Genomic DNA, 57671 nt, shown 5'->3' on the forward strand with positions numbered 1-57671 from the left:
TGATGGCTTATGACGTTCTGTCTCGTATCGCCGATGGTCTCGGCGTGCCGCGCGGATTGATGGGTCTGGCATATGACGGTGCCCCGGTCCTCGATCCTGGTGAACAGACGGAAGGAGACAGCGAGATGGAGCGTCGGGGCTTTCTCGGCCTGGTGGCCAAGGCCGCCGTAGTCGGATTGAGCGCGAGCGAACTGGCCGATATTCGGGTCCTGCCGGAATCCGGACCCAGCCCCCATCGGGTCGGCATGCAGGACGTGGCAAATCTCGAAGCGACGATCACGTTCTTCCGCGCCCAGGACGACCGCTATGGCGGCGGTTCCGTGCGCTCGGCGGTCACCGCGCATCTGGATTGGGCGAGCGGAATGCTCGATGCCACCGCGACCGACGCGGTGCGCACCCGGCTGCAGCAGACACTGGCCGACCTGCACTCGTTGGCTGGCTGGGTGTCCTTCGACCTCGGATCCACCCGGCACGCGGTCCGGCATTTCGCCAATGCCCTGGTGCTCGCCAAGGAGAGTCGGGAACACGCATTGGCCGCGAAAGTCCTGTTCCAGATGGGCCGGGTCTACCTGCACGACGGCGAACCGGACAACGCGCTGAAGGTCTTCCAACTGGGGCAGATGTCGGCGCAGGACGCGAATTCGCCCCGAGCGGTGGCACTGCTACATTTGAACGAGGCATGGGCTTATGCGGAACTGGGCAATGCCGGTCAGACCAGGGTTCAACTCACCAGAGCCGCCGAGGAACTCGCCAGAGACTCCGATCGCGACGTGCCATCCTGGTTGACCTTCATGAGCGAGGCGGAGATCGAGGGCATCGCCGGGATGGCATACACCGCCCTCTCCGCGCGCGATCGTTCGTTTGCCACGATCGGACTGGAACACGCCACCCGATCCTTCGATATGCGCGCCGAGGCCGACGCCCGGTCCCGCACTTCGGATCTGATCGCCATCGCGGTCAACCGTTTACGCGCCGGGGAACTCGCGGGCGGAATCCGAGCGGGCGCCGAAGTCCTGTCCAGGATGGAGGGCGTCAGATCCTCGCGGCTCTTGGATCGCCTGGGCTGGGTCCAACAGGCTGCCGAATTACATGCGGGGCATAGCGATGCCCGCGATCTCGCCGAGCAGGTCTCGATTCTTCGATCCGTCTGAGCGCTCCGCGATCTGCCGCCCTACTCGACAGAACTATTGGGTCGGGACTATCGGCTTCACTCGTCACATGTTCGTCGACTGCCCGGCCATGCTGGCAGGAGTCCCCGAGCAATGGGAGTGATCGTGATGCCCTCGTTCCAGCATCCGCCAATCCCGATCCCTACGACGAACCCGGCGATCCGACCGATACCGATCGCGAGCGATCCGTGGCGGCCGGAGCGGAATTCGCCCGAGGTGTTCCACCGTGCCGAGGTCCGATCCGACCGGCCAGGCGCCGCCGTGCGACCGGCGGGGATCGCGGAGCTCGCTGCGCTCCGGGACAACGGTTGGACCTGGGGTTCGGCGTGAATCCCAGCATGGGCCCCGGAGCGGGACCCACCACCGAGTCCCGCTGGATCGGGCTGTTCCGCAATCTGGAGCACCGCCTCGATGGGACGTACCAATCAGTCACCGTATCGGTGTGTGGCGCGGTGGTCCGACCTGCCGATGCGGCCATCGCCATGCCGTCCTGCCCGCTGTGCTTCCCGATCGTCGTCAGGCGACCGGCCGAGCCGCCCGGACCGCCCGCCCGGCCCGCACCTCACACGATCAAGCGTGATCAGTCGGGGCGATCGCCGGGAGCCGAGGGGGAACGGCCACCCGCCGTCGAGGGGATCGCGTTCCGGACACCCGACTCGCAGACTGCCGTCGGTCGGCGTCCGCCATCCCGGCGGCCGGAACGCATTCGGACCTGCGCCACTGAGTAGAAGGAGACGACGTGTTGTCCATTGGGGGGAATCGTTGGTCGCCGGAACCGATTCGGTCCACCGGACCGGGCCGATTCGGCGTGCCGATGCCGAACGAGTGCTACTACCAGGACGCCGTGCCATCGGCCGGGCTGATCTTGGACCGACATGTGGTGCTCGGACGCAGACCGCCGCCGGGGGGCGAGGCGACTGCGTTATGCGGTCGGGTCCTGGTGATCGGCCCAGGACCATTCGAGGCGGAGCCAGGGGTGCCCGCCCTGGGACACCGGAACTGCTGGGACTGCCAGGACGTGATCCTCGGTGTCACACCGGAACCACCCGAGCGGCAGGCGGAGCCGGTGCGCCTGGTTCGGACGGCCCCACGGGCGGGCAGCGTGGTCGGTGCGACCCGGCGGGTGGTGCACGTCTGTTCAGCCGACACACCGGTCGATGCGCCGTTGCTGACTCGCTGCGGTACCCGGCTGTCGGAAGCCGAGGTGGAGACGGTCGCCCCCGGCGTCGGCATGCCGTGCTCCGCGTGCCTGCTCGCCGGTGACCCGCCGCCGCAGGCCTATCCGCTGCCCGACATCGGCCGGGCGGCCAGCTGAGGCGGGGGAGGCGACCGCCACGCTGGGATCCGCCCGGTCAGAGGCCGTATCGATCGCGCAGATGCCGCCAGAAGTCCTTGAACATCCAGGCGTCGAACTCGGTGACCTCCGAGGCACTGCCCGCCTTCATCAGGAAGCCGCCGACTCCGCTGGGAGTCCAGTCGTAGAAGTCGTCGAGTCCGAAGGTGTGCCCGATCTCGTGCAGCAGGATGTGGATGTTGTCCTGGCCGAGCGAGCCGACCATGTACTCGCTGCCGATCCGTTGACCCCAGTCGCCACCGGCGCCGCCGCCCATGCCCGAGGTCAGCCACAGTGACTGGTCGTAGTGCCGATCGGCGCCGCCGGGACAGCGCGAGTAGTCGCCGTCCTGGTTGAAGAACCGGCCGCACGGCTCGGCGCACTGGGGCGCGTTCTCCCGGATGTCGTTGACGTAGATGTCCACGGAGTCGTCGTTCCATTGCAGCGTCGAGCGATCGCGTACCGCCCAACCGACGACCTTCACCTCGACGTGGTCGTACGGCCAGCCCAGTTCCCCCGGTTGGAAGACGTCCATCCACTTCGATACCTGGCGTTGCAGGGCGACGTGGATCTCGTCGCGTAACTGTGCCGACACCGGTGCGGCCGAATCCCAGCGGACGCAGTAGTTGATCTGACCGTTATTGGCGATCAGCTGATCCCAGCCGTAATTGCGGAACCCGTACAGATCGGGATAGGTGCTCTCCACGTGGTTCCATACCTCGTTGAGCGGGTTGACCAGGTGGCTCGGCGGATTCCAGTCCTGATCGGATCGAATCGCGGCATCCGTGGTGCTCGCGACGACGTCCGTGGTTGTCGCGGCACTCGCACCGACGTCGTCCTGTGCGGCGTACGCGGTGGGGGCAAGCGCGGTGACCAGTGCGAATGTCGTTGCTAGACCGAACATCGTGGTGCGACGGCGCATCAGCGGGCTCCTCACGAAATCATGCTCGCGGTGTCGCACGCGCGGCGTCTCGCGCGCCCGACGCATCGATCGAGGCGGTGTGAATGCCCAGGCTAGAACTCCGAAGAATCAACCGACAGAGGCGAGCTGACTTTCCGGAATCCGCGATACCCGGTCGTCGAATTCGACGACCGCCGTCGTATTAACCGAACGGTGACCCCCACGAATGTGAGGAAGGCTCCGGCTGACGCCTACTGCCCACCGAACCAGGTGGCACCCCCACCTAGGTGAGGAGCGTTGCCGTGGCCGCGCCATGCAGGCTGCGCCCTCTGGCTCACCCCCACCATCGTGAGGAGGATCGTCCCGCCGTGCGAAGCGGAGCGATCGTGTCGGCCGGTGATCTCCCCACTGAAGGTGAGGACGACCTCGGCGTCGCCGAGGACCTGCTCCCGCCGTGCGGTGCACCCCCACGCTGTGAGGACCCGCTGAGTCGACCGGCCCTCGACCGCGTTGTGTACCTCCGTGGCACCTCCACCCCGCCGTACCGGACGACACTGTGGAGACGAACGAGACGGACCGTCATGACGCGACGCCGACGACTGTTCGTCGGCGGTGATCCAACGGGCTCCTCGATGCGTCGGCCGAGGGAAGAGGCGAGCAGACCCCCACGGCTGTGGGGAACGGGTCTCCGAACTGCGACGGATCGCCGATGCGGACTGGGGTGCACCCCCACGACGTGGGGAGGGACCTCGGACGGGAGTCGCCTGCGTCCTCGCCTGCCGAGCCCGACGTCGATAGCCGAGTCACGCTCGTTTCTTCACCGGGACGACACTGAGCAGTCCGCAGCCGTAGGCCCTGGCCCGACCGACCCCGGTGAGGACCGCCTCCCGCAACAGTTCGACATCGGAGACCGTTGCGACACCTTGGAATCGGGTGCGGGCATGGCGGATCGCCGTCCGGTCCTTACTTCGTGGCGTCGTCACCGCGCTGGCCTCGGTGGAGGCCAAGGCGAGACCGTGCTGTGCGCTGCGACGCTGCCACCATTCCAACACCTCCCCGCCCTTCAACGCGACGAGCTGACCTCGGCGATACCGCTCGTTGTCCTTGGCCAGCCGTTTGCTCGTGTTCGCCACCAGCCGGTAGTGCACGGCCATGCCGTTGCTCAGGGCGGCCAGTAAGGCGGTGAGCTCGGTGGTGCGCACCGTCCCGTAATCCGCGGGCAATCGGGTCGCCTCGGGACGCAGGCTGCTCTGCACCAGCAACTGGTCGCCGGCCGGACCGGAATCGACGCGGAACAGCGCGCCCGCCTGCCGTCGAGGTGCCTCCCCGAGCCGTTCCGGGAACAGGGACATGACGGTCCGGTGCAGCCCCACGAAATCGTGGAGGTCCGCCCTGGTCCGCGGATTGCGTAGGTTCGGTTGGATTCGGGTGAGCCAGATGGTCATGGTGACCAGATCCCCAGGTAGACGGCCAGAGTATCGAGATAGTCGGTGCCGATCCCGCCGCACAGGGCAGCAGGCAGTGCTTCGGTACGCACCACGACCCGCCGCGTGTGGTAGGCCCGCCGATGCGGGTGGAAGGAGATCGGGATGTCATCGAGTTCCTCCCCGTGCTCGGTGCCCTGCTGCGCGCCGCACGCCGAGCGGATGAAATCGACCTCGACCAGTTCGGCGTGGTCGTCGGGCTGCCGCCGAGCCAGTGGAACCCGATACAGCTCCGCCTCGGCATCGGCGATCGGATACGGCGTGAGCAACATCGGCTGATCGGCGGGGCAGGAGCGTCTACCCAGATACGGCGCCCATTGGGGAACCCGCAGCGCCAAGGCCACCCGCTCGGTCAGCGGGTCGGGCCCGTGCGCGGCGACGACGAAGGCCGCATCGCTGAGGTAGTGCCGCCGCGAGACCAGCGTCGCGGTGGCCTCGGACCGCCGCCTGCCCTCGGATGTGGGCACCGTGCGGTGCCTCGGATAGCCGCCGCCGACGGTGTGGAAGTCGACCAGCCGCGTCCCTGGGCGGTCGATGCGCACCGTGAACTGCAGATCGGTCCACTCCGGGCCGAGTTCGTCCTCCCGACTGCGCCCCTCGGCGGCCAGGATCAGGCCTAACAGCCCGGAACGGGTCGGGTGGTTTCGAGTGTCCCGCTCGGCGAAGGCCGCAGCCGTGCCCCAAGCCTGCAGCGGCCCCGCGAGTCGGAGCAGTACCCCGCTCACCTCTCGACGCCGTTCACCGCGTCCAGCGCCTCGGCCACCAGACCGGGGTAGCTCGACTGACGGGCTCCCAACGCGGGGAAGACGTCGTCGTCGAGCGTGGCGTGCCCGTGGAAGGCGACCTCGCCCTCGCCGAGCAGCATGGCGATCTTGCCGTTGTAGGAGTCCAGCCGTCGACGGGACGCCTTGGCGAAGCCCGCGCCGTCCCGGAGCGATACCGCGTCCTCGAAGGCCGCCGCCAACGACACCGGCCGATCGGCCCGCGCGGCGACGTAGGCCAGGTCGGGAACGGTGAAGGGAGCGGTGCTGGTCTTCTTGGCGTTGGGCATCGCGCTGAGGAAGGAGGATACGAAGGCCTCGGTCACGGCGGAGACCTTGGCCTGATCACCACCGAGGTTGGTCGACAGATCCGCGAGATTGAGGCTGGCGTATCGGTAGAACACACCCGAGCTGAACTCGGCGGTGTTCAGGTGCCCGCCCCCGGTGGCCTCGATCGGATTGAGGTCGTCGACCGCGGTGAAGAAGTCGATCTCGGGTTCGGTGGCGTGGGTGGTGAACGCGTGCGCCAGTTGGACGGCTCCGTCCACCTTGGACTCCGGTAGCTCGGCGAGCATGCGGCCGAACAACGCGGTGATGCTGTTCCGCCCGCCGATCAGCTCCTTCACGGTCGCCGATGGCAACACGCTCTCGCCCTTCTTCGGTTGAGGGCGAGTCCGACCTCTGAGGGCGACGAGTGCGGTATTCAGATCGTCCCGGTGTGCGACACACAACTCGACCAGGTCGACGACGGCGCGGGCGGGCAGGAACACCAGAACGGTCAGATCGTCCTTGTCCACGCCGAGACCCGCTGCCGCCGCGACATGACGTCCGGCGAATTCGGCGATGTCGACCGGCCAACCGTGCTCGCCGACCAACGCGCCGGCCACCTCGACCGGTAGTCGTCGGGTCCGCACGGCGGACTCGCCTACCCCGGACTCCACGGCCAATCGGACGGCGCGTTTCCAACATTGACTGGAGACCCTGGTACGCGGGGTGCCGCCGAAGAGTAATGACTTGGGTGAGCCGAGATCGTCCCGATTCAGGTTCGAATACGGCAGCGTGTGCAGGATGTGGATATCGAGATGACGGGGAGCGGACGTGGTCATCGCTCTACCTCCTGGATGGCGGGATGGGTGTCACGCGGGAGAGCCCGATAGAAGGACTGGAGCCACCGGCGTGCCACGGAGCGGGGTGCGTCCTCCCAGATCAGCAGGTCCGCGAGCAGCCGGGACCAGTCGATCTGCTGATCGAGCTCGTGCAATCGCCGGACGACCGCGGGAAGGTGCCGGTGGATACCGGTGATCCCCTGTCGGGACAGCAGATGGAGGTGTTTCTCCGCGTTGCTCACCGGCATCGGGCGCTTCTCGCCCCGGTTCGCGATGGTGGCCCTGGCCAGCGACACACCCAGATCAGCGGGCTCGACTGATTCGGCGAGCGGGATCGGGTCGGCCAGTGCGGCCGCACCTCGACGGGCCCCGGCCTGCTGTGTCCACGAGGCGGCGGGCAGCCCGGCGGATGCGCTGTCCGTACCGACCGAGTCCTCGATCGCCGCAGCCGAGGCGGCGAGCTGGACTGCGGTGGTCGGACGTGCTGCGATGAGGGACGCGATCGTGTAGAACGCCTGTTCGGCCGCGGGCGAGGTCCCGGCGGGCAGCCTGCTGGTCACCGCGGCGTGCACCTCGGGCCGAATCCGCTCCGAGGTGCGGCTCGTGGCGCCGCGCAGCGCCGATCGGATCCGTGCCGACTCGCGACACAGCCGCACGATGTGCGCGACGAACTCCTCCTGGACCGCGTGATTCGGTTGGAGGCCGGTCACCGGGTCTCCTTCGTCAGGCGGCGGCTCAGCCGCCGTCGGACCAGGTCCACCGCCCGGGCGATCCGCAGATCCGCTTCGTCGGTCGGGCTCAACGCCATGTCCACGGCGCGATGGGCGATCTGCTGGAACACGATGGGATCGGCGTCGACCTCGCCGGTACGGACCCGTGACCAGAACTCACGTTCGGCCGCAGGCCAGTAGTACTGGGCGGCGCGCACCGGCCAGGGCCCACTGCGGTCCTTCTCGCGAGACGCGGCAGAGGTGACCTCCCGCCAGGCATCGCCGAGGCAGTGCTGCAGCCTGCGGCCGACCGCCTCGGCGCAGCGGCGCAGCTCGGAGATGTGATGTGCGCCGATCGGGTCGTGTTCCTCCAGGTGATGCAGCACCGGAGGCGTGGAGGAGGAGAACCACTGCCGGTCCCGAGTCTGCCCATCCTGGTCGAATCCATAGGCCTGCAACCGGAACCGGTCGCGCATCTCGACGGGGAGGCGGGCGAGGCCGTCGATCACCGAGGGCCTGCGCGGTGTGGCGTCCGAACCGGCCGGGCTCGCCAACAGCAGTGCATCGAGGTCGCGCCAGACCGCGCGATCGCAGGAGGCCGGTCGCGGATAGGCCCGGCCCTCTCGGCTGGTGTCGTACACGAGATAGGGGTCGCGCGCTTCGATGGAGGGCGCCCGCCATGCCCAGGTGAGGTAGGCATCGACGACCTGCTTGCCGGTGGCGTCGGGGATCAGCAGGACCGCGTGGCGGCTGCGGCCGGTGAGCAGTCCGCCGGGCCAGGTCGGTTCGGGGGGAGTGCCCAACGGGTCGGCGAGCGGCCGTTGCCAGCCGCAGCGGTCCGGTCCGCCCGCCTGCCTGCTGGCCGGGCTGGGCACGCCCGCGACCAGCGATTCGAAGAGATTGGCGCCGATCGGGTGAAAGGAGGTGGTGGAGCGCAATACTCCTTTCGTGCTATTGGATTCGGAGCGGCCCGCCACCCGGCGGGCGGTGCACTTTCCGGCCGGGCCGTAATAGAGCTGCACCAAGAGATGCAGGATGGCCTCGCCGGTGGGAATCGGCTGCGGTTCGACGTCGCTGAAGTGACCGAACCAGACCTGATTATTGCCAGCCGGTCGACCCGCTACCAGTTTGTTGACTCCGGACGCAACTAAACATTCTTCGGCGAGCCTCGGCTCCTGCATCCATGGGCGATTCGGGTGAAATAGGTCGAACGATGCGTGATTCTCGTCGAAGTATGCCGAGACGTTCTCAGCGGGTAGCTCGCCGAGCTCGAGCACCGCATTCCGGGCGGTGATCCACGCGTCGATATCGGCATCAGCACTGGTTAACGACCGATCGAGGCCGGTAATCTGAGCGGTGATCGCATAGAGGACTCGCCAGAGAGCCGCAGCTGCAGGTGGGATGGGTACGGCTAGATCGTCGATCTCGTGTGCTTTCCTGAACAACTCTCGTAATCCGATACTGCGAACCGTGCCGCCGGTACGTACCGGAATCCAGGGTTGTTCGGATAGGTGGAAAGTCGACCGGTTGTCGACCATTGCTCGGCTCCTGTTCACTGCGTGCCAGTCGATCAGCACGGTACATTCTGTTCGAGCATCGTCCGTCTGCGCGAGCCCGTTACGGCGTACGGGTGATTCCCGCCGATAATTTCATCCGACTGCTATTCGGGTGGCAGCCGTGAAGAAACAGCTCGGTAATTCACATGCGTGCAGGTATGGGCCCTACGCAACCGCCGCACCTGCTGTTCGGCGGGCACGGCTGCGCTGGCTGATTCGGGTGATCTCCGGGCCGGTAGACGGCCCGGCTAGCGGATGGTCGGGATGGCCGGTTCGACGGCGAGTACGAGGCTCACGGCCGCCGAGCGCCGCCCGGCGCGACCAGCCGGGTCCGAGTCCGCGCACCTAAGGAGTGCGGTAAGGACGCTCGGGTCGTACATCGGATGTCTGCCTGCGCCAGGGCGCTGGCGGCGTGTTCGGTCTCGTCGACGCCGTCTGCCGGGCTCCCGACCGCCCAGCCGTGATCCGCCCAGCCGTGATCCGCCCAGCCGTGATCGGCCGCAACTCGCTCGACCGTGGAGTGGTCGCCCGGAAGTTCGATGCGCACGGCCTCGGCCGAGTGCGGGCCCCCGTACGGCTGACCCGAGGTGTCGGGCGGCGACATCCGAGGTGCGATCAGGTCGTCTCGGGGCATCGGGGTGGCGCCGAGGACCTCGGGTCGCCTACGTCGCCCGCCTGGATGCGGGCGTAGTCGGGGTAGTCGGTCGGAGCAGGCCGCGCTCGGCGCCGATGGCGCGATGATCGTCGCTTCATCGGCGCTGTCGAGGGCGCCGGTCGGTGCCGAACGGCGTGGTTCGGCGGCGACCGCGAGGAGATCGAGGTCGAGTCGAGCACTCGAGAGATCGGTTGACTCGACCATGGTCGGCTGTGCGTAGAGGACGGACTCCGTCCGAACATCCACGATGGTTACACCCCCGTTGATCGGTCTCCCCACACACAGCTTGTTCACTTCTGGGTCGATCTTCAGCTGCTTCGCCGGATATCACCCGATTAGGTGACAGTTTGTGACTGCTTCGCGACGCTGGCGAAGGGTTGTCCGGTGTCGCAGGCGATCAGGGTCGGACGCCGGTCCCGCGACGACGGCTTCGGTGCTCGGGCGCGGGTTTTCGGAATTCACGACCGGCGACTCGTCGTCCGGGGCCGTGGGTGTCCATGTCAGGACCACCGCCGGGATCGTCACGGAACGAGGTCGAAATACCGGGTCGAATGTCACTCGATCGGCGGAGTCAGGAAATCCGGGAGACCGCCGATCCCTTGTATACCTCCTTACCGGCCCCGGCACTGTCCACTCGTGCCGGGGTCGTGGTCTGTCTGTGGCCGGCATGTTCGATGCGCGACGGTCGGCGGCGTGCCATCCGACGTACTCGCCCACCGCCTCATGTCCGAATCCGGCCCACGGCGGCATAGGTGCCCGAACGCTCGGGCTCGGCGGCGAGCAGCTCGTCGGGGCCGTCGGGACGCCATTGCGGTGTCCACACCAAACCGGGCTCGACCAGATCCACCTGCGACAGCAACGCCGCCAACTCGGCGCGCGTGCGATGGGTGACCGGGGACGAGGTCGAGTTGAGCAACCGGCGCATCTCGGCTGCCTGTGCGGGCGGCAGGGCGTCGATGGTGGTGTGCGAGACCGCGAGCAGACTGCCCGGCGCCAGCGGTGCCAGGTACCGCGCCAACAGCTCCGCCGGGTCGTCCTCGGCGCTGACGTAATGCAGCACGGCCACCGCGAGCAGCCCGACCGGTTCGGACAGATCGAGGCGGCCCACCTCGGCCGAATCGAGGACCGAGGCCGGATCGCGGATATCGGCCCCCACGATCTCCACCCCGTCGATGTCACTGAGCAGCCGCCGGGAATGAGCGACCGCCACCGGCTCGTTGTCGACGTAGACCACCCGAGCCGCCGGGTCCACGGCCCGGGCGACCTCGTGGGCATGCCCCTGGGTGGGGATGCCCGAACCGAGATCGAGGAACTGCCGGATGCCCTGCTCGACGAAGTACCGCACGGCGCGACGCAGGAAGGCCCGGTTCGATCGGCCGACGAGCGCGGCATCGGGATCGATGGTGAGCAGGCGGTTGAACGCCTCCCGATCGGCGGCGAAATTGTGGGCACCGCCCAACGCGTAGTCGTACATCCGGGCCGGATTCGGCCAGTCGAGGTCCACGCCGAGCAGCGGCTCTTGCGGATCGGACATCAACGGCCTCCAACAGTGGTGAGTCGAGTTTCGCCGGGCGCGACCACGGGCCCCGATACGGCTGGCAACAGCCGGCTGTAGGGGGATGAATCCGTTCGGTGACGGACCGAGTCTAGGCTGTGGGGGTGCTTTCGGTACCCCCGAGAAGCCCGCCCACCACCCGGCCCACTACGCCGAATGGCGCCGGCGAAACCGCTCATCCAGTGTCAAAGGCGACACCCGGATACAGGGTCCCTCACCGACCCGATGGCGGCGGGGTGCAGGATCGAACGGTGGACGCTCCGAACAATCTCGCTGCCCGGCTCTATCTCCTCGCCTGCGATACCCAGCGTGAACGCCTGGTCAACCGTGATCATCTGGGGTTCGTACTACGTGCTGCACTGCTCACCGACCTGCTCGCCGAAGGCGCGTTGACCGAACAGGATCGCAAACCGACGGTGGCGCGGTCCCGCTCGACCGGCGACCCCGTGCAGGCCGACCTGCTCAACGCCATCGCGGAAGAACGCCCCAGGTCGTGGACCTGGTGGATGCAGCGGGAAGCGAAGGCAACCGTGGAGGCCGTCGGGCAACAACTGGCCGACATCGATCTGATCCACCGCTCCGCCGGGCGCACCCTGGCGATCTTCCCGACCCGCATCGTCCAGGTGCTCCGTCCGGAGATCCGTGAGGACCTGCGGATGCGCTGCCACGACCTGCTCGGGGACGAGACACCGGTCGACCAGCTCAACCAACGGGATGCGGCGATGGTGTCCCTGGCGGCCGAGGGCCAGCTGCGGTCGGTGTTCTCCGGATCGGACCGCATTAGGCGGCGGGCCAGGCTTCGGGACCTGCGCGAACACCTGGGACCGGTGCCCAAGGCCCTTCGCAAGGTCATCAGTCAACGCGCGGCGGCCGCGAGTTCGGCGAGCTCCGGGGGCTGAGTCGCCACGCCGCTGACATCGCCGTTAGCCGGGCCCCAGACGTGATGCCTGGGGCGGCTGTCGGCCTCCTGACCTGCGCGTTCGTTTATTGCTGGGTTTCCGGTGATTGGGTTCGGCGGTGGTTGGCCCGGCGTGGGGCAGGGGTCGACGCCGAGTCCAGCTCTACCGGATGCTCATCTCATCACCGGCCGATAGGACCTCAGTTCGGGTTGGGAACCACACCCGGTGGTTCGACGGCGGCGGTGAAGGCCGCCACCCGGACCCCGACCGCGGCCTCGATGCGCACGGTTCCCGGCGTGGGACCCGCCGTCAACTCTGCTGCGGCCTCACCGGCCATGTTCGTACGCGCCACCCAGCGCGTGCGCGGCGCGTGGTTGAACCGTGCGCCCGAGGTGGTGTCCCCGGTGATCGTGAAGGTCACTGGCACGGCGATCACCGGCCTGCCCTCCCGGGTGATCCGGACGATGATCGGCCGGGGGAACAGTCCGCCCGGCGCCGGGCGCTGTCCGTCACCGCCCACCGCCGTGAGGTCGTCGACCAGGGTGATCTTGCGAACCCGATGGCTGCCCGCATCGGCGACGAACACGTTGCCGTACTCGTCGACGGCCACCCCGCGAGGCGTGTCGAGGGGAGAGACGACGGCACGGGCCCCGATCTCGCCACGGCCCGGCGAACCGATGCCCGCGATGGTGCTGATGGTGCCCGCGGAGAACTTGCGGATCCGATGGCTGCCGGAATCCGCGATGTAGACGTCACCGTGTTCGTCCACGGCGACCCCGCTCGGTTCGCTCAGCCGAACCCCGGCCTGCGCACCGGGCGCACCCGGTCCGGCGAGCACGCCGATCGTGCCACCGTCGTCGATGCGGATGATCCTGGCCGCACCACGTTCGGCGACGTAGACCGCGCCCTTTCGATCCAGTGCGACGGCGACCGGGAAGTTCAGCACCGAGGCACCGGACTGCTCGATACCTGCGATGGTGCCGATGTGACCCGACAGATCGACCTTGCGGATGCGGTGGTTGGCGGAGTCGGCGATGTAGAGGTTTCCGTCGGGGTCGATGGCGATCCCGGTGGGGGTGGTGAGCCGGGCCCGGTCCGCTCGGCCGCCGTCGCCGCCGAACCCCGGTTCCCCCGTCCCCGCGATGGTGCTGATGTGGCCCGAGGGGTCGACCTTGCGGATGCGGTGATTGGCGGAATCGGCGATGTAGAGGTTCCCGTCGGGGTCGATGGCGATCCCGGTGGGGGTGGTGAGTCGGGCCTGATCGGCTGGACCGCCGTCGCCGCCGAACCCGGGCTCCCCGATACCCGCGATGGTGCAGATCCGTCCATGTTGGATGCGGCGAATTCGGTGGTTGCCCGCATCGGCGATATAGACGGTCTTGTTGGCGGTGTCGACGGCGATCCCGGTGGGACAGCGAAGCTGAGTGCGGATCGCGTGTCCGTCCTCGTCCTCGCCTGCCCCGCCCTCGCCTGCCCCGGCCACGGTGGTGACCACCGCATCCGCGACTGTCGACTCCAGACTGGTCGTTGTCGAGCCTGTCATGACTGACACTCCTGGTTGCCTCGGCGCGTCCCGCCCATCGTGACGCGCGATGAACGGACCCGGCGAGATCACTCAGCGGGTCCGGGCGAGGAGTGGGGCTTGGCAGCTACGAAGCTGGTGCCCCCGCTTCTCCTGCCACCCAGATCGTGGAGGGCGGGAACCGCCGTGAGGAGCCTCTTCGGCCAAGATCACTACAACGAGTGGTCGAGGAACCACGAACCGGTGGGACCACTCAGGACCGTGGTGTCATCTGCCGTAATTCCTGTCTGATCACAATGCTGTTCGTAGTCGGCCGATTCGGTGAACAACGGACGGTCTGCCACCGGTGCCCCTAGGCCGTTCAGCTGCCGCCGAATGCGTGATTCCGCCGGGATGAACTGCGGTTTCCGTTGCCGGACAGGCGCTTCATGGCAACCTGTTGAGGTGAGACCGGGGGAGCGACCATGGGAAACGGCCCCACCGACGACATGGGCCCGGCATCGTCGGCCGACACGGCGCGAGTTGAGCACCGTTTCCCTGGCAGTGGCAGCCGTTCTGCTGCTCGCGCTCACTGTCTCCTCGATCGAGCTCCTCGTGTGGTTACTGGCATTGATCGGGCTTTTCACGGTGGCCGGTCCGCTGCGACCGGCACCGGGTCGACAGGCCGTCGAGTCTGCCGAGGTCGACCTCCTCGATCGTGCGGGTCCGGACGCCGAGGACCATCATCGGAAGCGAATCGCCCTGCACACCCTCGTGCTCGGCGCCGATCATCCGGAGACCATCGCGGCGTGCAACGACCTCGGTGCTGCGCTCGGCGAGTACGGCCGGTGGAAAGAGGCGACCACCATCCTGCGGGCGACGCTGAAGTCGGCGGTTCGTGCCCTGGGCGAGGAGCATGAGGACACCCTGAGCACTCGCAACGGACTGGCCGTCGCCTTGCACAGCTGCGGGCGAACCGCCGAGGCCGAACGCCTGCTGCGGACCGTGTTGACGGCGCGGACGACGATTCTCGGCGCTCAGCATCCGCATACGCTCAGCACCCGAGGCAACCTCGCGACGGTGTTGGCCGATCAGCAACGCTGGGCCGAGGCCGAGGAACATCTCCGCGTCGTGCTCGACATCAGGCTCGGTCGGCCCGAGTCGGATGGGTCGCTTCTCGCGAATACGCGACACAATCTCGCAGGCGTCCTGGCGAGGCGGGCACCGAACGCCGAGTCGCAACTGCTGTATGCGCAGGCACTGCGCTGGCGCCGGGACCATCTCGGCGCCGACCACCCGCTGACCACCGCGACGAACCGAGCCTTGGTCGAACTGTTGCGGTCGGGAACCGCCGGTTCGACCACGCCCCCCTTCAGTCCTGGACCAGCTTCATCGACACGTAGTGGTTGATCCCGGTGAACCTCGTGTGTTTCACCGGCCGCCGTCGGTACTCGGTGAAACCGAGTCTGGTGTACAGGCCGAGGGCGGGCGCGTTGGTGTCGGCAATCTCCTCCAACACATAGACCTTGTACTGCGGCAGGGCCAGTAGGTGGCTCAGCAGTGCTTTCGCCACGCCCTTGCCCTGGTGGGCGCGGGCTGTGCCGACGAATTCCAGCGAGGCGGCCCCCGGCGCGACGGGCTCCGCCTTCGCGAACTCCCGGCGGAACATGGTGCCGACGACCGTTCCCCGGAGAAGACCGAAGTGCTTGCGCAGGACCGTGCTGTCCGCCCGGAAGCTCTCCTGCCTGCCATCGGTCAGTGCGGTGATCGAGGCGGGTGTTCCATCGAGCAGCGCCACATAGAAGAGGTCCAGTGTCAGGAGCTGTTCGAAGCCGTCGGCGAGTCGCTTCCGATCCTTGGACAGTGCCACGAAATCGTCGCCGAAGGCATCGACGAAGACCTCGACGGCCTGTCTGCGTCCCGGCCCGTCCAATTCGAGGGCGGGCTTGATCTCGATCATCGTGCAGGCTCCTTGCGTAGCGATGCGGTCAGTGCCGAAGAACTCGGCACCACGAGGCGGTTCCCGAGGGAGAAGCGCAGCATTGCCAGTCCGCTGATCGTGGCGAAGTAGCAGGTCGCAAGCTCGACGGGTTCGCCTGCGCGGAATTCGCCGAGTTCCTGTCCTCGGCGTACCAGTCCAACGAAGGCGTCGACCATCGCGGAATGCTGTTCGACGAGTAGCTGAACCTGCGCGGGCGCCTCTGGCATCACGAAGGCGTGATTCATGATCATGAAGAAGTCGGCGAATCCGCCGTCGCCCCCGAGCTCGGCCAGGACTATTCGGGTGTACTCGTCCACGAGCGCGCCGGGGCTCTCGTCGCCGCGCAGCAAGGTGCCGATACGACGAAGACCCTCTGCGGCGAACGCGACCAGCCCACCGAACAGCTCGTCCTTGGTCGTGAAGTGCCGGTAGATCGACCCGGTGCTGATACCGGCCTCGCGGGCGATGTCTCGCATGTTCGTCGCGGCGAAACCCTGCCGCGCGAAGAGCCTGATGGCGGCGGCCTCCACCTTCTCCAAGGTGGCCAGCCGCATGGCCTCGTTCTGCTCGCTGGTCCGGGGCATCTGCGCACACCTCCGATCGGGAATAAAATGAACAGATGTTCATTCTATAGCTCCGGTGCGGGCCTTTCCGATCGGGTGCGGGAAGCGGCGGTGCGGACGCCCGACATCGGCGGAGCGGCCTGCTGGCTCGCTCCGCCGACGTCCTAGATCAAGGGGTGTAGACGTTCGGGCGCGGTGCGGCGCTCATGCCGTCGCCGATGTAGAAGCTCGGGTGCGGCGGTTGGTTGTAGGCCGTATTTTGCCAAGCCAGCGCGACCCGGTACTGGGTGTCGTGCACCAGGGTGGTGATGCGCCGATCGGTCTGGTGCGGCGTGCTGTAGATCCGCAGGGCGCTGCTGTCGGTGGTCGGCCAGATGACTTCCTCTCGCCAGTCGCCGAGAATGTCCCCGGACAGCGACGGTGTGGCCTTGGTGCCGTTGTTCGAGGTGACACCGCTGCCGGTCAGCAACCTGGTGTCCCCGGAGGGGCCGTACTTGTCGATCCGGGTGTCATCGAGCAACTCGCGCACCGGATCGCCATCCCACCAGGCCAGGAAGTTGATCGATGATGGCTTGCGGCCGACGCCCTGACCCTGCGGGTTACGCAGTTCCCCGTCCCGTGCCGACCACGATTCGGCCCCGGGACTGCCCGCCCAGATGTCACCTGAGACGCCCCGGCCGTTGTCGCCGCCCGACGCGGTTCGCCAGAGAATCTCGCCCGTTCGGGCGTCCGCGAGCCAGGAACCCGGTTGGTTGCCGCCCTCGTTGACCTTGAAGTACTCCAGGCCGGGCCTGGATGGGTCGAGGTCTCCCACGTGTCCGGCGTCGCCGTGGCCCGTGCCGTTCACCCATAGGCCCCAACCGTTGTCGTCGATGGCCATCGCGCCGTAGAGGATCTCGTCGCGACCGTCGCCGTCGACATCGGCGATGGACAGGCTGTGGTTGCCCTGACCCTCCCAGGCGGGACCATTGGTCGAGCTGTTGCTGTCGAAGGTCCACCGCCTGGTCAGCGAGCCATTGCGGAAGTCCCAGGCGGCGACGACGGAACGGGTGTAGTAACCGCGCGCCATGATCAGGCTGGGTCGCGTGCCGTCCAGATATGCGGTGCCTGCCAGGAAGCGGTCCACCCGGTTCCCATAGTTGTCACCCCAGCTGGAGACGTTGCCGCGCGGAGGCACATAGTCCACGGTGGACAGTGCGCGACCGGTGGTCCCCTCGAACATGGTGAGGAACTCCGGGCCCGCCAGTACGTAGCCCGAGGAGTTGCGGTGGTCGGCGTTGCCGTTGCCGATCACCGTTCCGGCGCCGTCCCTGGTGCCGTCCGCCGTCTTGGCCGCGACCTCGGCTCGGCCGTCGCCGTCGTAGTCGTACACCTGGAACTGCGTGTAATGCGCACCCGCCCGGATATTGCGTCCGAGGTCGATCCGCCAGAGCTGCTCGCCGGACAGCTTGTAGGCGTCCAGGTACACGTTTCCGGTGTGTCCGGAGTGGGCGTTGTCCTTGGCGTTGCTCGGATCCCACTTCAACACGATCTCGTACTGGCCGTCGCCGTCCAGGTCGCCGATGCTCGCATCATTGGCGGAGTAGCTGTAGTCGCCGCCGCCCGGCGGACGCTGAATCGGGACGTCCAGGTAACCGTTGGCAAACTGCAGCGCTGGTTCCGATGCGGGCTGCTCGGACCCGTTCACCACCGCGCGGACGGTGTAGGTGCTGTTGGCGGCGGCGCCGGAGTCCAGGTAGTTCGTCGAGTTCGTGATCGGCGAGGAGTTGACCAACGTGGAACCCCGGTAGACGTTGAAGCCCACCGAGTCCGGGTCGGTGGCCAGCCAACGCCAGCTCACCAGGTTGTCGTTGTCGGTGCGGACACTGACCACTCCACGATCCAGTGCCTCGACCTGCCTGCCCGTCTGCAGGGGCTGCGGGTCCGGGACCTGCGTGGCGCCGGGCTGTGCTGCGGTTGCGGGGGAGAGTGCGAGGGCGGTCGCGGTCAGCGCGGCCAACGCGGGGAGCACGGTACGACGTAATCGTCGTGGCTGCATGAAAGATCTCCTTTGATCTCGGCGGCCATGGTGCTGGCTGCCCCGGCGGGGTCGGGCGAGAACACACACCGAGAAGACAGCGGTGCGGTTAGGCTCGGGCCTACCGCGGTGCGGGATTCTTCGAGCGGATGTCTAGCGGCGGATTTTCCGCATAATCGGCCAGCTGAATGATTAGCATGCGAACGGCGTGGTTTCGGCCTTTCGGCGGCGATATTGGCCGGAATCGGCGACCGCAGGCGGGCGTGATCCGCTATTCGATTGCGGGATCGACGAGGCGTTCTAGAGCTGAAACCGCAGGTAGAGGCGATGATATTCCGTCGTGTGTGCCGTCGAGCGGACGGTAGAAAAGCGTACTTCTTGTTCGACGATGGCGCGCGGAATCGATTGTTCTAGTCGAATTGTGTCGCGAATCCTCGGCGGCGTTTGCGGGTCGCCCCGGTGTCGTGTTCTACCCGTCCCGTTGTGAACCCGACTGTTCGATTTCGGTGTCGTTCGAGTCGCTCTCCGGGTTGGACTCTCCTCGATGCCGTTCGTCGCCGCCGCGTCGCCGGAAGAAGCCGAAACCGGGGATGCCGAGCACGGCTTTACGAACCTCGTCGGCGACGCTGAGCAACTGGTGGATGTCGGGACCGACCCGGTCGAGGGTGCCCAGGATCGGCAGGATGTCGTCGAGCAGGTGCTCGGTCAAAATCGGCAGCTTGTCGACCAGCCGATTCGCCGCCTCGACCTCCTTGGGTGACAGGTGGTCGACGAACTGGGTCGCCATCGGCGCCAACCGCCGGGCCAGTGGTTCGTACTCGGCCAGCAGCGCCCGAGCCCGCGAGGTCGCGTCCTCGGCCCGGGCGACCACCCCGCTCGCGGTGTCGGTGATGCGGCCTGCGTCGTCGACGGTGCCCGCCGCCACCGTGACGATGTCCGCGGTCCTGTCGAGAGTCGACTCCGCCTCGTCGACGACCAGTCGGGCGCGGGCGAGCAGCACCTCGGTGGCATCGAGCACCAGGCTCACCCGGGACACGAGCATCTCGATGGTCTCCAGCAGGACCACCACCCGCAGCGGCAGCGAGATCAGGGCCGTGACCGACTCGACCGCGTAACCCGTCGCCCGCCCGATGCTCGTGCCGATCCGCTCCGCCACCGCGATCGGAGCAACCCCCCACAGCGCCATCCCGCCACTGTGCACCCGAGCAGGCCCGACGGCGAGCCGGCTCCGGCTGGCCGGTGCAGCGCGGGACTTGCCTGGGCTTGGGCGGGGTGTCCCAGGCAGAATGCGGGTCATGCGCGACGTGGAGATCCAGGACGACAGCATCCGGTTGGGCCAGTTCCTCAAGCTGGCCGACCTCGCCGAGGACGGCGGCGACGCGCGCGAACTGCTGTCGGCGGGCGAGGTGACCGTCAACGGCGAGTCGGAGTCACGGCGTGGGCGCCAGCTCGTCCCCGGCGACGTCGTGGTGGTCGGCGAGGACGGCGCCCGGGTGTACGCGCCGTCGGCGTGAACTGTTTTCGGGAAATGCCCTGATTCAGGTGAGGGGATTTCCTTCGAAAAGTGCGTGCACAATCAACTAAATAGCGCCACCGATCACTCGATCGGGTGATCTTCGCGTTTTCGGGTCGCTATCCCGCAAAACCGGTACGAAGTGTCGGTCGGGGGCTTTAGCTTCCATCCCGTGACAGAGCAACCACCCGATTTCCCGCCGAAGGGGCGAACAGCCGCCGACGGCGATCGCGAGCAGTTGTGGTTGTGGGCCAAAGCCGGCAAGGGCAGCGTCCCGCATCCGCTGATCTGCCATGCGCTGGACACTGCGGCGGTGGCCTACCAGCTGTATCCGGTGCTTCTGGGATCGGCGATCCGTATGGAACTCACCGTGGCCTTCGGTGAGTTCGAAGGCATCGGCGACGCTGAGGAGAACGCTCGCCGATGGGTGGCGGTTCTGTGCGGACTGCACGACCTGGGCAAAGCCTCACCTGCATTTCAAGCACTCCGATACGACTTGATCGAGAAGCTGTATAAGACGGAGCAGAGCAGGCTCCAGACTCTGAAGCGGGTGCGACCCACGGATGGGCCTCGAGTGGACGCTCCACACGGTTGGATCACACACCTCCATCTCGATCGGCTGCTCCGGCTCGCGAAGGCCAGCCCGTCCATCCTCGCGACCGTGGCCCCCGGATTGGCCGGACATCATGGCGTTATCCCCGATGCTGCGCGTCGGAGTGAGACCGCTGGTTATCCCCGCGATCACGGTGGCAAGGTATGGGAACAGATCGCTGATCAGTTGGTCGACCGACTGGTAGAGCTGTGCGGGCTCTCCCATTGGCAGCTGCGGCCTTGGTCTCAGGCCTACCTTGGGTTAGCTGGTGCGATCGGCCTGACCGGCCTTGCCTCGGTCAGCGACTGGATCGCGTCGAACTCGCGCAACTTCCCTTGGGCTGGCGTGGATTTCGAGCTGGTGGAGTACGCGCCGAAAACGGCAGCGCTGGCGCACCAAGCCATCCACGCCATGCGCTGGACGAAGTGGACTCCGCCCGAGGACACCCGTTTCAGTACGTTGTTTCCAGGTACCGAGGATGCCCCGACACCGCCGCGACCGGTGCAGGTTGCGGCGGAACGAATGCTGGCCGATGTCACCGAACCGGGGCTGCTCATCGTCGAGGCCCCTACGGGAGAAGGCAAGACCAAGCTGGGATTCCAGGCGGCTGCCCGGCTGGTGAGCGCGCTCGGGTTGGCCGGCCTGTACCAGGGCATGCCGACGCGGGCCACCGGAGATCAGGCCTTCGAGGAATTCGACGATTTCGCCGCTGGTTATCAAGCCGATCTGCGCGTCCGGCTCCTCCACGGTGCTGCCGATCAGCATCCGAGAATCAAGGAACGGAACCCGCCCACCAAGAAGGGTGAGGCGAAACGTCTCGATCCGGAGGCGATCGTCGATGTGGGACCCGACCACCCCGAAGAGGACATCACCGAGGTGCGGGAATGGTTCGCGGGTAAACGCGGAATCATCGTGCCGGTCGGCATCGGCACGGTCGATCAGATGCTGATGGGCATGATCCGGGCCCGGCATTCGTTCGTTCGGCTCACCGGACTATCGAACAAGGTGCTGATCCTCGATGAGGTACACGGCTACGACATCTACATGTCCACGTTGATCGACTGCCTCATCGAATGGGCGGGCAGGCTCGGCATTCCGATGATCCTGATGTCGGCCACCCTGCCATCCGGCCGCAAAAGCGAGCTGATCCGCGCGTGGCGCGCGGGACGGCTTGGCAGGCCCGTCACCGAGGTGCCCCTGGTATCGACCGCCCAGGTCTACCCCGAATTGACGTGGGCCGATGCGGCGGGAGTTCGGACCTGGAGCGATCTGCCCACCGATCCGGGCGCCAGCCGGGTCTCGCAACGCAACGGCAATCGGATCATCGAGGTGGACCTCAATCCGCTGGCCGGTGATGACGCGGATCAGCGCGCGGAGTGGCTGCTGGACCAGGTCGACCTCGCCCCCTCCGCTCGGCCCATCGGTATCGCCGTGGTGCACAACCTGGTACGCCGAGTCGGCACGACCGCCGCAGCGTTGCGGCGTGCGATCAAGAGGCGAGGCGGCAAACGCCGCTACGACATCGACCTGATCACCATCACCGGCCGGATGTCGGTTGCCGAGCGTGGTAGGGCCAACCAAGCGGTGAAGGACAGCTTCGGTCGAGGCGTGAGCCGATCACGCCCGACCATCGTGATCGGAACCCAGGTTCTCGAGCAGGGGCTCGATGTGAGTTTCGATCTGATGGTCAGTGATCTGGCCCCCATCGACTGCCTGGTGCAACGTGCTGGACGGGTCCTGCGGCACGAGGACCGAGGGGCGGCCCCACTCACGGTACGGCTGGTGATCACGGGTCCGACCTGGAAGGGCGAGCGGCTGGAGTTCCCGCGCTACACGGTGGGGATCTACCCCGCGTTGTTGCTGCTGCGGACGTGGCTGTTGTTGAGGGCATTGCCCACTACCGACTCGGGCCCGGAAGCGGCGACGGGTGATGGTGTGCGGCTCATCCGCTGTCCCGAGGATCTCCGTGGACTTGTCGATCGACTCTATGCCGAGGATTTCGATTTACCGGTCCCGGCGGGCTGGGCGAAGGACTGGGCCAAGGCGAAGGTCGCACTCGACAAGCGGTTCGACGATGACTACCGCGCCCGATCGTTCCGGATCCCCACACCGTCCGATGGAAAAGTCTTCCAGCGCTTGACCAACGATCCGACACGAGCGAACCGAACCCGCAAAGAGGGGCGTCCCGATGACCACCGATGACTCCACCGACGATGCAGGGTACCGAGGTCCTGCCGAACTCCGGCTCATCATCTGCATCGCGTCGGAACCGGCGTCCGATGGCGGCTGGTGGGTGACGCCGTTGGAGGGTGACCTGCCCCTGGCGCTGGATCGCACCGTCGACCTGTCCGAGGAGATGAAGACGGCGCTGCTGAACTCCGAGATCCGTCTGGCGCCGCCGTACGAGTTCCCTGACGTGGTGATCGAGGCTCTGGAGGAACTTCCGCTGCCCGCCGCGTTCGAGGGGGTGGGCTGGCTGGCTTCGCACCGTGCGCTGGTCTTGCACCCCGGCGGCGTCGAGATCGGGGGCGCCCTGTTGCGCTATGAGAAGGGGTTGGGATTGGTCGCCGAAGAGGAGATCGCCGACGGCTACGGCACCGACTGAGGCTGTGTTCTCGTCTGAGTATCGAGGTAAGAAAAGAAGGAACCACAGTTGACCTTTGATCTGATCAGTGAGATATGGTTGCCTGTCGTCACTGAGAATGGCACTACCCGAGAGGTCGGTCTGGCGGAGCTACTCGGCTCTGCGCAAGATTTCCGCAGGCTCGTCGGTTCATCACCGACGATGACCGCCGCGTTGCACCGATTGGTTTTCGCGGTGATGCATCATGTGTTCCGGCCTACCAGCGACGAGGAATGGGCACAACTGTGGCAGCGCCCCGACCTGCGCACCGATGCGGTGACGAAATTCTTCCATGAGGAACGGGACTCCTTCGACCTGTTCCATCCCGACCGGCCGTTTATGCAGAGTAAGAGTCTGGCCGAGGTCGAACCGGCTGGCATCGCACGGCTCGTTCCCTTTCGTGCCAGCGGAAACAACGTCACCCTCTTCGATCACACCACGGCGGCGGACCGGCTTACCTTGACTCCGGCCGAGGCAGCTCGCTGGTTGGTGACCTTGCAGTGCTATGACCCAGGCGGCATGAAATCCGGGGCTTATCGAAATGCGCCGAGGTCCTCGAAACGTGCGCCCATCAACGACTTTGGCTGCGTTGTGGTGGAGGGCGGAACCCTGAAGGAGACTCTGCTGCTCAACCTTCTGCGCTACGACCCGGCGCGCGACGAACCCTCGATGACCGGCGTCGACGATCGACCGAATTGGCAGGACCCCGGATCGACGGCAGCAACTCCCAACGCGCGCACGCCTCGTGGTTGGCTGGACCTGTTGACGTGGCCATCGCGGCGGGTGTTGTTGCGTGCCAGCACCGAGCAGTCGGATGCCGAGTCGGGGCATCCGTTGGTCGACGGCGTGGTGATCACGCCGGGCACGGAGTTGCGCCCGGTCGCCGAGGACCACGAGCACGACTGGATGGCAGCCCTGCGTATCCCGATCACCAAGGGACCTAGGAAGACCGGCAAGAAGAAGCCGATCATGCCACCTCGGGTCCCGGTGCGGTTGGAAGAGCAGCGCGGTGTCTGGCGGCACGCCGAAGAATTGCTGTTGGGCGCCCAACAGCACAACGATCAGAGCAGACGACGTCGTCCCGCCGCATTGGACCAGATCGCCGAGCGAGCAGAGCACAACCTGATTCCCGCTGATGCTGTTTTCACACTTCGCGTCTATGGCCAGCAACTCGACGACAAGCAGGCCATCGTGCACAACTGGCAGGAGGAGTCGGTCCCCGCTCCGGTGGCCCTCCTGCGGGAGAAGTCCGCGCGATTGCGACTCAGTCGGGTGGTAGGGCTCTCATGCAGGTTGGCGGATGATGTGGGCTTCCTGGTGCGTCAGCTGGACCGGGGGTACCGGGCGGATTTCAACGCTTCGCCGCCGCCAACGCTGGAAGTGTCCTACTGGCCGCACCTGACCGCGCCATTCCACACCTTCGTCCGTGACTTGGGCAAGGCGATGGAGATGGAGAACAACGGGGCGGGCGAGAAGGCGGCGGTTGACAAATGGGGCCGTGCGGTACGTGGTATCGCCGCTGACGCTGCGGACCGCTGGGTGTTCGGCGCAGCGCGATCCAGTGCTCGGGCGCTGTCGATGGCCGGGAAACACGACATCGTGTTCCGTGCGGAGCTCAGCCGAGTGCTCAAGCTGTTTAGTGACGAAGTCGATCGGTCGTTGTAGCCGTTTGATCCGCCACCCGATCCGCCCAAACCACCCTGACGAGGAAGATGACCAGTGAGTACGGATTCGATCGGTATCCGGCCATCCAGCAGTCGGAAAGAATTCACCAATTCTCTCTATTTGTTGTATTTCAAGCTGAACAGCGGAAACGACCATCTGGTGTCGGATGCACGGCGGGTGCTCGCGGCGTTGCGGCGAAGCTTGACCGGCCCCGAGCAGGCATCTGCTGCGTACCAGTTGGTCTTCGATGCGAAACCCGCCGAAAAGGACGAGGAGGCATTCCTTCTTGTCGGCGGACTGTTCGGTATCCATCCGCAGCCGCGAATGTCCAGTGCCTATAAGGCTCGGCGCACGCTGGGTGCTGCCATGCGCAGCCTCAATGCCGAGAAATATGGCACGGCAGATCGACGCTTCGAGCAACTGTTGGGAATGAACCGGCGCAACCTTCCGCACTATCTTCGCCAGACGGTGCGATTGTTGAGTACCAAGAAGGTTTCGCTCGACTATGGACTGCTCTTGGACGACGTGATCGTCCTGCTGGGTGAGCGCACCGATGAGGCGGAGCGACGCCGAGTTCGCCTCGCCTGGGCCCGTGACTATCACCGACGCCCGAGCAACACGGCCGACGGAGAGTCGGACGAGTCCCCCGCTGGCGAGCCCACCACTGACTCTAGCGACACGGAGAACTGATGATCATCGAACTGCACCTGCTTCAGTCCTTCCCGGTGAGCAATCTCAATCGGGACGACATGGGCCAACCCAAGACGGCCACCTTCGGGGGTGTCCCGAGGGGGCGGATCTCCAGCCAGTGCTTGAAGCGTTCCGCGCGGCAGCTTTTCGGAAAGAACGGGCTGCGGGAGGACGAGACCGGGGTTCGAACCAAGAGGCTGTTGCACCAGGCGGCGGTGACGTTCGTGGAGAAGGGTTATACGGAAGAGGATGCCAGGCTGATCGTGGAGGAGGGTTTGGCGACGTTGGGCTTCGGCATCGACCGCAGCACCCAGCTCACCGAGTATCTGCTTTTCGTCGGGCGCGAGGCGTCGAGTTTCTTGGCGCAGTACTGCATCGACAGGCAATCGGAACTGGAGGTGAAGGTCACGGAGCGAAAAGACGCCGCCGCGAAAGCAACGCAGAAGAAGACCACAGCCAAGGACGGCGCGAAACCGGCTGTCAAGGCCGCGAAGACCAAACCGTCCAAGGAGCAGGTCGCCGCAGCATCCCACATCCTCGACGCCCGCAAGGTTGCCGACATCGCCCTGTTCGGCCGGATGATCGCCGACAACAAGGGGTTCAACGTCGACGCGGCATCCCAGGTCGCCCATGCCATCTCGACCCACGCCGTGGCCACCGAGTTCGACTACTACACCGCCGTCGACGACGAGAAGCCCGAGGACTCCGCAGGCGCGGACATGATCGGCACCGTCGACTTCAACTCGGCCTGCTATTACCGCTACGCCAACGTGGACCTCGGCCAGCTGCTCAAGAATCTGGACGGCGACGCCGACCTGCTGGCCCGTACCGCGAGCGCCTGGCTGCATGCCTTCGTGCAGGCCCGGCCCAGCGGCAAGCAGAACTCGATGGCCGCATTGACCATGCCGCACACCATGCTCGGCGTGGTCCGAGACGCCGGAAGTTGGAATCTGGCCAACGCGTTCCTCAAGCCAGTGGACAGCCTCGACGTGATGACCGATTCCACCGAACTGCTGCTGCGGCACTTCGACTCGCTGCGCAGCTTCTACGGCGATGCGGGCATCCAGTCGGTCACCGCCGCGACGGTATCCGGCGACCTCCCGCACATCGATCCCGCCGAGGCCGTCCCGAGCATGGCCGAGTTCGCGAACCGGGTGCTGACGACGGCGGGCGTCGCGAGCCGAGAGCAGGACCCGACGGCGGTTCCGGCGCCGTGACCCTCTCATTGGCGCTGTGTTTCGACGCCCCCATGCAGTCGTGGGGCACCCGGTCCGCACACATTAAACGGGACACCGCCAGGGAACCGACGAAGTCCGGGGTGGTCGGCCTGCTGGCCAGCGCGTTGGGGGTGAGCCGCGACGACGACGAGAAGGTCGCCGCGCTCGCCGAGCTGAAGCTTGGGGTTCGTGTGGATCGGGAAGGCCTGGTGGAGGTCGACTACCAGACCGCGCAGAACGTCCCGAATACGGCAGGTGGTGGGCATCGGACGGTGGTTAGCCATCGGTACTACCTGTCGGATGCGCTGTTCCTCGTCGTCCTGGGCGCGTCGACATTGCGGCAGGAAGCATTGTTGCGGCGGGTGGAGATCGCGCTGCGGGTGCCAGAGTGGCCGCTCTACTTCGGACGCAAGGCGTTCGTACCTGCTCGGCCGCTGTTGCGGGATGCGAGTTCGGACGCGTTGTCGGGTTGGGGGCTGTCGGATCGGCCGGTCTGCGAGGTGCTGCACGCCCATCCCTGGCTGGAGACCGGACCGAGTCGTGAGGCCGTCGCCCGACGCTTCCGGGGCAGCCGTGAACCCATCCCACCGCCGCCGTTGAGAGCGGTGCAGGACTGCGCGACCACCGACCAGCGGGCGGAGATCCGCCCCGACCACCCGCTGTCGTTCCGGCGGGGAAACCGGCGCTTCGCCAGCCGTAGCTTCAAGACCATCGACATCGAGTTCACCGAGGAACTGCTCATGGCGGGAGGCGCTCGTGTTCCTGAGCAGATTGACTGTTGACGTGACCTCGCGGAGCTTCCGCCGGGACTTGGCCAACGTCCACGAGATGCATCGCACCGTGATGTCGGCCTACCCGGACATCACGGCGGACACCCCTGCCCGCGCGCACTGCGGGGTGCTGTGGCGGCTCGACGAGCGGGAACGCGGTTTCGTGATCTTCGTGCAGAGCCGAGTGGAACCGAAATGGGCGGGCCTGCCGGATGGCTACGTCATCAAAGAACCGGAGGTCGGACCCTTGGAGCCGTACCTCCCGACGATCGAGCCCGGCCGCAAACTCGGATTTCGATTGGTGGCCAATCCGACCCGTGCGGTCTTCCCGGAAGGATCGGTGCCGGGCAATCGGGGCCGGGGCAAGCCGGTGCCGGTCAGGATGCCCGCTGAACAGCTGGACTGGTTGGCGCGCAAGGGCGAGCAGCACGGTTTCGTGCTGCCGCTAGGCAGGAATGGGGAGGCCGATATCGCACCCGCACCTCGTCCGAAGCTGACCGGCCGATCGGACAAGAACACGATCACGGTCGAGCCGGTCCGCTTCGACGGTCATCTCGTCGTGACCGACGCCGATTCGATGCGGGCAGCGGTGTTCGAGGGGATCGGCCGCGCCAAGTCCTATGGCTGCGGTCTGCTCAGCCTCCGGCCGGTCCGCGCGACGACGTGAAGAACGCGGGCCGTCCGAATCGCAAGCCCCGGTCGGACGGCCCGCGCTGCGCATCCTCAGGTCTCCAGGCTTCGATCGAAGTGGATGTAAAACCGGTTACCCGTCGGTAGAACACCAGGTCAGGAAGTGTCTTCCCCGCGCCCCCGAATCGTCCCGTCACCGACGCCCCTGTCCACCAGAAAACGGAGCACCCGATGAACCCAATGGCCGATAATTCAGCCTGCGGCGGAGGTTTGAATCGGACGAAGGAGCGAGGAGATGGCAACTCCGAACTATCCGACGTGGCGAAAGACGAGTCGGAGCAACGGCCAGGGCGGCGAATGCATCGAGATCGGTTCGGCCCCGGGCTGGGTCGGCATCCGCGATACCAAGAACCGTGACGGTGGGACCTTAGTGGTCGATCGTGCCGTGTTCGGTGCCTTCCTTGCTGCGGTGAAGAGACACTGAGTCATCGGGCCGCCGCCCCGTTCCGGTTCGCTGAGTCTGGGGCGCTGGCCTGGTGCTCGACGACCGGTGCCCGCGGTTGTGAGCTTTGGTGGTCAGTGCACTCGACCCCACAGGCTCGCCCTGGTCGCATCGCTACCGCCTCGGAGGCGCGTAGTTCCCAAGCGGTCGCGAACTGGCTGCTGGCCAATCCGCCGCACGCGACGCGACCGCCGGGTTCGGTACTGGGGGGCGGGGGGAGCGCAGTGGCGGAAAAACCGGTGCCGCTTCGGCAGCCCGCCGAACCGACCGAATCGCTCGCTTGGCGGCGCGAGCGACATGGCATCGTGGGCATGCACCGGCTTCTTACGTCGAAACAGATGTCGAACTGCATCGGAACGAGTGGGATCGAGGCAACAAGCCCCCGGAAACGGAGAAGCTGCGGCAAGGTGGGCGTCACGGCGTTGCGCCGTGGCGGGGGTGGTGGGACATGGAGGAGGATCACAACGGGGCCGCTTCGGGGTGCGGCAACATGGTCGCTGGTGCGCTCACGGGGCAAGCGGTACAGGCGGGGCTGATCCGCGGCGACATCCACTTTCATTCGAGCGTTGGCGCCGCACCGTACCCGCCTCCCCGGCAGGTTCCGCATTCGTCCGGCCATTTCACTGGGCGAGTGGCCGAAATCGACCTATTGAATGCTCTACGAACAGATCACCAGACGCGCAGGCTGGTCCTCGCGATGTCAGGGCTCGGTGGGGTGGGAAAGTCGACGTTGGCGAGACGCTGGCTGCACCAGATCTGGCCGCATACTGGAGATGGGCAGTTCTATGCAGAGCTCGGTGGATTCAGCGGCGGCAGCCCGGCATCCCCGACCAAAGTCCTCGCGGGCTTCCTACGTTCGATGGGCGTGGGCGAGGAGCAGATCCCCGCAGACCTAGCGGATCGAGCCGCGCTGTTCCGGACGTTGACGGCCGATAAGGCCGTTGCAGTGTTGTTGGACGACGCGGCCACAGCCGCCCAGGTCCGCCCGCTGCTTCCGTCGTCTTCCCGCAGCGTGGTCGTTGTGACCAGCAGGATGAGGCTCGTCGGGTTGAGCCTGGAAGGCTGCAGATTCGTCGAGCTGAGACCCTTGGACGAGTCGAGTTCGGTGGAGTTGCTCACCAACATCGTCGGCGCGCAGCGAACCGACGCCGAGCCGGCTGTCACCACTGCGTTGGCGCGACAGTGTGCCGGTCTTCCCGTTGCATTGTCGGTGGCGGGCGCCCGATTGGCGGCACGTCCTCGACAACCGATTAGAAGATTGGTAGCGGAGCTGTCTTCGAGTGATAAGCGGCTGTCCCGCCTAGCAGTGGATGCGATGTCGGTCGACGCGGTCTTCGATCTGTCGTATCGGAACCTCGAACCCGAGGTAGCCGAGGTATACCGATTGGTGGGCTGGCATCCGGGGCGGGAGTATGGCGCCGCCGTGATAGCCGCTGTGGCAGGTCTACCGGTGGACGTGGTCGAGGAGTTGCTCGCTGGCCTCGCCGAAGCATCGATGCTCGAGGAGCCGGCCGAAGGTCGATTTCGACAGCATGACCTCCTTCGGCTGCACGCGGCAGCACAATGCGACCATGCCAGGGGTGTGCAATGGGTACGCGCTATGGCGGAGTACTACCTACGGCGGGCAGTAGGCGCTGACCTAGTGGTTGTGCCGCTTCGGCCGAGGGTGGGTCCGGTCTACGCCACTGCGCGATCGGCGCCGCCCGCATTCGACTCCGCTGCCGCAGCGCTGGGTTGGCTCAGGCTCGAACGAGAGAATCTGTCCGTCGTATTGGAACAAGCCGTCCAACATGAGTGGTTCGAGTTGGCCTGGCAATTGAGCGAGTCTTTGTGGGGGCTGTTCCTGCACTCGCGTCGTGCCGAGGAATCACTGGCGGCGATCAGGCTGGGGATCGACGCTGCACGCAGATGTGGCCATGTCTTGGGCGAGGCCACCTTGATGGGGCAGGAAGTGTTCGTCCTTCTTGAGATCGGCTCGACGGACGCAGCCCTCCAGTCCGGTACCGAGGCGTTGACGCTCGCCCATCGGGTGGGCGATCGGCAGCTCGAAGCCAGCGCCCTCGCCCATCTCGGCGAAGCTGCTCGGAAGCGTTGCCATTTCACCGACGCGCTGGATTATCTACGTCGTTCTCTGGACTTGGAGGAAGGCCCCGGTGCTACCCGAGGCGCAGCATTTCGTCACCGTTCGATCGCGCGAGTCCTGCTCGACCTGGACCGCGTCGACGAGGCGATCGAGGAGTTCGAATGTGCCCGTCGGTTGCTGACAGCGATCCCTGATCAGGTAGGCGCGGCTCGGATAGCGATGTTTCTCGGCGGTGCCCGCTTGCGTGCAGGTCGCCCAACCGAGGCCGAGTCAGCGTTGGCCGAGGCATTGACGGTGATGGAGTCGGGCGGTTCACCGTTCTATCAAGCCGAGGCACACCGGGGCCTTGGCGAGGTCGCCGAGTACCGAGGTGACCAAGCCAAGGCCGAGCACCACTACCGGCGCGCCCTTGATCTGTATGGCGGGGCTCGGATGTCACCGAAGTCGGAGATCGTGCAGGCCGCTCTGGAACGACTTCGGGTCGCCGATATCGACGCAGTGGGCGAGTCTCCCGGCCCGGACACACCGGGTAGCAGTCCTACCGACATCCTGTGATCCTGTGGCCATCGGTATGGCAGAGGCCAACCGCGCCAACGGATGCCCTTGCACCACCCAGGTGAACGCGGCCGCCGCCCACCACCGGACCGGGCATTCGTCGATCCCGTCCCCTTCGAACGGGATGTCGACGTGGATCGGCTCGCCGACCGCTGCACCGATGCTCAAATGCCGGTCGATTCCAGCAACGACCGCCATGCCTGCCCCGACATGGACAGCCAACATTTCGTCTACTCGCTGAGCGGGTGCTTCCTGCGGTCTGGTGTCGATCAGAACGTCAACAGATTCCACGTCGGAGTTCGATAACCGTCCGACATCGCCCAGTAAGAAGGTGGCGGGAGGCAGCTGCTCGCCGAGCTGAGGAATCTCGGGATCCTCGATGGCGAACGTCCAGGTCCCCGGGAGCGAACCGGGGTTCTTCGGGAGCTGGCGGATCGACATCGGAAGCAGAAGGCGAAGCACTTCTGCGGTGGGACCGGCGACATTGCCTCTCATAGGGTTCTCCCATCGAACGACAGGGTGGCAGGCAGCGGAACTGGTGATACGGGCAGTCGCCGGGAGGGCTCTGGTAACCCGAGGATCCGATACATGAGTTGCCGCAGGATGCCACTCGCCTGGCCCTGTCGCGATGTCAGTGCACCCGCCAGCACCTCGCCGATATGCGAAGGCCAGCTCGCCATGGCGGCGTCGACCTGCGCGCGGATCGGGCATCGCAGGTTCAGCAGCTCAGCGTGCTCGGCGACCTTCGCCGCGAGGCTTTCCGCCCTGAGTTGGAATCGAGGGTGTGCCGCCAGCAAGACGGGCCGACCGAGGCCTGCTGCGTACTGCGTCACCGAGCCGTGATCGCCGATGACGCAGTCTGCCGCGACGAGCGCAGCCCGCCAACCCTCTTCGGGCGGCACCATACGAAGTCCTGCCTGCATGGCCTCGCTGAGCCAGGCGGTGATCTGGCGCCTACCGTGCACCGTCCAGGCATTGGGGTGCAGGATGCCGACCACCTGGAAGTCCTCGCGCGGGAGGCCTTCCACGATTCGGCTGAAAAGGTCGTGGTGCTCACCGAAACCCGACTGCGGAGTCCAGGTGGATGTGACGACCACCAACCGCCTGCCATCGTCGACACCCAGGGCACGTCGATACAGATCTCGATAAGGCAGCGAGGCCAACAGCCGGTCGAAACAGACATCGCCTGCGACGACGGCCGTCGATACCGCCTCGGGACAGGATTGTCGGAGCACAGCCAATTCGTCATCGTGTGTCAATGCCAAGGCTGCCGACACAAGCCGCCCGTCTCGCACGAGATGTTGTCTGCCGAGACCGTGTTCTGGTCGGAAGCCCGAGGCAGGGTCGGCAGGGCGCAGTCGAGACTTGAGGAGGCTTGCGCCGTGCGGCAGAGTCAGGACCGGCCCGTGCACACGATCGACGTCGGTGCGGGCTGCTGCCAGCACCAGATCGAATCGAGTGCGCTGGGCCTGATGCCACGGCATCACGATGCCGCCGTGCTCCCGGGCGAATTCGGCGGCGCCAGGCCAATTCTCCTCGGAACCCGACACCGTTGTGACCACCTGGATTCGGTGGTCGGTCTCCAGCAACGGCAGCACGTCTAAGAGCCGGACGCCCGCGACAAGGTGCGGCACGAGCATAAGGACGTCCTTGCAGCCGCGCCGAGTGATTCGGCCCGCCGCATCCGGACCTACCGGTCCGCGAATCCACGCTTCCCCCGACATGGCGATCCCCTCTCTTCCCCTCCGGCCGTGGTGACGCCCGGGGTTCTTCTGGACGACGGTCGAACGACCGGGCCCGTCCCAGGCTGACGGCCGATGTGGACAGAACAGGGACAACGAGCGAGACAGCACCGGGGACACCAGGGGGGACAGAGTGCGGACGCGGCTGGTTCTCGCTGCGGCGAAGATCTTGAAACTCTTCGCCTCCGTGCTTGACTGGGTTTCGCGGTGGCACGATCTGCTGCTCATAGGCTGGCGCCGGTCCAGCCTCCCGGTGGGATTCGGCTTCTGCGCTGTTGAATCGGAATGCTTCGGCGGCGGTGCGCTCCACCACTTGGGGTAATTCCGGGTCTCGCGTCGAATCGCTCTACGGAAACCACTCGAATGTGATCCAGCTCTCGGCGACACTATGGGTGAAGCCGGTGCCAGCGGAGGGTGGGACTGGGTGACGGTCGAGTTCAAAATTCTTGGAGAGACCAGGATTCTCGTCGGTGGCACACCGGTCGAGTTGAAGAGAAACAGAGTCCGATGTCTTCTCGCTCTGCTGTTGTTGCATGCAAATACAACGGTGAGCCGGGATCGGTTGCTGCACTTGGTGTGGTCCTCTTCCACCGCTGTGGATTCCAGTCAAGTCGATCGATCTTCGCTTCAAGATCATATTAAGTTGGTGCGGCGATCGATCAAGAACCTGCCTGCGAGTCTCAGTTCGGTGGGAGCGGGTTATCGGTTGGATGTCGAGAAAAAGTTGATCGACTATCACCGCTTCGGTGACGTGTTGGCTGCGGCGCGTAGTGTCGGTGTTGGAAGGGATCCCGCGCGGGTACGCGATCTACTCGCACCTGTCGTCGATCTCTGGGACGCGCAGCCGCTGCTCGATCTGAAGAGTCAGCGGGCAGAATCCCTGCGCGAGGAGATGATCAAGGATCGATTTCTTCCTGCCTGCCTGCTGTTGGCGGAAAGCCATCTCGCCTTGGGCCACCCTGGCGATGTCCTGGCGCTATTCGACCGGGTCGAAGCTGCCCACGACGTCGACCAGCGTTTCGCGGTGGCCCGGATTGACGCTCTCATCGGCCTCGGCAGACACGAGGATGCCGCGAGCCTGTGCGAGCGGACCCTAGAGGATCTCTCGAAACGAGGGCGATTCATCGGGCCGGAGATTCAGGCCCGGCAGGAACTGCTTCGTCCATCTCCGCAATCGAGTGTGCGCCCCGCGCCCATCCCCGTCGCAGTCGAGATGCCGCGACCGCAGCAACTGCCCCAGGCGAGCAACCTCGTCGGGCGTGCCGATCTGCTGGCCAAGCTTGACGACGCGATGCCAGCGGAGCATGAGCCGATCTCCGGCGTGATCGTCCTGCATTCCGCAGGAGGGTGTGGCAAGACGGCTCTTGCGGTGACCTGGGCCCACCGCCCGCCTCAGCTGGCCCGCTTTCCGGACGGACGGCTCTTCGTCGATCTCGAGGGCTACGGTCCGGGTCGCCCGGCGGACTCCGGTCAGGTATTGGCTGACTTCCTGGTGAGTTTCGGTGTCGATCCCGACGCCATTCCCGCCAGGCTTGATCAGCGTGTGGACCGCCTCCGCGAGCTCCTTGCGGGGAAGCGGGTCTTGGCGATCCTGGACAACGCCCGCGACGAGGCCCACATCCGTCCTCTCCTGGATGCTCTGTCGGGATGCCACATCCTTGTGACGAGTCGCAACCGCTTCGAAGATCTCACCGTCCACTACGGCGCCGAGGAGATCGAGGTGGGTCCACTCACGGTTGAGTCCAGCCGCCGGTACCTCACAAGGGGAATCGGGTCGCCGCGTGCGGTCGGCGACCCGATGGCCTTCAACGCTCTGATCGATCTCTGCGGCGGGATCCCGCTTGCGCTGCGCATCCTCAGGGCGCGCGCATCGAAGCAGCGCTCGACGCCGTTGGCGGCGTTACTCGAAGAGGAGCCGAGGCATTTGCTGGAATACGGCTCAAACAGGCCGTTGTCTGTGGTCTTCTCGGGGTCCTACGAGGTGCTCGGTCCTGAGACGCGGTGGTTGTTCCGCAGCCTTGGCGGCCATCCGGGCGCCATCTTCGGGGTGGAGGCGGCGGCGGCCGTCGCCGATCTGAGTGCCGAAGCCACCCGACGTAACTTGGAGCTGTTGGTAGAGGCGCATCTCATCGAGCCGGAGGTGCGCGGGAGGTACCGTTTTCACGACCTCTTGCGGGAGTACGCGGTTGGGCTGCTGGATCTCGATCCCACGGGCCAGGAGCGAACCGCGGTGGTGCGGCGGATCCTCGATTGGTATCTGCTCGTGGCGCGCAACGCCGAGTCGGTGATCAACCCGACCAGAGAGCTGGATCCGTTGCCCGGCGAGGTCTCCACCCTCCAGCTACTCACCTTCTCCGGGGTCGATGACGCGATGGGATGGTTCGAGCGGGAAGGCCCCAACCTGTTCGCCGCCGTCGAAGCAGGGCATACCTGCGGTATGGACGCGCAGACGTGGCGAATAGCGAACACCTTCGGCGATGTCTTTTATCGATTGGGACAGGCAGACCGGGCTACCCGCGCACTGGAGACGGCCCTGGCCTCGGCCCGGCGGATTCGAGAAAACGAGCCTGCCGCCGAGTTCAAGGTGCTGAACAATCTGGGATTCTCCTACATGAACCAGCGGCGAAATAGCGACGCATTTCGGGTGTTCCGGCTGGCATATTCGGGTTTCGAGCGAATGGATCATGCTGAAGGGATGGCCAGCATCCTAGCTAATCTGGCATTCCTGGAGACCAGAATCGGGGATCCGCAGCAAGCGGTGGTGTTAGCTGAGAAATCTTTGGACATCTATACCCGACTGAATAAAATTTTGGAGGTTGGTCAGCTGCGCGTCGTGCTCGGTATTGTCTATCGGATGGTCGGGGATAGATCCAACGCGATCGGATCATTGTGGCTCGCCGTGGGTATCGGACGTGAAATCGACGCCCTTCAGGTGACGGGAGACGGGCTCCTCGAGTTGAGCGTCGTCTATCTGGAAATGAAGGAAATCGACCTTTCCGTTAGCTGCGCTTCTGACGCACTCGCGCTGCTGACACAGGTCAAGAGCGGTCCTCGCATCGCGGCGGCGCACCTGGCGCTGGCAAAGGCGCTGTACGGGCAGTCCGATCTCGTGGCGGCCGAACGGCATGCGGGTGCGGCGGTGCATCTGCTCCGACTTCGCCCCGATGCGGAGGCTGCCGTCCGCGCGCTGGAAATCCTGTCCGACGTGCTCATCGCACAGGATCGATTAGCGGAGGCACGCGAGGCGACCGGGCTTGCCATCGAACTGCTGGCGGCGGGGCACCCGCTTCAGGCGGACCTGCGCTCCAAGCTGGCGGCTCTCGGGACGACTTCCCCTCGATAGGTGCCTCGGCGACCTATCGCACTCCGCTCGGTGACCAGAATAATCACTCTCAGTATTCCTTGAATTTTTGACTACCCCTTGGGTCGCCTGTTCGAGGCGGTTCGCTGCCGAGTTTCTTTACGTTGGGCCCGACCATTCCCTATCGGTGTGGCGCGGTAGTGTCTCGGAGACCGAAAAGGATGACGGGAAGGAGGTATCGCGAGAGGAGGTGAGTAACACCTGTGTTAGGAACCATCGCAATCTGGGCCACCGGTCTTCAGATCGGCGTGATGAGGATCTTTGAGGTGTGGCCTTTTATGTGACCGGCCCCCGACGCTGACACCGTCGGGGGGACGGCCCCTCTCCCGCCTTCGCAAGGCATGGCCTTGAGGCTGGCGGGCGGTCACTGGGATTCACAGTTGTAATACTGTATCTCTTGGTCCGGGCGGCGCATCGAGCATTCTCCATTGGTGCGCCGCCTCACCAGGCTCTGAACGGGTGGGATTGCTGGCTCTTGACTGCGCTGGGTGACCTGCATGAATGCCGCAATGGTGGATTGCTAACCTTGATTTCAAGATTTACGATCCGGCTCCCCGTTCGGGACATTCTCCTCTGGCTGGCGAGTGCTCGGGTATCCGAGCCTTGGCTGAGCCACCTGAACCGAACTGAGGTGGTAGCCACTCTGCGGGGCCGTGGGTCGGCTCGTTGATCGTCCGAACGGCCGAGTGCACGCCGAACTCCAGGTCAGGTTCTGTTCTGGGCCACGAGATGCCGCCTGCCTGTTTCACCGTCCGCTGCGTTGCCGGCGTCGGGGAGGGCCGATCACGTGTGGTCGATCCCGCTCATCCCCGACGCCCCTGGACTTGGGACGGACTTCCGTTACTCTGATCGATCCGGTGGTGCGTCGGTTGCAGAGCGATTGTTGTATCCACCGGATCCACACCACCCCCTCAGTCTCAGCCGCTCGGTTTCTCGGTCGGCGGCGGCAACGACACCTCAGCGGGTTTTGACCCGACCGCCAGCACGACCACCGCGCCGAGCAGCAGCAACCCACCCGCAATCGCGGTGGGGCTCAGCCGCTCGTGCAGCAGCGCTACCCCGATCACCGCCGCAGCCAACGGCTCCACCAGCGCGATGACCGCAGCCGTGTTCGCCTTCACCGAGGTCAACCCGAGGAAGAACAACGCGTAAGCCAGGGCGCTCGGGCCCACACCCAAGTAGACGAGCAGGACCACCGTCAGCCCGAGATCTTCCGGGCCGGGCAGAATGCCTGCCGCCAGCGCCAACGGCAGCAGACACAACGAGCCCACCACGAAGCCGATGACCGCGTTACCGATCGGATTGGCGTCCTGGGCACTGCTCATCGCCCGATTGAGCAGGGTCGTTCCCGCGTAGCCAAACGCCGAGAGCAGCGCCATCCCGATGCCCAACACCGAGTCGGCCCCGCTGGTTGCCTCACCACCGAACACCAACAGCACCAGCCCGGTCAGCGAGGTGGCCATGATCACCGCCCCGGCGCGGCCCAGCCTCTCGCCCATCCAGATCCTTGATCCGATGGCGATCAGTACCGGCCCCGACCCCAAGGTCACCACCGTGGCCACCGCCACGCCCGCCGCACCGACTGCGGCGAAGTACGCCGTCTGGTAGACCGCCAGACCGACACCGGTCACCACCAACCGGACCGGCGCGGCGGTGAACTGCTTCCACAGGCCCGCACCGCGACGCAGAAACGGCCAAGCCAAACCCAACAGGACGGCTCCGCCCAGGAAACGCCAGAACGACACCGATACCGCGCCCAGCCCACTGATCGGATAGAGCATGGCCGCAGCCGCCCCGCCGGTGCCCCAGGCGGTGGCCGTGATCGCGATGTAGACCAGCCCGCGACGGTGGGAGACCACCGGAGATGAGGCCATGGATTGATAACTCTTGCCACTCACTCGGTCACCCGTCGTCACACCTATGAAAGCAGGCACCATCAACCTCGTTTCGTTCGTCGGCGCAGCCCGTGGTGTGAGCAGTACTCGACGCCCCTGGTCTAAGAACCAACTTCCGCTACTCTGACTACGTAGAGTGTCAACATATGTTCAATATGTGACTACCGGTGGCGGCCGAGGGATCGCCCCGACTCGAAGGAGCGTTTCGTGACGGGTTCTGTGCAGCTCTCACTTGAGCAGTCGCGTCCACTGCATATCGATCCGGTGGTGCGTCGATTGCAGGGCGAGCGTTGTATCCACCGGATCCGCACCGCGCTCGGCGCCGAGGGGTGGCTGGTCACCGGGTACCGCGAGGTGCGCCAATTACTGGAGGATCCTCGGCTCGGTCGATCGCATCCCGATCCGGAGAACGCGGCTCGGTCCGGCGAATCGGCGATGTTGGGCAACCTGCTGGGCAACTACGAGACCGAACGGGCCGACAGCAAGCGGATGCGTGGCCTGTTGCTGCCGCAGATGTCGCCTCGGCGGATGCGGGAGCTACGGCCGAGGATCGAGGAGATCACCACCGAATTGATCGACGGGATCCTCGATGGTGACCTATCGGCCAGCGATACCGAACCCGTCCGCAAGGCCGATCTGCAACAGGCCTTGGCCTTTCCCCTGCCCGTCTCGGTGATCTGTGAGTTGCTCGGCGTCCCGCTCTCCGACCGCCAGCGGTATCTCGAATGGACCTATGCCGCCGCGTTGCAATCGGATCGGGTCCGGTCCGAACAGGGGCTGGCCGACCTCCACACCTACGGCCGGGAACTGGCGGCCGCCAAACGTCGTGCACCTGCCGACGACGTCATCTCCCGGCTTTGTGCCATCGAGGGTGTCGACGACGCCGAGGTCGCCACGCTGTCGATGACCCTGCTGTTCGCGGGCGAGGCCGCCATCATGGCCCTGGGCATCGGCACGGTGATCCTGCTGCAGAACCCGGATCAGGCCGAGGCGCTGCGGCAGGATCCGCAGTTGATCCCCGGTGCGGTCGAGGAGATTTTGCGCTCTCTGGACAAGGGCGGCGACGGCATCATCCGCTATGCCCGCGCCGATGTGGAGGTCGACGGTCTGACGATCCGGGCAGGTGATCTGGTCCTGCTCGACACCGGGGCGGCCAATCACGATTCGACGATCTTCGCCGAACCCGATGCGTTCGACATCCAGCGCGCCGCCAACAGCCATCTTGCGTTCGGGCACGGCACCTACTACTGCGTCGGCACGGCGTTGGCCCGGATCGAACTCCAGGTTGCCTTCGAACAGATCATCACGCGCTTCCCGAAGCTGAGATTGGCCGTGCCTGCCGAGGAACTACGGCTGGATCGGGAGATCGTGGCGGGCGGCCTCGTGGAGCTTCCCGTGACCTGGTGAGCGCGCAGGCGCTCTGATCCTCGAACCGTGCGACGGCGAATCGTCGCACGTCTACGCCACCGTGAGTCGATCGGTTGGCACACCCACCCCTGAGCTCTCGCCGTTTTTCGGCTGCTCGACGTTCGAAGTTCCCCCATGCCCACGTCCGGTATGTCCGCACCATCGAAGGAGCGTGTCGTGACGACCCCAGTCCAACTGACCCTCGATCAGAGCTATCCGTTCCGCCTCGACGACGCGGTACGTCGACTGCAGCGCGAAGCGTGCATCCACCGCGTTCGAACGGCTCCAGGTGATGAGGCATGGCTGGTCACCGGGCACCGTCAGGTGCGGCGACTACTCGATGATCCTCGGCTGGGCCGCTCGCATCCGGCCCCCGACGAAGCCGAGCAGCTGGGCGAACCACCGGTCCTGGCCAGCCTGCTCGGCGGCGGTGAGAGCGAACAGGCGGATAGCATCCGATTCCGAAAACTGCTGCAACCCTTGCTGTCTCCGCGCCGGGTGCACGAGATGCGTTCGCGCATCGAGGCGATCACCGCCGAGACGCTCGATCGCATCGTCGCAGCCGGTTCCCGACACGTGGACCTGCAACGGGAGCTGGCGGCACCGTTGCCGGCCACCGTGCTCGCCGATCTGCTCGGGGTTCCGGAGAACGATCGAGCTCAGCTGCTCGAATGGAATGACGATCTCGCCTGCTGGCAAAACCGGGCCCAATCGGAACAGGGCCTGGGGAATCTGATCGTCTACGGCAGGCAACTGGCTGCCGAGAAGCGTCGGTGCCCGACGGACGACGTCATCTCGCAGCTCGTCTCCGCCGAGGGTGTGGACGACGACGAGGCCTCGCGGCTCGCGCTGGCGCTGCTGGTCGCGGGCGCCGCGACCACCATGGCGTTGGGCTTGGGCATAGTCCTGCTGCTGGAGAACCCGGAACAGCTGGCGAGGCTACGACACGATCCGCAGCTGATTCCGGGCGCGGTCGAGGAGATCCTGCGCGCCCTGGACAAGGGCGGGGACGGCATCGTCCGATACGCCCGCACCGACCTGGAGGTCGACGGTCTGACGATCCGGGCAGGCGAGCTGTTGTTGCTGGATGCGGGTTCGGCCAATCACGACCCGAATGTCTTCCGCGAGCCTCAGCGCTTCGATGTCGGCAGGCGGGAGAACTGCCATCTGACCTTTGGACATGGCAGCTACTACTGCCTGGGCTCTGCGCTGGCTCGGGTCGAACTCCAGATCGCCTTCGAGCAGTTGCTCGCTCGTTTCCCCGACCTGCGGCTGGCCGTCGAGCTGGAGGAACTCCGGTTGAACCGGGAGGTTCTGGCGGGCGGTTTGATGGAGCTGCCCGTGACCTGGTGATCCGATGATCGCGTCGTCCGCAGCGTGTTCGCCCCTCGGCCTCGGCGCGACGGATCTGCCGAGGCCGAGGAGCTCACCCTGTCCGGGTCAGCGGGCCGCGATGGTCCGCTTGGCGGTCTCGACGACGTGCTCCATCAGCGTGGTGAGCACCTTCTTGCCGGATTCACGGCTGCGCGCATCGCACATCTCGATGGGGATACCCGCATCGAGGTCCAGCGCGTCGCGTACCTCGTCGTGGGTGTAGCCGTCGGCGCCGTCGAAGCAATTGACGCCGACGACGAACGGGATCCGGTTGCGTTCGAAGAAGTCCACCGCCGGGAAGCAGCTGTCCAGCCGTCGGGTGTCGGCGAGCACCACGGCGCCCAGTGCGCCCATGGCCAGTTCCTTCCACATGAACCAGAACCGGTTCTGGCCGGGTGTTCCGAACAGGTACAGGATCAGGGACGGGTTGATCGTGATGCGTCCGAAATCCAGGGCCACCGTCGTGGTGGTCTTGTTCTCCACACCGACGAGGTCGTCGGTGCCGACGCTCATCTCGGTGAGGTTCTCCTCGGTGCGCAACGGGGAGATCTCGCTGACCGAGCCGACCAACGTCGTCTTGCCGACCCCGAAGCCACCGGCGACCAGTAACTTCGCCGATGTCACGCCGAGGGTCGACCCTGGAGGTCTGTCAGAGATCACGGAGGCCATTCAGTACCGCCTGCAGTAGGTCCATATCCGGGGTCTCCACCGGAGGTGGCGGAGCCTGGAAGATCAGGTATTCCTGTTCGATCAGATCGCCGATCAGCACCTTCGACACCGCCAACAAGAGATTCAACCTGGCGGAGATCTCGGCGACCGACAGCGGTCGCTGCTGACACATGCGCACGATCTCCGCCGACTCCCGGTCCAGGGTGACGGCATCGGCATCCGATCGGACGGCGACCACCAAAGTGATCATATTAAGTTCGTAGCGGGTGCTCGGAGCGCGGCCACGGGTCATCGCGAAGGGCCGGACCAACGGTCCGGCGTCCTCATCGAACCAGGACTCACTCCCGTCCATGATCACGGGATCGGGTCAGGCCGTAGGTCTTCCAGGACATCTTGGCGTGGACCTGCCGCGAGGTTCGCGCCGACCTGCTGCACCATCACGTTCATCTCGTAGGCCACCATGCCCATGTCGGCCGTGTCAGCGGCCAACAGGGCGAGGCAGGCGCCGTCGCCCGCCGCGGTCACGACGAGGAACGCTCGATCGAGTTCGACGACGGTCTGGCGGACCTGGCCCTTGTCGAAGTGGCTGCCCACCCCACGAGCCAGGCTCTGGAACGCCGACGCCATCGCCGACAGGTGCTCGCCGTCCTCGCGCGACAGGTTCTGCGAGCGGCCGATGAGCAGGCCGTCCGCCGACAACACCACCGCCTGCTCAGCCCCGACCAACCGCTTGACCAGGTCGTCGAGCAGCCAGTCCAGATCGTTCGTCTCGGGTTTGACCATCGTGTTCTCGTCCGCTTTCTTCATCGTCTTCGTTATAGGTCTGGATTGGTTTGAGTGTCACGGCCCTCTTTACTGCCTCGGACGAACGCCGACATCGCGGCGCGCGCCTCCTCCGGCGACCGAGCGGGGCGGATATCGGTCGGAGCGGGACCAGGCGTCCGGATCTCACCGGTCAGCTGCGGCGCGAGGTTGCGCTGCTTGCGTCGTCTCGGCAAGGGCGCCCGGGTGTCCTTCGGCGCGGTGCCCGCAGCGGCGGGACCGGCGGGCGCGGGTCCGGAGGCCGAGGCGCCCCCGGGCGTGCTCTCCGCCGTCGGGGGACGCGGGGTGGCGGGCCGGGTCGCCGTCTCCTTCGACGGGGACGGCGTCGATGCCGAAGGGGTACGGATCGGCAGTCCGGCGCTGGATTGCCTACGCGGCAACGAGGTGGAGCTCTGCGTGGTCGGCTTCTCGGACGACATGTCCTCCTCAGGCCAGTGCACGGCCGCTGTCGGGACCTCGCGTTGCGTGGCCGTGGACGCTACTGAAACAGGGTTCTCCATCGGGTCGGGTTCGGTGGTCTTGCCGGTCTCGCTGCCGGAATCCGCCGCCACGGCGGGAATGACCCGGGTGTCGGGATCGGCCGTGGGCGCATCGCGGTCGACGGTGCTGCCGTTGGTCGAGCCCGACGATGCACCGGCATCGGAGGTCGTGACAGCCGGTTGCGATGCGGACTGCTTGTTCTTCGGCGCGTCGTCGGCCGGTTCGTAGCGGGACCGTCGTTCGGCCCGCTGTTCGGGAAGCAGCGTCTGGGCGGCCTGGCGACGAGGCAGCTCGGTGCGCTGGTCGTCCTCGGACTTGGTTGCCATCAGCGAGGCCGGGATCAGCACGATCGCGTGGATACCGCCGTAGGCGGATTCGGCCAGTGTCACCGTGACGCCGTGCCGGTGAGCCAGCTGGGCCACCACGAAGAGGCCGAGGCGCATCCGCTCCGAGAGCGTCATGACCTCGAAGTTCGGCGGGTCGTGCAGCGTGTGGTTGATCCGCTCCCGCTCCTTCTCTGGAATGCCGAGTCCCTGATCTTCAACCTCTACCACAACGCCCTTGCCGACGAGGTTGCCGCGAACCTCGACCCGGGAGTCCGGCGGAGAGAAGGAGGTCGCGTTGTCCACCAGCTCGGCGAGAAGGTGGATGAGGTCGGCGACCACACCGCCCTCCATCGACACATCGGGTAACCGCAGTGCCTGCACCCGCGCGTAGCCCTCGGTCTCGGAGACGGCACTGCGGACGATCTCGTCGAGCGGAACCGGGTTGCGCCACCGCCGACCGGGACGCTCGCCACCGAGGATGACCAGGTTCTCCGCATTACGGCGGGCACGGGTCGCCAGGTGGTCCAGTTTGAACAGCAACTCCAGGTGCTTGGGGTCCTCCTGCTTGCTCTCGGCCTCGTCGAGCACCTCGAGCTGCCGTCGCACCACGACCTGGCTTCGGTGGGCGATGTTGAGGAACACCGCGTTCATGCCCGCCCGGGTCTTGGCCTCCTGCGCGGCGGCCGAGACCGCGGCCTGCTGGGCCTTGTCGAAGGCCGCCGCGACCTCGCCGAGTTCGTCGTCACCGGCGCTGAGTCGGGGGATGTCGGTCTCGGGCGTGATCTCCTCGCCCTTGCTCAGCCGCTCGATCAACGCGGGCAGCTTGACCTCGGCGGAGTCCAGGGTCTCGTTGCGGAGGTTCTTGAGCCTGCGGATCAATCGGTTGGACAGTCGGGCGGCGATCACCATCGCGGCGACGGCGATGATCAGGACCAGCGCGCCCGCCAGCAGCGAGTTGGTGAAGGTGCCCTGGCCGCTGGTGGCCGCCAGCTGTTGGGCGTAGCGGTGGTGCTGACTCCACAGACCGAGCAGGTCCTCGGTGACCTCGCTCGCCGACTCCTGCCAGGCCTGCACGTTCAGCGGGAGTTCGCCGCCTGCCGAGGTCGACAGTCCTCGGTCGATGATGGCGTTCTCCATCGACGTCAGCCGCTGCCAGGCCTCACCCTGGGTCATCTCGGCGTAGCTTGCGCGGCCCTCGGAGGTGAGGCGGGGCAGCAGTTGCTCCAGACCGACGTGATAGGTGTCCACCTGGCGTCGGTATTCGTGCATATCCTCGACCGAGATGACTCCGGATGCGATGGAGCCCGCACCCAGCGCATTGGCGCGCGCCATACCTTCGACGAGGTGGAAGAGCTCGGTGGCGGTCGCCTCGGCGCCCGCTGCGGCCGGATCCGGCGCGGTCTGGGCGACACCCTGCAGTGTCAGGCCGATGACGTCGACGAGCTGGTTGTAGAAGTTGTAGGCGTCCCTGATCGGGAGCTGTCCGGTGTCGACGCCTTGGCGGATCGTCGGGAGCTGATCGAGGGAGTCGGCGTAGACATCGCTGGCCGAGCGCATCGCGTCCGGGTTCAGCTCGCGGAGCGCGGCATCGACCTCACCAGTCTCGACGAGGACCGAGTCCACCTGGGTGCGTTGCTGTTCGAGATCCCCCGAATCCTGGGTGTCCCCGGCCAACCGCAGCAGGCTGAGCCTGCGCTCCTCCTCCAGTTCCGTGATGAATCGGACCTGTGGGTCGATGGCCGCCTCGACGACGTTCGACCATTCCCGCGCGGTGTTGCCCTGGTTGAGCAGGTAACCGGCTGCGCCGATTCCGAGGACGAGCAGCGCGATGCTCGGAATGAGCGCGATCGCCAGTACTCGCGACCGGATCGTCTGTCGCCTGCCAAGCCAGGTCGGAATTCGCTTCATTGATCAACTCCGGCTGTGCGCATCGACGGTCGGTTACGGGGCGAGGTGAGTGAGCACTTGCGTGATCGGCTCACCCGGCCGCACCATTCTGCATTACTCCGCAAGGGTGAACCACTGTAACCATGCGAAGTAGTTCGTTTTGTCCCGATGAACGCCTGAGGTCGTGAGGACCAAACACATTCCCGGCTAGAAGTCCATAGTGGAGCTTATCGTCCACAGTGGACCGCGCGGTAGTTTTCCGCATGCGAGTGGACATGATGCCACGGGGGTCGGTCGTGATCCGGCCGGGATCGACCGTCGATGAGAGTGTTCGTATTACTCGCACTGCGATGCAGGTCAGCTCTGGTGCCATCGGTGCGTGACGGGTCCGGGCAAGAGTGCGACCGATGCGGTGGGCCGGTCGAGCGGCATGTGTCAATACGTTCGGGTAAAGCAGCGGGATATTCTCCGAGTTGCTGTGGACGACCTAAAGCGCACTGCGAAGATCACGGTATGCGCCTGCGTGGTCGACCGTCCGCAACGAACCTCTTGGCTCTCACCATCGAATGAGGGTGCCCTCACTCGTAGGTGGAACTCGGCGGGGCCGCCGAACACCATTCCTCAGGGCCGGCGCGCCGCCGTATCGAGCCGCTCGATCTCCGCGCAGCTGAGCGTCACCCCGACAGAGGCGAGCAACACCTCCAGCTGCTCGACGGTTCGGACACTGTTGACGGGCGCGAGGACCGCGTCCCGCGTGCGGACCCACGCCAGCGCGATCGCCCCGAGATGGACGCCGCGTTCCTGCGCGATCGCCTGCAGTTCGTCCACCACGGCGGTTCCCCGGACATACCCGGCCCGCCGGTAGCTCCGCGCAATGGCGGCAGAAAGGCCCACCGAAGCAGGCACCGCGCTGTTGGCCGTGCTGAAGACCGGAGTGTGCAGCGGTTCACGCGCGAGTACACCGATCCGGCGTCGAGACACGACTTCACGTAGTCCTGCGTCGAAATACTGTTGTCTGACGAGGCTGAACGGCGGCTGCACCACCACATACGGCGCCAAGCCCCCGTGCTCGGCGGTGGCGAGTGATTCCTCCAGCCGGGCACCGGTGATGTCGGCGGCGCCGAGATGGCCCACCAGCCCGTCCCGCAGCAGGGAATCCACTGCCACGAGGAATTCCGCAACCGGTATCTCCGGTTCATCGACGTGGAGATAGAGCAGGTCTATCCGATCGGTCCGCAATCGGCGCAGGGACGCCTCCACCGAGGCCCGAACGGTCGCGGCGGGCAGACCGTCATGGCCGGGCCGGATACCGACTTTCGTTGCCAGGACGACGTCGTTGCGACAGCGCCGGGCGGCCAGCCATCGGCCGATGACCGTCTCCGATTCGCCCCCGACATAGCCCGCCAGCGGTGCGGCGAACAGATCGGCGGTGTCGAGGTGGCGCCCGCCCGCCGCGCGAAAGGCATCCAGGATGGCGAACGACTCGCGGGTGTCCGCAGCCGAACCGAAGGCCACCCCGCCGAGGACCAGGGGAAACGCCCGGAGTTCATCGAGAACGGGCACCTCGGTCCGGTCGTCGGTCGGGATGGCTCGCTCCTCGCTTCAATCGGAGACGGCGTGCGGAAGGTCAGCTCGACGCCGAGGTGAGCGCCGCGACCTCCGCGTCGTCGAGCGTCACCTCGGTCGAGGAGAGCAGCACTTCCAGCTGCTCCGTGGTGCGGGCGCTGACCACCGGGGCGACGACCGTGGGCTGAGCGCGTAGCCAGGCCAGCGCGACGGCCGTCACCGAGACGCCACGGGCCTCGGCTACCGCGTCCAAGGCGGCCAACACCGCGAGCCCGCGCGGCGAATCGAGGTAGACGCCCGCGCCTGCGGCCCGCGCGCTCTCGACGGTCGACCCGGGACGGTACTTTCCGGTGAGGAAGCCGGACGCCAACGAGTAGTACGGCAGCGCGCCGAGCCCGCCTTGCTCGGCGGCTGCGGCGAGCGGGCCCTCATAGGTGTCCCGCGAGACCAGGTTGTAGTGCGGTTGGATCGCCACGTAGCGAGCGAGTCCGTCCCGCTCCGAGACCTGCAACGCCTCCGTCAGCCGCTCGGCGTCGATGTTGGACGCGGCGATGTGGCGGACCTTGCCCTCGCCGACCAACTCGGTCAGCGCGCCGAGGAACTCCGCCACGGGCACGGTCGGGTCGTCGTAGTGGGTGTAGAGCAGGTCGATGTGCTCGGTCTGCAACCGCTGCAGGGAGGCCTCGGTGGCCTTGCGGACGTTGGCTGCGCTCAAGCCCTTGGCGTCCTCCCGAGCCCCGATCTTGGTCGCCAACACGATCTCGTCCCGGTTCTTCCTGGCCGCGACCCAGCGCCCGATGATCTGCTCCGACACACCGCCCGGGTTGCCGGGTACCCAGGCCGAGTACACGTCGGCGGTGTCGACGAAGTTGCCGCCCGCCGCCGAATAGGCATCCAGCAGTGCGAAGGACTGCTGCTCGTCGGCGGTCCAGCCGAAGACGTTGCCGCCCAGATTGAGTGGGAAGACCCGCAGGTCGGAGGAGCCCAGCGGTATACGTGCCTGCGTCGTATCGGTCATACCCCAGCCAACGGGCCCGGCTCGGCGACTATTCCCCTCCCGCGCGTGAAACCATCGGCCCGACCAGCGATGATTCCGCCGATCAGGCGATGGGTCTCGCGGCCCATCGGGATGGACGACCATGATCGACGAGTGGGCGGCCTGCCCGGCACCTCGAGGTGAGCTGCGCCGTGGGTACGGACATGGACGAGGGGGACGCTGGTGGACCGGGGCGACTGGCCGGTGGTGGTGACCGACCGTTGCGCACGTAGCTGCGCCGAGGCATTGGGTTTCGCCGATCAGGACTCGGCGCGGGCCTGGTTGACCGAGCAGATCCGCGTCAACGGCACGATCACCGACCGGCTGCCCGCCTCGGTCGTCGGCCGTCGAAGCAGGTCGGGCTACTTCCTGGTCATCAAGGACGAGGTGCTGCTGCCCTTGGCCGAGGATCGCGACGGTGCTCCGCAGTGGATCGGCACCAACTGCGTGATCTTCCCGGAACGCCGCAGACCCTCGGCCGCCCCGCTGACCCTCTCCGGCGCAGGACTGTTGGACCAGATCGAATTACTCCCACACGCGGTCGAGCGGTTTCAGCAGTACTGCGGCGGTTCCACCGACATCGACGTCGCCCGCCGAGAACTACGGGCCAGGCTGGCCCCGACGGCCAGGGCGGCCAGCAGGGCGCCGCGCTGGTCCGGTACTCGACCGGCCGAGTTCTACCTGGTGGCGGGGCAGGACGACGAGTACGTCCTGCCGTGCCGGACCGGTGGCGGTGGCAGGCCGTTCGACGCCACGACCTGCATCCACCGCTCCCGGGACCTCTTCGAACTGGCCGGGCGACGTCTGATCGCCCGCTGCCGCGTCGATGCGGTGCCCGCGCGACGGCGAGCCCGGCTCACCTCGGGCCTCGGAGTCGTGCAGGCGCGGCTGGAATGGAACCGACCGTCGTGGGCGCCGGTGCGACGGGATGCGCGCTGGTGGGTGGTGTTGGCACCGAAGTTGGCCATCCCGGTGGCGTGGGAACCCGAGAATCGCAGGAGACCGCTGGTCGCGCTGGGCGTGGTCGACCGGCGTTCGATGGTGATCCGCGTGTGGGAGTGGCTGCGAGACCGGCTCACGCCCAACCCTCCGACCGCCCGGCAGGAGCCCCGAAAGCACCCGGGTGCTCGATCCGCCGCGAGCCGCGCGCGAACAGGAGGGCGCGCGGGCAGGCGAACCGGTAGAGCGGCGGGGAAGCGCGCAGGCCGAAGGCGTGCGTGACGCGGAATCCGGAAGCCGCCGATGGCGGGTTCGGCGGGCGCGAAGCGGAAGATGGGGGAGTAGATGAGAATTGGCCGAGGTCGGACGCGTGAAGGTATAGACCAATGATCGGACAGTAATTCGCTGGATGCCGACCGGATTGAAGTCGATCATCGAATGGTTTGCCCAGGGCCCCGATTGCGTCGACTACCTCCGCGAACGGCCTGATTGATGTGTCGTCGCCCCGCCCTCCGTGCCGGGGTTCGGCCTGCCTCGGGTGGCGGCTGTATCGCGGGTCCGGGCCGATGCGCGATCCGACCGTGTGCCGCACGTCGACTTCGGTCGGGCCATCGGTGTGTCGGTTGGGTTCGCCCCGTTGCAGGCTGGTGGCGGTGTGAGGCGACGGCTGGCGATCCTCCGATGAGGGGCGGTCGGATCGGCTTGCGTCAGGCCAGGGGCTGATCGCCCAGGCCGCCCTTGTCTGCGCACCCGCGATCACGCTCGTCGAGTATTCCGTCGACTCGACTCGCGTACACCGGGATTCCGGCGGGATCGATCGGTTCCTCGAGCGCCGGAGCCGGTATTCGTGGTCGTTCCCATGGATTCCCGCGTTCGAGCCGGACCACCGATTGGAGGTGTGGGTACCCATGGGGACAATGCGAATTCGAATCGTTTCGACCTCGTAGCGAGAACAGAGATACGCAACCGGTTCCCGGGAAATACTCACCTATCCCATAGGTGTACGCAGAATTTCCGGTCGCTGTTGTGCGATCGGAACTCTCGAGTCGCGGCCGGGACCTCGCGAATAGTGTTTGCCGTGTCAACGAAAAGGGGTGATCGGTGCAGGCCGACGCACGGCTTGCGGCGTGTCGCTCCGGCGGGACCGTGCCGGGGATCGCCGCTCGTGCTGCTCCGGTCACCGAGATCGCGTCGCTCGTCCACTGTGGACTACGCCCCCGAGTTTCACCAGATCACCCGAGACCTGGTGGTTTCCGCTTCGATCATCCCGGGTACTCGCGGACCGACGATGTGCAGCCGGTGGGAGAGGAACCCGCATGACGGATCGCATCACGGATATCTGGGGCACCCGTACCCCGTACGACCGCGACCTGCCGTGGCCGGTACGGGTCGACTCACACCTGGACGACGGGGTCGAGGAGGCCGACGTCGATCGGTGGGTCGGCTCGGCATGTGTGCTGTGCAGCAACGGTTGCGGCTGCGAGATAGCGGTCAAGGACGGTCGGATGGTGGGCATCCGGGGCCGCGCCACCGACACGATCAACCACGGCAGACTCGGCCCCAAAGGGCTGTACGGATCATGGCCGGACTCCACCCGCGACCGTCTCACCCGACCGTTGATCCGCGTGGACGGCGAACTGACCGAGACCGATTGGGACACCGCGATGACGCACATCGTGGACCGCTCCCGCAGCCTGCTCGCCGACCACGGTCCGCTGTCCCACGCCTTCTACACCAGCGGCCAGCTGTTCCTGGAGGAGTACTACACCCTCGCCGTCATCAGCGCGGCAGGTCTGGGCACGCCGCATCTCGACGGCAACACCCGCCTGTGCACGGCAACCTCGGCCGCCGCCATGAAGGAGTCCTTCGGTTCGGACGGCCAACCCGGCAGCTACACCGACTTCGACTTCTGCGACGCGGTGTTCCTGTTCGGCCACAACATGGCGGAGACCCAAACGGTGTTGTGGAGCCGACTGCTCGATCGGCTCGCGGGCGCCTCGCCGCCGAAGGTGGTGGCCGTAGACCCCCGGCGGACCCGCGTCGCCGAGGCGGCCCTGGCCTCCGGCGGCGTGCACCTCGCCCCGATGCCCGGCACCAATCAGGCCCTGCTCAACGGGCTCATCCGGGAGATCATCGTCAACGAGTGGATCGACCGCGACTACCTCGCCGCGCACACCATCGGCTTCGACGAGCTGGCCTCGGTGGTCGACTCCTACACCCCCGAGCGGGTCGCGTCGATCTGCGAGGTGCCCGCCGAGGACATCAGGCGGGCCGCCGAGATCTTCGGCACCGCCGACCGGGTGCTCTCCACCGTCCTGCAGGGCTTCTATCAGTCGCATCAGGCCACGGCGGCCTCCTGCCAGGTCAACAATCTGCATCTGCTGCGCGGGATGCTCGGGCGGCCGGGCTGCGGACTGTTGCAGATGAACGGCCAACCGACGGCGCAGAACACCAGGGAGACCGGCGCCAACGGGGATCTGCCGGGCTTCCGCAATTGGGCGAACCCGCAGCACATCGCGGAGCTGGCCGACCTGTGGAACGTCGACGAGCTCCAGATTCCGCACTGGGGTCCGCCCACCCACGCCATGCAGATCTGGCGCTACGCCGAGCAGGGTTCGGTTCGACTGCTGTGGATCTCGGCCACCAACCCCGCGGTATCGCTGCCGGATCTGGCGCGGGTGCGCGAGATCCTGCGTCGTGCGGACCTCTTCGTCATCGTCCAGGACGGGTTCCGCACCGAGACCGCGGAGTTCGCGGACGTGGTGCTGCCCGCCGCGCTGTGGGGTGAGAAGCAGGGCACCTTCACCAACGCCAGCCGAACCGTGCACCTGTCCGACCGGGCCGTCGAGCCGCCGGGCGAGGCGCGCGCGGACCTCGACATCTTCCTGGACTATGCGCGTCGGATGGACCTGCGGGACCGGGACGACAATCCGCTGCCGCCGTGGTCGGACGCCGAAGGCGCGTTCCGAGGCTGGCAGGAGTGCTCGCGCGGCAGGCTGTGCGACTACACGGGACTGTCCTATCAGCGCTTGCGGGAGAACGGCTCGGGGATCCCTTGGCCCTGCACGCCGGAGCATCCCGACGGCTCGGATCGGCTCTATGCCGACGGTGTGTTCCCCACCGATCCGCAGGTCTGTGAGACCTACGGCCACGATCTGCTCACTGGCGGCGCCGTGTCCGCCGAGCAGTACCGGGCCATCCGACCGGACGGGCGTGCCTTCCTCAAGGCCGCCGAGTACACCCCGCCCGAGGAGGTCCCCGACGAGGACTATCCGTTGGCGTGCACCACCGGCCGCACCGTCTACCACTTCCACACCCGGACCAAGACCGGCCGTTCGGCGGCCCTGCGGCGGGCGGCGCCCCGGCCGTGGGTGGAGCTCGCGGCCGCCGACGCGGAACGGGCGGGCATCAGCGAGGGAGACCTGGTGCGAGTGGAGTCCCGCCGGGGTTATGTGTGCGTGCCCGCGCGCATCGGCCGGGGCCGGGAGGGCACGGTGTTCCTGCCGTTCCACTACGGCTACTGGGATGTCGACGGCGCGGCGGGCGGGCCGCCGACCGGGGCGCGTGACGGCGAATCCGCTCCGAGGGCGGCGAACGAGCTGACCCGGACGATGTGGGATCCGGTGTCCAAGCAACCGCTGTTCGTCATCTCCGCGGTGCGCTTGATCCGCGTCGCGCCCGGTAGGGAACCGGCGCCTGCGCCGACCACCGGGGCCTCCGCACCATGTGATCCGGGGATACCGGCCACCCGGGCGGCCGGTGACACCGAGGTCCGGGAGTCACTCGGCAGCGCTCGGCCACCTGCCGCGCCGTCCACGCCGACCCACACGCACGGCGTGCCCGCGCCCGGCACCTCCACTTCCCCGACGACTCCGAGGACGTGACCGGCATGGCACTGGCGGCTTATCTCGGCATGGTGTCCGATGCGCAACGCAGCCTCGCGACGGCCTTGCGCAAGCTCGGGTCCGCCCATCCGAGCGAACCCGATTTCGCGCATCTCGGGGCGGTGCTGGCGGGCCGCATCGACACGGTGTTGGAGCGGCTCGACCCGCTGATCGAGCACTACGGGGCTCGACCGCAGTCCGAACCGGAACTGTTGCGTATCGCGGGCAGCGAATCCGGCGAGCGCTCCGGCGGCGTCGGGCTGCTGCGTGATCTCCAGGATGCGCACCTGTTGGCGTCGTTCGTGGCGACCAGTTGGACCGTGGTGGACCAGGCGGGGCAGGCGCTACGCGATCGCCGGTTGTTGGCCGTGGTGGCGGCGGGCGCTGCGGAGACGGAACGCCAACTCACCTGGTTGCGGACGCGGATCGCCCAGAGCGCCCCGCAGGCCCTGCTCGCCTGACCGCGTGGGCTCGCGCCGGGTGGGTGGGCTCGCATCCCCCGCCGCTCGGCGCGAGCATCGGGCGTGACGGATCAGGAGACCGTGAGTACCGTCTTGAGCCAGTTCTCCTGCCTGCGGTCGAAGGTCTGGTACGCCTCGATCGCGGAGGCGGGCGCCACCTGCTGGGTGATGAACGCCGAGGGCGTGACGGTGCCTGCGGCGACGAGGTCCAGCAGTTGGGGCACATAGCGACGGTGGTTGCAGTTACCCATCGAGATGGTGAGGTTCTTGTTCATCGCCTCGCCGAACGGGAACGTGGTGAAGCCGGGCGGGTAGACCCCGATGACGCCGATCGTCCCGGCCTTGGCCACCGCGCTGACCGCCCAGCGGGCCGCGAGGCTCGGTGCGTCGCCGGGCACCCATTGACCTTCCTGCGGATGGGCGTGTGGGGCGGCCTGGTGTCGCTCGCGCTCGAATTCCTCGGCCAGCTGGTCCAACTCGGCGGCCGCCGGGCCGCTCGTCGGGCGCTGAGCATCGACTCCCACCGCCTCGATGACCCGGTCGACGCCGATGCCCCTGGTCAACTCCCGCACGGTCGCCACCGGGTCCTCGCTGTTGAAGTCGATCGTCTCGGCGTTCTGCCGCCGCGCCATCGCCAGTCGGGTGTCCTCGCCGTCGACCACCAGTACCCGGCCCGCGCCCTGTAGTTTCGCGGCCACGATGGCGAACTGGCCGACCACCCCGGCCCCGAGGACCAACACCGTGTCCCCGCTGCCGATCTCGGCGAGCCGACCCCCGAACCAGGCGGTGGGGAAGATATCGGAGACCAGGATCGCCTCGTCGTCGGTGACCGAGTCGGGCACCCGCACCAGGGTGGTGGCGGCGTAGGGGACGCGGGCGTAGTCGGCCTGCAGACCGTGCACCGGCCCGGTGCCCTTGGGGCCGCCGAAGAACGAGGTGCCCGCCCCCGGGCCATTCGGATTCGCCACGTCGCACTGCGCGTAGTAACCGGCGCGGCAGTACGAACAGGCACCACACCCGATCGTGGAGCACACCACGACCCGGTCGCCCTTGGTGAAGCCGCGCACGGCGGAGCCGGTGGCCTCCACGACGCCGACGGCCTCATGGCCGAGCACCGTGCCGGGAACCATGCCGGGCAGCGTTCCGCGCACCATGTGTAGGTCGGTGCCGCAGATCGCACTGCGGGTCACGCGGACGATCGCGTCGGTGGGCTCCTCGATCTTGGGTTCGGGTACCTCGTCGAGCCTGATGTCCCCGGTCCCATGCCAAACGACGGCCTTCATCCTCGGGCTCCCCTTCCGACATGCGTGTTCTCCGCGACCAGAACTCGTCGGTTGCCCGGATCGGGTGACGCCCAAACGGGCCGGGACATGCTGGTGGGACCGGTCGAGGGCAAGGTCGACGCAATCCGGCGGTGCAATACAGAACGGTGACGCACGCCACTGACTGACCATCTGACTATTCTGGTCAGTAGTATCCAGATCATGGACGAGCGGAACACAGGACGAGTTCTCGTGGTCGGAATGGGCATCAGCGGCATCGCCACGGCCACCCGGTTGCATCGGGCGGGCTGGACTCCGGTGCTCATCGAGCGGGCGCCTGCGCGGCGATCCGGCGGACACTTCATCGCGCTCTTCGGCGCTGGTCAGGCCGCAGCCCGACGGCTCGGGGTGCTCGATGCGATCCACGATCGCAATCCCTGGAAGCCCAACATCGAACTGGATCGGGATTCCACCCGGTATCCGGGGCTGTCCTTCGCCGACTTCCCCGGGCGGCCGTGGATGTTGTTGCGCGGCGACGTCGAGAAGGGCGTGTTCTCCGCCCTGCCCGAGGACGTCGAGGTGCGGTACTCCACCGTGCCGACCGCCATCGAGCAGGACGCAGCGGGCGTCGACGTGACACTGCTGGACACGGCAGCCGGGACCTCGGTGACGGAGCGGTTCGACCTGGTCGTCGGTGCCGACGGTCTCCGATCCACCGTCCGGTCGCTGGTCTTCGGCCCGCACGACGAGTACCTGCACCGACTCGGCTACATCGTCGCCGCCTTCCACTACCCCGGCACGCCTGCGGGACTGGCCCCCGGCGAGGGCGCCAACATGCTCGAACCCGGTCGCTGTATGTCGGTCTTCGCGTTCGCCGACCACGATCCGACGATCCTGCTGTCCTATCGGACCGAGGATGTCGACGCGGAGTTCGCCGAGCCACCCGTCGACCGAATCCGGGCCGTGTTCGGCGACAAACCATTCGGGCGAACCCTCGGCGATGTCCTCGACGTCATGGCGAACACCGAGGAACTGCTCTTCGACTCCGTCGAACAGGTGCGAATGGACAGCTGGCATCGCGGCCGGGTCGTGCTGATCGGTGATGCAGCCTGGTGCGTCACGCTGTATGCGGGGATGGGCGCCTCCACCGGCTTGGCCGCCGCCGATCTACTCGGCGTCCTGCTCGAACGGCACCCCGGCGACCTCGCCACCGCCCTGCGCGAATGGGAAGGCGCCCTGCGCCCGTATCTCGACCGCTATCAGCGCAGCGCCACCGAGGACCGACAGATCTTCCTGGTCGACAAGCAGTGGCAGATCAACCTGCGGCGACTCGTCTTCCGCTTCGGGGCCTCCAGGTTCGGGCGCTCCCGGCTCGGCAGGTTGCTCCGCGACAAGGTGACTCCGAATACCGCCGCGAAGGATGTCGATATCGTCGGGGTCATCCTGGGCGAGACTCGTGCGCCCGGCCCGGCCGAGGGGGACATCGTTGCCAGATCTGCCTGACCGAACCTCGCCGAAAGCGGCCCGCATCCTCGCCGCCGCCGGTGAGATGTTGCGGGCCAGAGGGAATCGAGGCATCACCATCGCCGAAGTCGCCAGGAAAGCGCACGTCGGCAAGGGCACCGTCTATCTCTACTGGGCGACCAAGGAAGACCTGTTGGTGGAGTTGATCGGCCGCGACTTCCTCGCGGTCGCCGACGAACACATCGCCATCCTCACCGCAGACCCCGAACTGGCCCGGCCCTCCCGAATGCTGCCGCACCTGCTGGGCACCGCCGCCGACCACTACTTCGTGAGCGCCTTGGACGGCGAGGACGACGAGTTGCTCGGCGTGTTGGTCGCCGACCCCCGAGCGAAACGGCTGGTCGACACGTTGGGACCGCGCGCGGTGATGCACCGGGTGCTGCCGCTCTGGCGTCGCGACGGACTGGCCAGGACGGATTGGGCACTCACCGATCAGGCCTTCGCCCTGCATGCGCTCATCACCGGCTTCGTCGTGGCACAGCAGAAGCACAACCCACCACTGGAGATCGTCGACTCGGGAAAGGTGCTCGGCGCGGCGGTGACCGCCTTGCTCGGGCCGGAGCGAGCCGACGCCGAGCAGCTTCGCAACACCGCCGCCGACGGACTACGGATGCTCACCGAGATCCGGGACACCGTGCTGGAGATCATCAAGGACGCAACGGTCTCGGGCTGAGCCCGAGCCGAATGGCGGGCACCGGCACCCGCGATCCGTGCCCACCCATGCGAAAGGCCCGGCGCCGCCCACAGCGCCGGGCCTTCTCGCGTCGGAGTCGAGTCGGCTTTCTCGGGGATGCTCGAGAAAGCCGATCCCGAACCGATCGGGCTTACTTCACCGCGCCCATCGACAGGCCGCGCACCAGCTGCTTCTGCGCGATCCAGCCCGCGAGCACCACCGGCAGCGAGGCCAGCGTGGCGGCCGCCGAGAGCTGCGCCCAGTACAGACCCTCACTGGTCATGAAGCCCACCAGGAAGACCGGCACGGTCGCCGCATTGGCCGCCGTCAGGTTCACCGCGAAGAAGAACTCGTTCCAGGAGAAGATCACGCAGATCAACGCCGTCGCCGCGATTCCCGGCGCCACCACGGGCAACAGCACCCTTCGCAGCGTCTGAGGCAGGGTCGCCCCGTCGACGTGGGCTGCCTCCAGGATCTCCGGCGGGACCTCCATCAGGAACGAGCGCATCATCCACACCGCGATCGGCAGATTCATCGCGGTGTAGAGGACGGTCAGCGTCCAGATGTTGTCGGCGATACCGAAGGTCTGCGTGGTGACGTACAGCGGCACGATCACCGCCGCCGCGGGCAGCATCTTGGTCGAGATGAAGAAGAACAGCACGTCGCTGGTCTTCTTCACCGGCCGGATCGACAGTGCGTACGCCGCCGGAACGGCCAGCACGATCACCAGCAGGGTCGACGCAGTGGTCGCCCACAGCGAGTTCAGCAGGTACGGCCCGACACCGCGTTCGAAGACCCCGGCGTACTGCTCCAGGGTCGGCACGAAGAACAGCGTCGGCGGCGACTGGAAGGCCTCGGCCTCGGTCTTGAAACCGGTCAGCACCATCCACAGCACGGGGAAGAAGAACGCCAACCCGAGAATCCAGGCCAGCGCGCTCAGTAAAACGCCCCGCACGGCCCGACCGGTCCGCTTCGGCGGCCCGGCAGGCTCGGTCTCGACTCGCCTGGCGTCGTCGACTGTGACGGTCATGCTTCCTCCCTGCCGAAGCTGCGGAAGATCACGCGCAGCGCCACGGTCGCCACGATGATCGTCCCGGCGACCACCACCACGCCCAGCGCGGCGGCCTGACCGACGTCGAAGCCGAGGAACGCCCGCTGGTACAGGTAGAACGGCAGGTTGGTGGTGTCGGTGCCCGGCCCGCCCTGCGTCATCAGGTAGATCGTGTCGAAGGTGTTGACCACATAGATCGAGCCGAGCAGCAGACCCAGCTCGATGTAGCGGCGCAGGTGCGGCAACGTGATCAGGGTGAAGGTCTGCCAGGCGCTCGCGCC

At 66.5% G+C, this 57671-nt stretch carries 46 protein-coding genes (2 of these 46 running past the window's edge); 22 read left to right on the forward strand and 24 right to left on the reverse strand.

Annotation, left to right across the window (positions count from 1 at the left end; translation table 11 throughout):
- On the forward strand, nucleotides 1-1151 hold the 3' portion of the coding sequence (locus BKA25_RS07055; RefSeq protein WP_069851152.1) for a helix-turn-helix domain-containing protein. 202 nt of this gene lie to the left of the window's left edge; only the last 1151 of its 1353 coding nucleotides appear in the window; the start codon falls outside the window, past its left edge; it ends in the stop codon at nucleotides 1149-1151.
- A 757-nt stretch (nucleotides 1152-1908) separates the two neighbouring features.
- Nucleotides 1909-2484 (forward strand): hypothetical protein, encoded by a 576-nt coding sequence (locus tag BKA25_RS07060; RefSeq protein WP_157421195.1) that lies wholly within the window; start codon nucleotides 1909-1911, stop codon nucleotides 2482-2484.
- A 37-nt stretch (nucleotides 2485-2521) separates the two neighbouring features.
- Here the strand turns inward: BKA25_RS07060 and BKA25_RS07065 are convergent, their stop codons facing one another.
- The 8 genes from BKA25_RS07065 to BKA25_RS07100 all read right to left on the reverse strand — a co-directional run bounded on the left by BKA25_RS07065 (nucleotide 2522) and on the right by BKA25_RS07100 (nucleotide 11209).
- On the reverse strand, nucleotides 2522-3424 hold the full coding sequence (locus BKA25_RS07065) for a hypothetical protein (protein ID WP_069853938.1): 903 nt from the start codon (nucleotides 3422-3424) through the stop codon (nucleotides 2522-2524).
- 782 nt (nucleotides 3425-4206) lie between these two features.
- Nucleotides 4207-4848 (reverse strand): type I-E CRISPR-associated protein Cas6/Cse3/CasE, encoded by a 642-nt coding sequence (gene cas6e, locus BKA25_RS07070; RefSeq protein WP_069851144.1) that lies wholly within the window; start codon nucleotides 4846-4848, stop codon nucleotides 4207-4209.
- Entirely contained in the window at nucleotides 4845-5612 is a 768-nt protein-coding gene (cas5e, locus tag BKA25_RS07075; RefSeq protein WP_069851142.1) for a type I-E CRISPR-associated protein Cas5/CasD, read from the reverse strand. The genes cas6e (BKA25_RS07070) and cas5e (BKA25_RS07075) overlap by 4 nt, the downstream gene beginning before the upstream one ends.
- Nucleotides 5609-6754 carry a type I-E CRISPR-associated protein Cas7/Cse4/CasC gene (cas7e, locus tag BKA25_RS07080; protein WP_069851140.1) on the reverse strand — a complete coding sequence of 382 codons (1146 nt, stop codon included), beginning with the start codon at nucleotides 6752-6754 and terminating at the stop codon, nucleotides 5609-5611. The genes cas5e (BKA25_RS07075) and cas7e (BKA25_RS07080) overlap by 4 nt, the downstream gene beginning before the upstream one ends.
- On the reverse strand, nucleotides 6751-7464 hold the full coding sequence (casB, locus tag BKA25_RS07085) for a type I-E CRISPR-associated protein Cse2/CasB (RefSeq protein ID WP_069851138.1): 714 nt from the start codon (nucleotides 7462-7464) through the stop codon (nucleotides 6751-6753). Before casB (BKA25_RS07085) ends, cas7e (BKA25_RS07080) begins: the two co-directional genes overlap by 4 nt.
- Nucleotides 7461-9002: a type I-E CRISPR-associated protein Cse1/CasA gene (gene casA / locus BKA25_RS07090; protein WP_069851136.1), complete on the reverse strand. Its 1542-nt coding sequence runs from the start codon at nucleotides 9000-9002 to the stop codon at nucleotides 7461-7463. Before casA (BKA25_RS07090) ends, casB (BKA25_RS07085) begins: the two co-directional genes overlap by 4 nt.
- A 310-nt stretch (nucleotides 9003-9312) precedes the next feature.
- Entirely contained in the window at nucleotides 9313-9921 is a 609-nt protein-coding gene (locus BKA25_RS07095; protein ID WP_157421194.1) for a hypothetical protein, read from the reverse strand.
- 475 nt (nucleotides 9922-10396) lie between these two features.
- Nucleotides 10397-11209 carry an SAM-dependent methyltransferase gene (locus tag BKA25_RS07100; RefSeq protein WP_069851132.1) on the reverse strand — a complete coding sequence of 271 codons (813 nt, stop codon included), beginning with the start codon at nucleotides 11207-11209 and terminating at the stop codon, nucleotides 10397-10399.
- Between the two features lie 272 nt (nucleotides 11210-11481).
- Here BKA25_RS07100 and BKA25_RS07105 point away from each other — a divergent pair, with 272 nt between their 5' ends.
- Entirely contained in the window at nucleotides 11482-12129 is a 648-nt protein-coding gene (locus BKA25_RS07105; RefSeq protein WP_172803844.1) for a GOLPH3/VPS74 family protein, read from the forward strand.
- A 199-nt stretch (nucleotides 12130-12328) separates the two neighbouring features.
- Here BKA25_RS07105 and BKA25_RS07110 read toward each other — a convergent pair whose 3' ends face one another.
- Nucleotides 12329-13672, reverse strand: coding sequence for an NHL domain-containing protein (locus BKA25_RS07110; RefSeq protein WP_084643284.1), 1344 nt, complete (start codon nucleotides 13670-13672; stop codon nucleotides 12329-12331).
- A 522-nt stretch (nucleotides 13673-14194) separates the two neighbouring features.
- Here BKA25_RS07110 and BKA25_RS07115 point away from each other — a divergent pair.
- Nucleotides 14195-15040: a tetratricopeptide repeat protein gene (locus BKA25_RS07115; RefSeq protein WP_069851126.1), complete on the forward strand. Its 846-nt coding sequence runs from the start codon at nucleotides 14195-14197 to the stop codon at nucleotides 15038-15040.
- Here BKA25_RS07115 and BKA25_RS07120 read toward each other — a convergent pair.
- From BKA25_RS07120 to BKA25_RS07135, 4 genes are all read right to left on the reverse strand, one after another.
- Nucleotides 15003-15590: a GNAT family N-acetyltransferase gene (locus tag BKA25_RS07120; protein ID WP_069851124.1), complete on the reverse strand. Its 588-nt coding sequence runs from the start codon at nucleotides 15588-15590 to the stop codon at nucleotides 15003-15005. The genes BKA25_RS07115 and BKA25_RS07120 overlap by 38 nt on opposite strands.
- A complete protein-coding gene (locus BKA25_RS07125; RefSeq protein WP_069851121.1) occupies nucleotides 15587-16195 on the reverse strand; it encodes a TetR/AcrR family transcriptional regulator in 609 nt (202 codons plus the stop codon). The genes BKA25_RS07120 and BKA25_RS07125 overlap by 4 nt, the downstream gene beginning before the upstream one ends.
- Nucleotides 16196-16343: 148 nt before the next feature.
- Nucleotides 16344-18212 carry a rhamnogalacturonan lyase gene (locus tag BKA25_RS07130; protein ID WP_069851119.1) on the reverse strand — a complete coding sequence of 623 codons (1869 nt, stop codon included), beginning with the start codon at nucleotides 18210-18212 and terminating at the stop codon, nucleotides 16344-16346.
- 448 nt (nucleotides 18213-18660) lie between these two features.
- The gene (locus BKA25_RS07135; RefSeq protein ID WP_069851117.1) at nucleotides 18661-19377 is read right to left on the reverse strand and encodes a hypothetical protein; all 717 of its coding nucleotides are present in this window, start codon (nucleotides 19375-19377) and stop codon (nucleotides 18661-18663) included.
- A 109-nt stretch (nucleotides 19378-19486) separates the two neighbouring features.
- On the opposite strand from BKA25_RS07135, the gene BKA25_RS07140 reads away from it, so the two are divergent.
- The 10 genes from BKA25_RS07140 (at nucleotide 19487) to BKA25_RS07185 (ending at nucleotide 31031) form a co-directional block, all read left to right on the forward strand.
- Nucleotides 19487-19705: an RNA-binding S4 domain-containing protein gene (locus BKA25_RS07140; RefSeq protein WP_069853937.1), complete on the forward strand. Its 219-nt coding sequence runs from the start codon at nucleotides 19487-19489 to the stop codon at nucleotides 19703-19705.
- A gap of 171 nt (nucleotides 19706-19876) precedes the next feature.
- Nucleotides 19877-22498: a CRISPR-associated helicase/endonuclease Cas3 gene (locus BKA25_RS07145; protein WP_069851115.1), complete on the forward strand. Its 2622-nt coding sequence runs from the start codon at nucleotides 19877-19879 to the stop codon at nucleotides 22496-22498.
- Nucleotides 22485-22901, forward strand: coding sequence for a hypothetical protein (locus BKA25_RS07150; protein ID WP_069851113.1), 417 nt, complete (start codon nucleotides 22485-22487; stop codon nucleotides 22899-22901). Before BKA25_RS07145 ends, BKA25_RS07150 begins: the two co-directional genes overlap by 14 nt.
- A 48-nt stretch (nucleotides 22902-22949) precedes the next feature.
- Complete coding sequence (gene casA, locus BKA25_RS07155; protein ID WP_069851111.1) at nucleotides 22950-24584, forward strand: type I-E CRISPR-associated protein Cse1/CasA; 1635 nt, start codon at nucleotides 22950-22952, stop codon at nucleotides 24582-24584.
- A gap of 54 nt (nucleotides 24585-24638) precedes the next feature.
- Nucleotides 24639-25274 (forward strand): type I-E CRISPR-associated protein Cse2/CasB, encoded by a 636-nt coding sequence (gene casB, locus BKA25_RS07160; RefSeq protein ID WP_084643280.1) that lies wholly within the window; start codon nucleotides 24639-24641, stop codon nucleotides 25272-25274.
- Entirely contained in the window at nucleotides 25274-26491 is a 1218-nt protein-coding gene (gene cas7e / locus BKA25_RS07165; protein ID WP_069851109.1) for a type I-E CRISPR-associated protein Cas7/Cse4/CasC, read from the forward strand. The genes casB (BKA25_RS07160) and cas7e (BKA25_RS07165) overlap by 1 nt, the downstream gene beginning before the upstream one ends.
- Nucleotides 26488-27273, forward strand: a complete 786-nt coding sequence (gene cas5e, locus BKA25_RS07170) for a type I-E CRISPR-associated protein Cas5/CasD (RefSeq protein ID WP_069851108.1) — start codon at nucleotides 26488-26490, stop codon at nucleotides 27271-27273. The genes cas7e (BKA25_RS07165) and cas5e (BKA25_RS07170) overlap by 4 nt, the downstream gene beginning before the upstream one ends.
- Nucleotide 27274: 1 nt before the next feature.
- Complete coding sequence (cas6e, locus tag BKA25_RS07175; protein ID WP_236750344.1) at nucleotides 27275-27928, forward strand: type I-E CRISPR-associated protein Cas6/Cse3/CasE; 654 nt, start codon at nucleotides 27275-27277, stop codon at nucleotides 27926-27928.
- Between the two features lie 258 nt (nucleotides 27929-28186).
- The gene (locus BKA25_RS07180) at nucleotides 28187-28375 is read left to right on the forward strand and encodes a DUF397 domain-containing protein (RefSeq protein ID WP_069851104.1); all 189 of its coding nucleotides are present in this window, start codon (nucleotides 28187-28189) and stop codon (nucleotides 28373-28375) included.
- A gap of 508 nt (nucleotides 28376-28883) precedes the next feature.
- Complete coding sequence (locus BKA25_RS07185) at nucleotides 28884-31031, forward strand: tetratricopeptide repeat protein (protein WP_257786123.1); 2148 nt, start codon at nucleotides 28884-28886, stop codon at nucleotides 31029-31031.
- A gap of 491 nt (nucleotides 31032-31522) precedes the next feature.
- Here the strand turns inward: BKA25_RS07185 and BKA25_RS07190 are convergent, their stop codons facing one another.
- Nucleotides 31523-32671: a hypothetical protein gene (locus BKA25_RS07190; RefSeq protein WP_236750342.1), complete on the reverse strand. Its 1149-nt coding sequence runs from the start codon at nucleotides 32669-32671 to the stop codon at nucleotides 31523-31525.
- 526 nt (nucleotides 32672-33197) lie between these two features.
- Between BKA25_RS07190 and BKA25_RS07195 the strand changes: the two genes are divergently transcribed.
- Nucleotides 33198-36116 (forward strand): AfsR/SARP family transcriptional regulator, encoded by a 2919-nt coding sequence (locus tag BKA25_RS07195; protein WP_172803841.1) that lies wholly within the window; start codon nucleotides 33198-33200, stop codon nucleotides 36114-36116.
- A 935-nt stretch (nucleotides 36117-37051) separates the two neighbouring features.
- Here BKA25_RS07195 and BKA25_RS07200 read toward each other — a convergent pair.
- A complete protein-coding gene (locus BKA25_RS07200; protein WP_069851092.1) occupies nucleotides 37052-38008 on the reverse strand; it encodes a DMT family transporter in 957 nt (318 codons plus the stop codon).
- 228 nt (nucleotides 38009-38236) lie between these two features.
- On the opposite strand from BKA25_RS07200, the gene BKA25_RS07205 reads away from it, so the two are divergent.
- Together BKA25_RS07205 and BKA25_RS07210 are read left to right on the forward strand one after the other, a co-directional pair.
- Nucleotides 38237-39436 carry a cytochrome P450 gene (locus BKA25_RS07205; protein WP_069851090.1) on the forward strand — a complete coding sequence of 400 codons (1200 nt, stop codon included), beginning with the start codon at nucleotides 38237-38239 and terminating at the stop codon, nucleotides 39434-39436.
- A 177-nt stretch (nucleotides 39437-39613) separates the two neighbouring features.
- A complete protein-coding gene (locus tag BKA25_RS07210; protein ID WP_069853935.1) occupies nucleotides 39614-40789 on the forward strand; it encodes a cytochrome P450 in 1176 nt (391 codons plus the stop codon).
- A gap of 87 nt (nucleotides 40790-40876) precedes the next feature.
- Here the strand turns inward: BKA25_RS07210 and BKA25_RS07215 are convergent, their stop codons facing one another.
- The 6 genes from BKA25_RS07215 to BKA25_RS07240 form a co-directional block, all read right to left on the reverse strand.
- Complete coding sequence (locus BKA25_RS07215; RefSeq protein WP_069851088.1) at nucleotides 40877-41479, reverse strand: GTP-binding protein; 603 nt, start codon at nucleotides 41477-41479, stop codon at nucleotides 40877-40879.
- Nucleotides 41460-41831 carry a DUF742 domain-containing protein gene (locus BKA25_RS07220; RefSeq protein ID WP_069853934.1) on the reverse strand — a complete coding sequence of 124 codons (372 nt, stop codon included), beginning with the start codon at nucleotides 41829-41831 and terminating at the stop codon, nucleotides 41460-41462. Before BKA25_RS07220 ends, BKA25_RS07215 begins: the two co-directional genes overlap by 20 nt.
- 2 nt (nucleotides 41832-41833) lie before the next feature.
- Nucleotides 41834-42286, reverse strand: a complete 453-nt coding sequence (locus BKA25_RS07225; RefSeq protein ID WP_236750341.1) for a roadblock/LC7 domain-containing protein — start codon at nucleotides 42284-42286, stop codon at nucleotides 41834-41836.
- Between the two features lie 8 nt (nucleotides 42287-42294).
- Nucleotides 42295-45015, reverse strand: coding sequence for a sensor histidine kinase (locus tag BKA25_RS07230; protein WP_069851087.1), 2721 nt, complete (start codon nucleotides 45013-45015; stop codon nucleotides 42295-42297).
- 600 nt (nucleotides 45016-45615) lie between these two features.
- Nucleotides 45616-46557: an aldo/keto reductase gene (locus tag BKA25_RS07235; protein WP_069851085.1), complete on the reverse strand. Its 942-nt coding sequence runs from the start codon at nucleotides 46555-46557 to the stop codon at nucleotides 45616-45618.
- A 64-nt stretch (nucleotides 46558-46621) separates the two neighbouring features.
- On the reverse strand, nucleotides 46622-47578 hold the full coding sequence (locus BKA25_RS07240; RefSeq protein ID WP_069851083.1) for an aldo/keto reductase: 957 nt from the start codon (nucleotides 47576-47578) through the stop codon (nucleotides 46622-46624).
- A gap of 201 nt (nucleotides 47579-47779) precedes the next feature.
- Between BKA25_RS07240 and BKA25_RS07245 the strand changes: the two genes are divergently transcribed.
- The 3 genes from BKA25_RS07245 (at nucleotide 47780) to BKA25_RS07255 (ending at nucleotide 52880) form a co-directional block, all read left to right on the forward strand.
- Complete coding sequence (locus BKA25_RS07245) at nucleotides 47780-48817, forward strand: hypothetical protein (RefSeq protein WP_069851081.1); 1038 nt, start codon at nucleotides 47780-47782, stop codon at nucleotides 48815-48817.
- Nucleotides 48818-49851: 1034 nt separating this feature from the next.
- On the forward strand, nucleotides 49852-52419 hold the full coding sequence (locus BKA25_RS07250; RefSeq protein ID WP_069851079.1) for a molybdopterin oxidoreductase family protein: 2568 nt from the start codon (nucleotides 49852-49854) through the stop codon (nucleotides 52417-52419).
- A gap of 5 nt (nucleotides 52420-52424) precedes the next feature.
- The gene (locus tag BKA25_RS07255; RefSeq protein WP_069853932.1) at nucleotides 52425-52880 is read left to right on the forward strand and encodes a hypothetical protein; all 456 of its coding nucleotides are present in this window, start codon (nucleotides 52425-52427) and stop codon (nucleotides 52878-52880) included.
- 71 nt (nucleotides 52881-52951) lie between these two features.
- On the opposite strand, the gene BKA25_RS07260 is transcribed toward BKA25_RS07255, so the two are convergent.
- The gene (locus BKA25_RS07260) at nucleotides 52952-54163 is read right to left on the reverse strand and encodes a zinc-dependent alcohol dehydrogenase (protein ID WP_069851077.1); all 1212 of its coding nucleotides are present in this window, start codon (nucleotides 54161-54163) and stop codon (nucleotides 52952-52954) included.
- Nucleotides 54164-54364: 201 nt separating this feature from the next.
- On the opposite strand from BKA25_RS07260, the gene BKA25_RS07265 reads away from it, so the two are divergent.
- Both BKA25_RS07265 and BKA25_RS07270 read left to right on the forward strand, forming a co-directional pair.
- The gene (locus BKA25_RS07265) at nucleotides 54365-55645 is read left to right on the forward strand and encodes an FAD-dependent monooxygenase (RefSeq protein ID WP_172803840.1); all 1281 of its coding nucleotides are present in this window, start codon (nucleotides 54365-54367) and stop codon (nucleotides 55643-55645) included.
- Entirely contained in the window at nucleotides 55629-56339 is a 711-nt protein-coding gene (locus BKA25_RS07270) for a TetR/AcrR family transcriptional regulator (protein WP_069853931.1), read from the forward strand. Before BKA25_RS07265 ends, BKA25_RS07270 begins: the two co-directional genes overlap by 17 nt.
- Nucleotides 56340-56490: 151 nt before the next feature.
- Here BKA25_RS07270 and BKA25_RS07275 read toward each other — a convergent pair whose 3' ends face one another.
- Nucleotides 56491-57369 carry a carbohydrate ABC transporter permease gene (locus BKA25_RS07275; RefSeq protein ID WP_069851074.1) on the reverse strand — a complete coding sequence of 293 codons (879 nt, stop codon included), beginning with the start codon at nucleotides 57367-57369 and terminating at the stop codon, nucleotides 56491-56493.
- On the reverse strand, nucleotides 57366-57671 hold the 3' portion of the coding sequence (locus tag BKA25_RS07280; protein WP_069851072.1) for a carbohydrate ABC transporter permease. It continues 648 nt past the right edge of the window; the window shows 306 of its 954 coding nt (coding positions 649-954); its start codon lies off the right edge, out of view; the stop codon is at nucleotides 57366-57368. The genes BKA25_RS07275 and BKA25_RS07280 overlap by 4 nt, the downstream gene beginning before the upstream one ends.

Origin of the sequence: Actinoalloteichus hymeniacidonis (assembly GCF_014203365.1) — a bacterium.
GTDB classification, from domain to species: domain Bacteria; phylum Actinomycetota; class Actinomycetes; order Mycobacteriales; family Pseudonocardiaceae; genus Actinoalloteichus_A; species Actinoalloteichus_A hymeniacidonis.

What these genes read in the sequence shown, in the direction of transcription:
- BKA25_RS07065 (WP_069853938.1), bottom strand. Translation starts at nt 3,424, where the DNA reads ATGCGCCGTCGCACCACGATGTTCGGTCTAGCAACGACATTCGCACTG.
- cas6e (WP_069851144.1), bottom strand. Translation starts at nt 4,848, where the DNA reads ATGACCATCTGGCTCACCCGAATCCAACCGAACCTACGCAATCCGCGG.
- cas7e (WP_069851140.1), bottom strand. Translation starts at nt 6,754, where the DNA reads ATGACCACGTCCGCTCCCCGTCATCTCGATATCCACATCCTGCACACG.
- casA (WP_069851136.1), bottom strand. Translation starts at nt 9,002, where the DNA reads ATGGTCGACAACCGGTCGACTTTCCACCTATCCGAACAACCCTGGATT.
- BKA25_RS07100 (WP_069851132.1), bottom strand. Translation starts at nt 11,209, where the DNA reads ATGTCCGATCCGCAAGAGCCGCTGCTCGGCGTGGACCTCGACTGGCCG.
- BKA25_RS07110 (WP_084643284.1), bottom strand. Translation starts at nt 13,672, where the DNA reads ATGACAGGCTCGACAACGACCAGTCTGGAGTCGACAGTCGCGGATGCG.
- BKA25_RS07120 (WP_069851124.1), bottom strand. Translation starts at nt 15,590, where the DNA reads ATGATCGAGATCAAGCCCGCCCTCGAATTGGACGGGCCGGGACGCAGA.
- BKA25_RS07125 (WP_069851121.1), bottom strand. Translation starts at nt 16,195, where the DNA reads ATGCCCCGGACCAGCGAGCAGAACGAGGCCATGCGGCTGGCCACCTTG.
- BKA25_RS07130 (WP_069851119.1), bottom strand. Translation starts at nt 18,212, where the DNA reads ATGCAGCCACGACGATTACGTCGTACCGTGCTCCCCGCGTTGGCCGCG.
- BKA25_RS07135 (WP_069851117.1), bottom strand. Translation starts at nt 19,377, where the DNA reads ATGGCGCTGTGGGGGGTTGCTCCGATCGCGGTGGCGGAGCGGATCGGC.
- BKA25_RS07140 (WP_069853937.1), top strand. Translation starts at nt 19,487, where the DNA reads ATGCGCGACGTGGAGATCCAGGACGACAGCATCCGGTTGGGCCAGTTC.
- BKA25_RS07150 (WP_069851113.1), top strand. Translation starts at nt 22,485, where the DNA reads ATGACCACCGATGACTCCACCGACGATGCAGGGTACCGAGGTCCTGCC.
- cas7e (WP_069851109.1), top strand. Translation starts at nt 25,274, where the DNA reads ATGATCATCGAACTGCACCTGCTTCAGTCCTTCCCGGTGAGCAATCTC.
- BKA25_RS07180 (WP_069851104.1), top strand. Translation starts at nt 28,187, where the DNA reads ATGGCAACTCCGAACTATCCGACGTGGCGAAAGACGAGTCGGAGCAAC.
- BKA25_RS07185 (WP_257786123.1), top strand. Translation starts at nt 28,884, where the DNA reads ATGGTCGCTGGTGCGCTCACGGGGCAAGCGGTACAGGCGGGGCTGATC.
- BKA25_RS07190 (WP_236750342.1), bottom strand. Translation starts at nt 32,671, where the DNA reads ATGCTCGTGCCGCACCTTGTCGCGGGCGTCCGGCTCTTAGACGTGCTG.
- BKA25_RS07200 (WP_069851092.1), bottom strand. Translation starts at nt 38,008, where the DNA reads ATGGCCTCATCTCCGGTGGTCTCCCACCGTCGCGGGCTGGTCTACATC.
- BKA25_RS07215 (WP_069851088.1), bottom strand. Translation starts at nt 41,479, where the DNA reads ATGGCCTCCGTGATCTCTGACAGACCTCCAGGGTCGACCCTCGGCGTG.
- BKA25_RS07220 (WP_069853934.1), bottom strand. Translation starts at nt 41,831, where the DNA reads ATGGACGGGAGTGAGTCCTGGTTCGATGAGGACGCCGGACCGTTGGTC.
- BKA25_RS07225 (WP_236750341.1), bottom strand. Translation starts at nt 42,286, where the DNA reads ATGAAGAAAGCGGACGAGAACACGATGGTCAAACCCGAGACGAACGAT.
- BKA25_RS07230 (WP_069851087.1), bottom strand. Translation starts at nt 45,015, where the DNA reads ATGAAGCGAATTCCGACCTGGCTTGGCAGGCGACAGACGATCCGGTCG.
- BKA25_RS07240 (WP_069851083.1), bottom strand. Translation starts at nt 47,578, where the DNA reads ATGACCGATACGACGCAGGCACGTATACCGCTGGGCTCCTCCGACCTG.
- BKA25_RS07250 (WP_069851079.1), top strand. Translation starts at nt 49,852, where the DNA reads ATGACGGATCGCATCACGGATATCTGGGGCACCCGTACCCCGTACGAC.
- BKA25_RS07255 (WP_069853932.1), top strand. Translation starts at nt 52,425, where the DNA reads ATGGCACTGGCGGCTTATCTCGGCATGGTGTCCGATGCGCAACGCAGC.
- BKA25_RS07260 (WP_069851077.1), bottom strand. Translation starts at nt 54,163, where the DNA reads ATGAAGGCCGTCGTTTGGCATGGGACCGGGGACATCAGGCTCGACGAG.
- BKA25_RS07265 (WP_172803840.1), top strand. Translation starts at nt 54,365, where the DNA reads ATGGACGAGCGGAACACAGGACGAGTTCTCGTGGTCGGAATGGGCATC.
- BKA25_RS07275 (WP_069851074.1), bottom strand. Translation starts at nt 57,369, where the DNA reads ATGACCGTCACAGTCGACGACGCCAGGCGAGTCGAGACCGAGCCTGCC.